Origin of the sequence: Rhizobium phaseoli (assembly GCF_010668805.1) — a bacterium.
In the GTDB taxonomy this organism is placed as follows: domain Bacteria; phylum Pseudomonadota; class Alphaproteobacteria; order Rhizobiales; family Rhizobiaceae; genus Rhizobium; species Rhizobium phaseoli_A.
Genome location: NZ_WUFT01000012.1, coordinates 172,621 through 229,777, shown reverse-complemented (window position 1 = coordinate 229,777; position 57,157 = coordinate 172,621). Strand labels below are relative to the sequence as shown.

The 57,157-nt window shown below is 61.6% G+C and carries 54 protein-coding genes and 2 pseudogenes (1 of these 56 cut by a window edge); 29 read left to right on the top strand and 27 right to left on the bottom strand.

Annotated features, from left to right (window positions below):
* The 4 genes in view from GR197_RS20205 to GR197_RS20190 are tightly spaced (at most 4 nt apart) and all read left to right on the top strand, a layout consistent with a single transcriptional unit that may run on beyond the window.
* Window positions 1-608 carry the 3' portion of an ABC transporter permease gene (locus GR197_RS20205; protein WP_164012699.1) on the top strand. 397 nt of this gene lie to the left of the window's left edge, so only the last 608 of its 1,005 coding nucleotides appear in the window; its start codon lies off the left edge, out of view; its stop codon occupies window positions 606-608.
* Between the two features lie 4 nt (window positions 609-612).
* A complete protein-coding gene (locus GR197_RS20200) occupies window positions 613-1,470 on the top strand; it encodes an ABC transporter permease (protein WP_164012697.1) in 858 nt (285 codons plus the stop codon).
* Window position 1,471: 1 nt separating this feature from the next.
* Window positions 1,472-2,461: an ABC transporter ATP-binding protein gene (locus GR197_RS20195; protein WP_164012695.1), complete on the top strand. Its 990-nt coding sequence runs from the start codon at window positions 1,472-1,474 to the stop codon at window positions 2,459-2,461.
* Window positions 2,458-3,270, top strand: coding sequence for an ABC transporter ATP-binding protein (locus GR197_RS20190; RefSeq protein WP_164012693.1), 813 nt, complete (start codon window positions 2,458-2,460; stop codon window positions 3,268-3,270). Before GR197_RS20195 ends, GR197_RS20190 begins: the two co-directional genes overlap by 4 nt.
* A 61-nt stretch (window positions 3,271-3,331) precedes the next feature.
* Here GR197_RS20190 and GR197_RS20185 read toward each other — a convergent pair whose 3' ends face one another.
* The 4 genes and pseudogenes from GR197_RS20185 to GR197_RS20170 form a co-directional block, all read right to left on the bottom strand.
* Window positions 3,332-4,078, bottom strand: coding sequence for a hypothetical protein (locus GR197_RS20185; RefSeq protein ID WP_164012691.1), 747 nt, complete (start codon window positions 4,076-4,078; stop codon window positions 3,332-3,334).
* Window positions 4,079-4,230: 152 nt separating this feature from the next.
* A pseudogene (locus GR197_RS20180) lies at window positions 4,231-4,386 on the bottom strand (DUF1778 domain-containing protein); the annotation flags it as partial.
* A gap of 146 nt (window positions 4,387-4,532) precedes the next feature.
* Window positions 4,533-6,629, bottom strand: a complete 2,097-nt coding sequence (locus GR197_RS20175; protein ID WP_164012687.1) for a carboxy terminal-processing peptidase — start codon at window positions 6,627-6,629, stop codon at window positions 4,533-4,535.
* 234 nt (window positions 6,630-6,863) lie between these two features.
* Complete coding sequence (locus tag GR197_RS20170) at window positions 6,864-8,825, bottom strand: elongation factor G (protein ID WP_164012685.1); 1,962 nt, start codon at window positions 8,823-8,825, stop codon at window positions 6,864-6,866.
* A 106-nt stretch (window positions 8,826-8,931) separates the two neighbouring features.
* Between GR197_RS20170 and GR197_RS20165 the strand changes: the two genes are divergently transcribed.
* Window positions 8,932-9,246 (top strand): TIR domain-containing protein, encoded by a 315-nt coding sequence (locus GR197_RS20165; protein ID WP_204330303.1) that lies wholly within the window; start codon window positions 8,932-8,934, stop codon window positions 9,244-9,246.
* A 122-nt stretch (window positions 9,247-9,368) separates the two neighbouring features.
* Window positions 9,369-11,606 (top strand): KAP family P-loop NTPase fold protein, encoded by a 2,238-nt coding sequence (locus tag GR197_RS20160; protein WP_246724634.1) that lies wholly within the window; start codon window positions 9,369-9,371, stop codon window positions 11,604-11,606.
* A 414-nt stretch (window positions 11,607-12,020) separates the two neighbouring features.
* Here GR197_RS20160 and GR197_RS20155 read toward each other — a convergent pair whose 3' ends face one another.
* Window positions 12,021-12,434 (bottom strand): GIY-YIG nuclease family protein, encoded by a 414-nt coding sequence (locus GR197_RS20155; protein WP_164012681.1) that lies wholly within the window; start codon window positions 12,432-12,434, stop codon window positions 12,021-12,023.
* Between the two features lie 81 nt (window positions 12,435-12,515).
* Window positions 12,516-13,436: a DUF6615 family protein gene (locus GR197_RS20150; protein ID WP_164012679.1), complete on the bottom strand. Its 921-nt coding sequence runs from the start codon at window positions 13,434-13,436 to the stop codon at window positions 12,516-12,518.
* A 74-nt stretch (window positions 13,437-13,510) separates the two neighbouring features.
* On the opposite strand from GR197_RS20150, the pseudogene GR197_RS20145 reads away from it, so the two are divergent.
* Window positions 13,511-13,750 (top strand): annotated as a pseudogene (locus GR197_RS20145) (hypothetical protein).
* A gap of 114 nt (window positions 13,751-13,864) precedes the next feature.
* Entirely contained in the window at window positions 13,865-14,692 is an 828-nt protein-coding gene (locus tag GR197_RS20140; protein WP_164012677.1) for a DUF4274 domain-containing protein, read from the top strand.
* A gap of 84 nt (window positions 14,693-14,776) precedes the next feature.
* Here GR197_RS20140 and GR197_RS20135 read toward each other — a convergent pair whose 3' ends face one another.
* The 6 genes from GR197_RS20135 to GR197_RS20110 form a co-directional block, all read right to left on the bottom strand.
* A complete protein-coding gene (locus GR197_RS20135) occupies window positions 14,777-16,147 on the bottom strand; it encodes an alpha-glucosidase/alpha-galactosidase (RefSeq protein ID WP_164012675.1) in 1,371 nt (456 codons plus the stop codon).
* 22 nt (window positions 16,148-16,169) lie between these two features.
* Window positions 16,170-17,837, bottom strand: coding sequence for an ABC transporter ATP-binding protein (locus GR197_RS20130; protein ID WP_164012673.1), 1,668 nt, complete (start codon window positions 17,835-17,837; stop codon window positions 16,170-16,172).
* Window positions 17,838-17,847: 10 nt separating this feature from the next.
* Window positions 17,848-18,987, bottom strand: a complete 1,140-nt coding sequence (locus GR197_RS20125; RefSeq protein ID WP_164012670.1) for an ABC transporter permease — start codon at window positions 18,985-18,987, stop codon at window positions 17,848-17,850.
* 1 nt (window position 18,988) lies between these two features.
* Entirely contained in the window at window positions 18,989-19,996 is a 1,008-nt protein-coding gene (locus tag GR197_RS20120) for an ABC transporter permease (protein ID WP_164012668.1), read from the bottom strand.
* A 114-nt stretch (window positions 19,997-20,110) separates the two neighbouring features.
* Window positions 20,111-22,201 (bottom strand): ABC transporter substrate-binding protein, encoded by a 2,091-nt coding sequence (locus GR197_RS20115; RefSeq protein WP_164012666.1) that lies wholly within the window; start codon window positions 22,199-22,201, stop codon window positions 20,111-20,113.
* A gap of 124 nt (window positions 22,202-22,325) precedes the next feature.
* Entirely contained in the window at window positions 22,326-23,792 is a 1,467-nt protein-coding gene (locus GR197_RS20110) for an alpha-glucosidase/alpha-galactosidase (RefSeq protein ID WP_164012664.1), read from the bottom strand.
* 245 nt (window positions 23,793-24,037) lie between these two features.
* Here GR197_RS20110 and GR197_RS20105 point away from each other — a divergent pair, with 245 nt between their 5' ends.
* On the top strand, window positions 24,038-24,880 hold the full coding sequence (locus GR197_RS20105; protein ID WP_164012738.1) for an AraC family transcriptional regulator: 843 nt from the start codon (window positions 24,038-24,040) through the stop codon (window positions 24,878-24,880).
* A 13-nt stretch (window positions 24,881-24,893) separates the two neighbouring features.
* Here the strand turns inward: GR197_RS20105 and GR197_RS20100 are convergent, their stop codons facing one another.
* Window positions 24,894-25,955, bottom strand: coding sequence for a class I SAM-dependent methyltransferase (locus GR197_RS20100; protein ID WP_164012663.1), 1,062 nt, complete (start codon window positions 25,953-25,955; stop codon window positions 24,894-24,896).
* A gap of 228 nt (window positions 25,956-26,183) precedes the next feature.
* On the opposite strand from GR197_RS20100, the gene GR197_RS20095 reads away from it, so the two are divergent.
* From GR197_RS20095 to GR197_RS20060, 7 genes are all read left to right on the top strand, one after another.
* Entirely contained in the window at window positions 26,184-26,501 is a 318-nt protein-coding gene (locus tag GR197_RS20095) for a helix-turn-helix domain-containing protein (protein ID WP_164012661.1), read from the top strand.
* Window positions 26,502-26,504: 3 nt separating this feature from the next.
* Complete coding sequence (locus tag GR197_RS20090; protein ID WP_164012736.1) at window positions 26,505-26,765, top strand: hypothetical protein; 261 nt, start codon at window positions 26,505-26,507, stop codon at window positions 26,763-26,765.
* Window positions 26,766-26,774: 9 nt separating this feature from the next.
* Window positions 26,775-27,014: a hypothetical protein gene (locus tag GR197_RS20085; RefSeq protein WP_164012659.1), complete on the top strand. Its 240-nt coding sequence runs from the start codon at window positions 26,775-26,777 to the stop codon at window positions 27,012-27,014.
* 313 nt (window positions 27,015-27,327) lie between these two features.
* Complete coding sequence (locus GR197_RS20080) at window positions 27,328-28,848, top strand: mechanosensitive ion channel family protein (RefSeq protein ID WP_164012657.1); 1,521 nt, start codon at window positions 27,328-27,330, stop codon at window positions 28,846-28,848.
* A gap of 271 nt (window positions 28,849-29,119) precedes the next feature.
* Window positions 29,120-31,681 (top strand): FAD-dependent oxidoreductase, encoded by a 2,562-nt coding sequence (locus tag GR197_RS20070; protein WP_164012654.1) that lies wholly within the window; start codon window positions 29,120-29,122, stop codon window positions 31,679-31,681.
* Between the two features lie 328 nt (window positions 31,682-32,009).
* Complete coding sequence (locus GR197_RS32775) at window positions 32,010-32,228, top strand: type II toxin-antitoxin system RelE/ParE family toxin (RefSeq protein ID WP_348643291.1); 219 nt, start codon at window positions 32,010-32,012, stop codon at window positions 32,226-32,228.
* Window positions 32,225-32,563 (top strand): helix-turn-helix domain-containing protein, encoded by a 339-nt coding sequence (locus GR197_RS20060; protein WP_164012652.1) that lies wholly within the window; start codon window positions 32,225-32,227, stop codon window positions 32,561-32,563. The genes GR197_RS32775 and GR197_RS20060 overlap by 4 nt, the downstream gene beginning before the upstream one ends.
* Before the next feature lie 83 nt (window positions 32,564-32,646).
* Here the strand turns inward: GR197_RS20060 and GR197_RS20055 are convergent, their stop codons facing one another.
* Entirely contained in the window at window positions 32,647-33,384 is a 738-nt protein-coding gene (locus GR197_RS20055) for a phosphatase PAP2 family protein (RefSeq protein ID WP_164012650.1), read from the bottom strand.
* A 160-nt stretch (window positions 33,385-33,544) separates the two neighbouring features.
* Between GR197_RS20055 and GR197_RS20050 the strand changes: the two genes are divergently transcribed.
* Window positions 33,545-34,084, top strand: a complete 540-nt coding sequence (locus tag GR197_RS20050; RefSeq protein WP_164012648.1) for a hypothetical protein — start codon at window positions 33,545-33,547, stop codon at window positions 34,082-34,084.
* Between the two features lie 13 nt (window positions 34,085-34,097).
* On the opposite strand, the gene GR197_RS20045 is transcribed toward GR197_RS20050, so the two are convergent.
* From GR197_RS20045 to GR197_RS20025, 5 genes are all read right to left on the bottom strand, one after another.
* Window positions 34,098-35,591 (bottom strand): HAL/PAL/TAL family ammonia-lyase, encoded by a 1,494-nt coding sequence (locus tag GR197_RS20045; RefSeq protein WP_164012646.1) that lies wholly within the window; start codon window positions 35,589-35,591, stop codon window positions 34,098-34,100.
* Window positions 35,588-36,364 (bottom strand): ABC transporter ATP-binding protein, encoded by a 777-nt coding sequence (locus GR197_RS20040; protein ID WP_164012644.1) that lies wholly within the window; start codon window positions 36,362-36,364, stop codon window positions 35,588-35,590. Before GR197_RS20040 ends, GR197_RS20045 begins: the two co-directional genes overlap by 4 nt.
* Window positions 36,365-36,391: 27 nt before the next feature.
* The gene (locus tag GR197_RS20035; protein ID WP_164012642.1) at window positions 36,392-37,096 is read right to left on the bottom strand and encodes an ABC transporter permease; all 705 of its coding nucleotides are present in this window, start codon (window positions 37,094-37,096) and stop codon (window positions 36,392-36,394) included.
* A 10-nt stretch (window positions 37,097-37,106) separates the two neighbouring features.
* Window positions 37,107-37,832 (bottom strand): ABC transporter permease, encoded by a 726-nt coding sequence (locus tag GR197_RS20030; protein ID WP_164012640.1) that lies wholly within the window; start codon window positions 37,830-37,832, stop codon window positions 37,107-37,109.
* A gap of 218 nt (window positions 37,833-38,050) precedes the next feature.
* Window positions 38,051-38,893, bottom strand: coding sequence for a transporter substrate-binding domain-containing protein (locus GR197_RS20025; protein WP_164012638.1), 843 nt, complete (start codon window positions 38,891-38,893; stop codon window positions 38,051-38,053).
* Between the two features lie 194 nt (window positions 38,894-39,087).
* Here GR197_RS20025 and hutC (GR197_RS20020) point away from each other — a divergent pair, with 194 nt between their 5' ends.
* The gene (gene hutC, locus GR197_RS20020) at window positions 39,088-39,843 is read left to right on the top strand and encodes a histidine utilization repressor (protein ID WP_164012636.1); all 756 of its coding nucleotides are present in this window, start codon (window positions 39,088-39,090) and stop codon (window positions 39,841-39,843) included.
* Window positions 39,844-39,876: 33 nt separating this feature from the next.
* On the opposite strand, the gene hutC (GR197_RS20015) is transcribed toward hutC (GR197_RS20020), so the two are convergent.
* Both hutC (GR197_RS20015) and GR197_RS20010 read right to left on the bottom strand, forming a co-directional pair.
* Window positions 39,877-40,599, bottom strand: coding sequence for a histidine utilization repressor (hutC, locus tag GR197_RS20015; protein WP_164012634.1), 723 nt, complete (start codon window positions 40,597-40,599; stop codon window positions 39,877-39,879).
* Window positions 40,600-40,659: 60 nt separating this feature from the next.
* A complete protein-coding gene (locus GR197_RS20010; RefSeq protein ID WP_164012632.1) occupies window positions 40,660-42,006 on the bottom strand; it encodes a formimidoylglutamate deiminase in 1,347 nt (448 codons plus the stop codon).
* A 122-nt stretch (window positions 42,007-42,128) separates the two neighbouring features.
* Between GR197_RS20010 and hutI the strand changes: the two genes are divergently transcribed.
* The 6 genes from hutI (at window position 42,129) to GR197_RS19980 (ending at window position 49,002) form a co-directional block, all read left to right on the top strand.
* On the top strand, window positions 42,129-43,391 hold the full coding sequence (hutI, locus tag GR197_RS20005; protein WP_164012630.1) for an imidazolonepropionase: 1,263 nt from the start codon (window positions 42,129-42,131) through the stop codon (window positions 43,389-43,391).
* A complete protein-coding gene (hutH, locus tag GR197_RS20000; protein ID WP_164012629.1) occupies window positions 43,388-44,923 on the top strand; it encodes a histidine ammonia-lyase in 1,536 nt (511 codons plus the stop codon). The genes hutI and hutH overlap by 4 nt, the downstream gene beginning before the upstream one ends.
* A 202-nt stretch (window positions 44,924-45,125) precedes the next feature.
* Window positions 45,126-45,929: an N-formylglutamate deformylase gene (gene hutG, locus GR197_RS19995; protein ID WP_164012627.1), complete on the top strand. Its 804-nt coding sequence runs from the start codon at window positions 45,126-45,128 to the stop codon at window positions 45,927-45,929.
* Window positions 45,930-45,945: 16 nt separating this feature from the next.
* Window positions 45,946-47,619, top strand: a complete 1,674-nt coding sequence (hutU, locus tag GR197_RS19990) for a urocanate hydratase (protein WP_164012625.1) — start codon at window positions 45,946-45,948, stop codon at window positions 47,617-47,619.
* Between the two features lie 5 nt (window positions 47,620-47,624).
* Entirely contained in the window at window positions 47,625-48,200 is a 576-nt protein-coding gene (locus GR197_RS19985) for a HutD family protein (protein ID WP_164012623.1), read from the top strand.
* 172 nt (window positions 48,201-48,372) lie between these two features.
* Window positions 48,373-49,002 carry a DnaJ domain-containing protein gene (locus tag GR197_RS19980; RefSeq protein WP_164012621.1) on the top strand — a complete coding sequence of 210 codons (630 nt, stop codon included), beginning with the start codon at window positions 48,373-48,375 and terminating at the stop codon, window positions 49,000-49,002.
* A gap of 12 nt (window positions 49,003-49,014) precedes the next feature.
* Here the strand turns inward: GR197_RS19980 and GR197_RS19975 are convergent, their stop codons facing one another.
* Window positions 49,015-49,716: a DUF899 family protein gene (locus GR197_RS19975; RefSeq protein WP_164012619.1), complete on the bottom strand. Its 702-nt coding sequence runs from the start codon at window positions 49,714-49,716 to the stop codon at window positions 49,015-49,017.
* Between the two features lie 477 nt (window positions 49,717-50,193).
* Entirely contained in the window at window positions 50,194-50,376 is a 183-nt protein-coding gene (locus tag GR197_RS19970) for a hypothetical protein (protein WP_012555298.1), read from the bottom strand.
* Between the two features lie 70 nt (window positions 50,377-50,446).
* On the opposite strand from GR197_RS19970, the gene GR197_RS19965 reads away from it, so the two are divergent.
* Window positions 50,447-51,079 carry an alpha/beta hydrolase family protein gene (locus tag GR197_RS19965; protein WP_164012616.1) on the top strand — a complete coding sequence of 211 codons (633 nt, stop codon included), beginning with the start codon at window positions 50,447-50,449 and terminating at the stop codon, window positions 51,077-51,079.
* Here GR197_RS19965 and GR197_RS19960 read toward each other — a convergent pair.
* The 4 genes from GR197_RS19960 to pcaQ form a co-directional block, all read right to left on the bottom strand.
* A complete protein-coding gene (locus GR197_RS19960; protein WP_164012614.1) occupies window positions 51,076-51,747 on the bottom strand; it encodes an RES domain-containing protein in 672 nt (223 codons plus the stop codon). The two genes, GR197_RS19965 and GR197_RS19960, sit on opposite strands and share 4 nt — an antisense overlap.
* Window positions 51,744-52,268, bottom strand: a complete 525-nt coding sequence (locus GR197_RS19955) for an MbcA/ParS/Xre antitoxin family protein (RefSeq protein ID WP_164012612.1) — start codon at window positions 52,266-52,268, stop codon at window positions 51,744-51,746. Before GR197_RS19955 ends, GR197_RS19960 begins: the two co-directional genes overlap by 4 nt.
* A 92-nt stretch (window positions 52,269-52,360) precedes the next feature.
* Window positions 52,361-53,050 carry a methyltransferase family protein gene (locus GR197_RS19950; protein ID WP_164012610.1) on the bottom strand — a complete coding sequence of 230 codons (690 nt, stop codon included), beginning with the start codon at window positions 53,048-53,050 and terminating at the stop codon, window positions 52,361-52,363.
* 18 nt (window positions 53,051-53,068) lie between these two features.
* Window positions 53,069-53,986, bottom strand: coding sequence for a pca operon transcription factor PcaQ (gene pcaQ / locus GR197_RS19945; RefSeq protein WP_164012608.1), 918 nt, complete (start codon window positions 53,984-53,986; stop codon window positions 53,069-53,071).
* Between the two features lie 553 nt (window positions 53,987-54,539).
* Between pcaQ and pcaD the strand changes: the two genes are divergently transcribed.
* From pcaD to pcaG, 4 genes are read left to right on the top strand one after another with little or no spacing between them, the layout of a single operon-like run.
* Window positions 54,540-55,349 carry a 3-oxoadipate enol-lactonase gene (gene pcaD / locus GR197_RS19940; protein WP_164012732.1) on the top strand — a complete coding sequence of 270 codons (810 nt, stop codon included), beginning with the start codon at window positions 54,540-54,542 and terminating at the stop codon, window positions 55,347-55,349.
* On the top strand, window positions 55,346-55,750 hold the full coding sequence (pcaC, locus tag GR197_RS19935) for a 4-carboxymuconolactone decarboxylase (RefSeq protein ID WP_164012606.1): 405 nt from the start codon (window positions 55,346-55,348) through the stop codon (window positions 55,748-55,750). The genes pcaD and pcaC overlap by 4 nt, the downstream gene beginning before the upstream one ends.
* Window positions 55,751-55,759: 9 nt before the next feature.
* On the top strand, window positions 55,760-56,509 hold the full coding sequence (pcaH, locus tag GR197_RS19930; protein ID WP_012555305.1) for a protocatechuate 3,4-dioxygenase subunit beta: 750 nt from the start codon (window positions 55,760-55,762) through the stop codon (window positions 56,507-56,509).
* A gap of 2 nt (window positions 56,510-56,511) precedes the next feature.
* Entirely contained in the window at window positions 56,512-57,123 is a 612-nt protein-coding gene (pcaG, locus tag GR197_RS19925; RefSeq protein ID WP_164012730.1) for a protocatechuate 3,4-dioxygenase subunit alpha, read from the top strand.
* Window positions 57,124-57,157 lie beyond the last annotated feature (34 nt).

Below are 57,157 nucleotides of genomic sequence, written 5' to 3'. Positions count from 1 at the left end.
CCGGCTATTACCGGAAGAATATGGTGCTGAAGGCCGTCAGCCTGGTCTGCATCGCCCTGCTTCCCATTCCCTATTATATCCTCGCCTTCGTGCTGCTCATCCTGTTCGGCTATCTCTGGCCGGTGCTGCCGATCAATGGCGGCTACGAGATGAACGCCAATCTCGACCTGTCGTTTTCCCTGGTCCTCGATATTCTCGAACACTCGATCCTGCCGGCGCTGTCGTTGATCCTGGTCGGAACCGGCAGCTGGCTGATCGGCATGCGCGCGCTGGTGTCCAACATCATCACCGATGATTACGTCGTCTTCGCCGAGCTCGGCGGCGTGCCGAAGCGGAAAATTCTCCGCTCCTACATCGCCCGCAATGCCATGGTGCCGCAGTTCACCGGGCTTGCCATGTCGCTCGGAGCGATCTTCAACGGCACCGTCATCACCGAAATCGTCTTCGGTTATCCCGGCATCGGCAACCTGCTGATTTCGGCGGTACATGCCGGCGATTACAGCCTGGTGCTCGGCCTCAGCGCCTTGTCGATCGTCGGCGTCGCCGCCGCGGTGTTCATCATCGACATTCTGAGCCCGCTGATCGACCCGCGTATCAAGGTGGAATAGGCCCATGTTTACCATTATCCGTGACCTCGCCCGCCAGAATATGGAATTCCTCTGCGGCCTGCTGCTCTTTGCCGTCATCGTCGGATTGATCGTCCTGTCGTATTTCTCGCCCTACGCCCCGACGGACATCTATCTGCTGCCGCCCGACATGCCGCCCGATGGCGATTACTGGCTCGGCACGACATCGCGTGGCCAGGATGTTTTCTGGCAGCTGACGACCGCGCTGCGCAACACTTTGTATTTCGGCATCGGCGTTGCCTTTCTGTCGCGCATCATCTCGCTGGTCGTCGGCCTGGTTGCCGGTTATGCCGGCGGCGCGGTCGACCGGGTACTGATGGCCATCAACGACAGCGTCATGGTCATCCCGCAGTTTCCGCTGCTGATCCTGTTCTATTTCGTGCTGAAGGACAGCATGACCTGGACCGCGCTGATCGTCATCATGGCCTCGCTCGGCTGGTCCTACGATGCGCGCCTGATCCGCTCGGTGGCGATCGGCCTGAAGAGCAGGCCGTTTACCACCCAGAGCGTCTATTCCGGCATGAGCATGCGCAAGATCCTCGCCGAGGAGCACCTGCCCTATGTTCTGCCGATCGTCTTCGCCACCACGATGAACAACATGATCTGGTCGATCGGCATGGAGATCACCCTGTCGGTGCTCGGCTTCACCGATATCGAGACGCCGACCATGGGCATGATGATCTACTGGGCCAATGCGCATTCGGCGCTGATATCAGGCGTATGGTGGTGGGTGGCAGCACCCGTCGCCGCGATCGTCGTTCTCTTCCTGGCGCTCTTCCTGCTGTCGATGTCGATGAACGAATACAATGATCCGCGCAGCCGGCTGAACCGGATGGGAAGTTAGCATGGAGCCTTTGGTCGAAATCGAGAATCTGAAAGCCTATTACCGTGCCTTCCTCTATGGCGTCGATCGCGAGGTGCGCGCCGTCGACGATATCAGCCTGACGATCGGCCGCGGCGAGGTCTATGGCGTTGCCGGTGAATCGAGCAGCGGCAAGACCACCCTGATCAAAACCATCGCCGGCGCCATCCGGCCGCCGCTGCGGGTCGTATCGGGAAGCGTGAAATTCCATTTTGCCGGCGGCACCCAGGATATTTATGCGATGAAGCCGGAGGAGCGCATGGCGCTGCGCTGGAAGCATCTGTCCTATATCATGCAGGGATCGATGAACGTGCTCAATCCGGTGCGCCGGATCCGCCATTCCTTCACCGATTTCGCCTTTCGCCACATGCCGGTCGGCAAGGATATATTTTTCGAAAAAGTCGCCGCCCATCTGCAGCGGCTGAAGCTCGATCCGCATCTGCTCGACGCCTATCCGCATGAACTATCAGGCGGCATGCGCCAGCGCATGACCATTGCGCTCGCCACCATCCTGACGCCGGAGTTCATAATCGCCGACGAACCGACGACGGCGCTCGACGTCATCGTTCAGCGCGACGTGCTGTCGATGATCCGCGAAATCCAGCGCGAGATGGGCTCGTCCTTCCTGTTCGTCACCCATGATATGGGCGTTCACGCCACGGTCTCCGACCGCATCGGCATCGTCTATGCCGGGCGTCTGGTCGAGGAAGCGCCGACCGCCAAACTTTTCAGCAAGCCGCTGCATCCCTATACGCAGCACCTGGTCGGCAGCCTGCCGCGCATCGGCGATGCGACGACCAGGCCCTCGCTGGAGGGCCGTCCGCCAAACCTTGCCATGCCGCCGGAAGGCTGCCGGTTTCACCCGCGCTGTCCGAAACGCATGGATATCTGCTCGCAGAAGGTGCCACCTTTGGTCACCGTCGAGCCGGAGCGCCGTGTGGCCTGTTTTGCAGTTACGGGAGATCAGCTTTGACCGCTCTGCTCAGCCTCTCGCATGTCACGAAAATCTATCGGCAGGGCGGCATGCTCGGCCGGCGCCTGGTTACGGCGGTCAAGGATGTCAGCTTCGAACTGGGCGAGGAACCGGAGATCCTGTCGATCGTCGGCGAATCCGGCTCGGGCAAATCGACGATTGCGGCGATGATCCTGGGGCAGACCGAACCGACGGAAGGGCAGCTGGAATTCTCCGGCAAAACCGTCTCCATCCATAGCCGATCCGAACGCAAGGCCTTCATGAAGGAGGTCCAGCCGGTTCTGCAGAACCCGTTTGAAGCCTTCAATCCGCTGAAGCGGGTCGACCGTTACCTATTCGAGACCGCCCGCAATCTGTCAGGCCCTGGAGAACGCATAGACCGCAAAGAAGCGGAGCGTATGGCCGATGCCGCCCTCGTGCACGTCGGCCTGACGCTTGAAGAAGTGAAAGGCCGCTTCCCCCACGAACTCTCCGGCGGCCAGCTTCAGCGCGTCGCCATTGCCCGCGCGCTGATCCCGCAGCCCCGCCTGCTGGTCGCCGACGAGCCGGTCTCGATGGTCGACGCCTCGCTGCGCATGGCGATCGTCAACCTCTTCGGCCGGCTGAAAAGCGAACTCGGGCTGTCGATCATCTACATCACCCATGATCTGGCCACCGCCTATTACGTCAGCGACAACATCATCATCATGCGCAAGGGCGAAATCGTCGAACGGGGCCAGGCCCGCCCCGTGCTGGACAATCCGCAGCATCCCTATTCGCGCGCGCTGAAGGAGGCGGTGCTGGCGGCGGATTTCAGCCCGGCGATGTAGGTTCATCCCACGGCGCTTTGGTGTAGGCATCAGGTGAAGACCGCGGCCCTCAGCTTAACCGTTAACGATTAAGCTCGTCGAAAAAAGCAACGATTGGCTCACAATCAGCGCGACGAAGAGCAAGTCCGTTTATCGCACGGTCGGAAACGGGGACGAAGTTCTGAGCGAAGTAGGACCAGTTGTAGAACTGGTCCCCGCCACCCTTCCTGACCACGAGCACTGCGTGAAACGCGACCTGGTAGTCGGTGGAACCACCGCCGTTTGTAAACGGTGTCTGCATCCTCAAACCCGCCATTTCAGCCCGTTGTGTGACTGCCTTGTACCGTAAGGGATAAGCCTCGGGCACCTGCACGCAATAGGGATGTGAGCCGGCGACCGCGAGTGCACGCCACTCCACAATCGTAATGTTGAGGGCAGACCAAAGAAATAGGCCGGCAATAGGTCCAGCAACTGACGACACAACCACCATGTGTAGCAGTTTGACCACCCTCGGGCTATCGATCCTGCCTGGCGCGAGCGCAAGGATCGGCAGATCGACCAGCCCAGCCAGCAACATAAACAACCAGATGGCGAAACCAAACTGATCCGTCACCGATACCATTAGAGCAACAACCAGACTCATCCCGAAGTGCGCAGCGACGGCTCGCTTCATTAAGCGAGAAGCCGGTTGATCCAGAATAAGTGCACCGGCCGAAATGGCAAAAGCCACAAGCGGACCCGAAAACCACAACAGACACATAAGGACAGCGGTGAGGTCCCAACTGTAGTACGCGATCGGGTGGACTGACCATAGAAAAATCCCTGCCATCAAGGAGTACCAGCCGCAGAGCAGGATTAGGCGGAGTACCGGCAATGGTCTCGAAGGTGTCGACACGGAGGATGCGGTCATGTTTCTTTGACCAGATTTTTCATTTGCGATTTCAAACGTCAGAGGGGACGTCGCGGTGCTGGCGGCGGATTTCAGCCCGGCGATGTAGGCTCATCCCATGGCGCTTTGGTTGACATGGTCCGCTTCAGGCGCTCATTGAGCTGTGCAGGCGCGTCGAGGCGGGCAAGGTATTCGGCATAAATTTCGGGGCTGACCGTGAATGTGGTCCGGTCGAGCAGCACTTCCGGACTTTCGTTCGTGGGTGAGGAAGGCATGGGAAACTCCAGCCTGGGCACGACAGAGCGTAACGACGTCATCTTACAAGTATCGTAAAGATATCGTCGTGCGCAACCGCGGCGCTGTCGTCGGTCTGACGATTTCCCTTCCGCCTTCCCTATTGTTTTGTGACTGCCTTTACCCCGCCTTGCTGCAGATCCACCGCGTCGGCAAGAATGTCGGCGGTCTCGTTGAGCAGCACGTCTTTTGCGTTCTTGCGGGCATTTTCGATGGCGATATCGGCGCTCAGGCTGCGCTCGCCCGACTCCAGGCCATCATCGTCACCGGGATCGTCGCCGCCGCTTTCCTGCGCCCGGGCTTTGAACCGCTCCGCCCGCGCCGTCGCTTCCTTGCGACGTTCGGCTTCATTCAGGGAAACAATCCCCTTCTCGCGCTGCGCCTTCAGGTCGGCAATGTCTTTCAACAGGCGTTGGAAATCCGGATCGCCCTTCACCCGCGCATCATGGCGGCTTTGCAATGTCGGCAGCAGTTTCGCAAGCGTATCGTCGGGCGAATATTTCGCAGGCTTGATCTCCGCCCATGGCAGGGCATTGTCATAACTGGTTTCGCCGAAGCTTGTCGGATCGGACAGTCCCGGCAGGCTGATATCCGGTGTTACGCCGCGCAGCTGCGTCGTGCCGCCATTGACCCGGAAAAACTGGGCAATCGTCACTTTCAACTCGCCATATTCGGGTTTGCTGTTGTGAACCACCTGGTCGAGATCGACGACGGTCTGCACCGTGCCCTTGCCGAAGCTCGGTTCGCCGACAATCACGCCGCGACCGTAATCCTGGATTGCCGCGGCAAAAATCTCCGAAGCCGAGGCCGAGCCGCGATTGATCAGCACACCCATCGGGCCTGCCCAGACAGGCGCTGGGAAATCCGAATCCTTGACCTCGATCTTGCCGTTGCCGGCACGCTGCTGAACGACCGGGCCATTGCCGATGAACAGGCCGGTCAGATCGATCGCCTCGTCCAATGAACCGCCGCCATTGTTGCGCAGGTCCATGAGAACGCTGTCGACATTCTCCTCTTTCAACTCGCCGAGCAGCTTGGCGACATCGCGGCTTGCACTTTTATAATCCTTGTCGCCTTTGCCCTTGGCTTCGAAATCCTCATAGAACACCGGCAGCGTGATGATCCCGATCTTCCGCTCGATATCACCCACTTTGACCGACAGCACCGTCTTCCTGGCGGCCTGCTTATCGAGACTGATCTTATCGCGCACCAGGTTGACGACGCGGTGCGTGGCATCGGCGCCGGCATCGGCCGGCAGGATGTCCAACCGCACGACGGAGCCTTTTTTGCCGCGGATCATCTGCACGACTTCATCAAGGCGCGTGCCCACGACTTCCTTGATCGCCCCATCCTTGCCCTGGCCAACGCCGGTGATGCGGTCTCCAACCGCGAGCTTGCCCGAGAGCTGCGCCGGCCCGCCGGGCACCAGCTCACGGATCGTCGTGTAATCGTCGCGCTCCTGCAGCACCGCACCGATACCGAACAGCGACAACTTCATCGAGACATTGAAATCGGCGGAAGCGGCGGCACCGAAATAATCCGTGTGCGGATCGACCGAGTTCGAATACGCATCCATGAACGACTGGAAAACGTCGTCGCTCTTAAATTTGTAAACGCGCTCGAGCGTGTTGTCATACCGCTTGTCGAGCGTCTCGCGAATAGCCGCGTCGGTTTTGCCGCCGAGCTTCAATCGCAGCCAATCGCTCTTGACGCGCTTGCGCCATAGCTCATCGCTTTCAGCTTGCGACTGCGGCCAGGGCGCCTTTTCGCGCAACACCGAATAATCTTCCTTTGTACTGAAATCGAAACCCTGCTTGAGCAGGCCGCGCGCATAGGTCATCCGGTCGACAACGCGCTGTTCATAGGCGTTGAAGATCTCAAACGGGATCTTCAAATCCTTCCGCTCGATCGCATCGTCGATCTCGCTGCGGTCAGACATGAACTTGTCGATATCAGCCTGCTGGAAAAGCATGCGGTCCGGATCCAGCGACTTGATGAACTGATCCATCACCCTCGCCGACAAGGCATCATCGAGCGGAACCGGCTTGTAGCTATAGCGCGAGAGAAATTGTGCGCTCAATTGAGCAGCTTGCGCCTGTCGCTCCAGCGGCGCCAAAACCGGCGGCGATGCGACTTCAGCAGAGGCGGACTGTACGATTGCAAGAAATGCACCGAGAAAAACGAAAGCTATGCGCATGCAGCGTTGATCCAATTCTTCATGCCGAGGGTGGATGTGTGAACTAAGTGAGGCAATTGTGGTTTTTTGGCAAGCAGGGGGGAAATTGGATGGGCTGCGAAGCGGCAGAAAAAGTATCCGGCACGATCGGCCGGGAGGCAGTGCAGCGTATCGGAGCGAAATCGTTCAGCGAGAACGGCCGTATCGGACGTCCGGCAGCATATCTGCGCGCGAGCATGAAGTGGCGCGAAGGTTTCAGTGTGCGGTGCCTGATTTCTCCTTTGCCCTCACAATGGCGTCCGCCTCCTTGCCGTATAGTTCCTCGAAATGATCGAAGGTCTTGGAAAAATAGCCAATGCCCTGCGTCGCCGAGCGCAGCGCCCGCGCCAGATCGTCAAGTGCGCCGCCCGGAACGAGCGCCCGGAAGATGTCCCATCCCTTGGCGGTCTCATCACGGTCGAAGCCGAGAACCTGACCGTTTAGAGCGGCGACGATCTGGATAAGGCTGCCCGAATAGACCGACGGGATGTGGAACTCCGTGCGGAAGACCGGCTGCATCAAGACGGTCGATCCTTCGGCAAGCGCCTGCCGCACCCCCATTTTCGACGCAGTCCGGAAGGCGTGTTCCGAACTGTCGACGGCATGGTACTGACCATCCAGCAGCGTTACGCCGACATCGATGACTTCGAAGCCTAGCGGTCCTTTCTCCATCGCTTCGCGCGCGCCCGCTTCGACGGCGGAGAAGTAATTGCGCGGAACGGCGCCACCCTTGACGGTTTCGCCAAAGGTGAAGCCCTGGCCGCGCTCGTTGGCGTGAATGCTCAGCTTCACATCCGCGAATTGCCCGGCACCGCCGGTCTGTTTGCGATGGCGGTAATGAACCTCCGATGGTTTCGCGATCGTCTCGCGGTAGATTGGGCTGGGGGTTCGGTCGGTCACGGAGATGTGAAAGACATCGGACAGTGTTCGGCAGAGATCACGCAGATGCACCGGCCCTTGGGCGCGGACGAGTTGAGCCCCGGTGCCTTCCTCCTGCAAGCCTTTCAGGCCGCGATCCGTCTCGGAAAGTTTCGCCAGCGTTTCGGAAAGTTTGTTTTCATCGCGCTCGCTGCCCGGAACCAGGATCCTTTCAAGCATCGGCGTGGGTGGTTCCGTCCACTCAGGCGGGGCGACCACCGCGCCGGAGGTCAACAGCGAAGGGACGGACAGGTGGTCGGACTTAACGGTCGCGAAGACATCCCCCGGTGCAGGCAGAACCGCCGAATTGGACCGCCCGTTTGCGAGATTTTGTACGGCGCCGAGGCTGGAGCCGCCCAGTGATGCGCCTTGCCGCAGTCCCTCGCCAAGTGCGCGCACGAGCACCGTCTTGCCGACATTCTGGCGATAATAGGCATGGAAGCTCACGGCCACCAGCTTGCCTTCATCGACAGTTCCCGTATCAGCGAGACGCTGCCTGAGAATCCCTACCGGCGGCGCCTCGTGGCGCAGCGCCTTCATCAGCCTCATCATGCCGTTGCCGTGACTTGCAGCACCGATCAGGACCGGGATAATTCTGTTTTCTCTGAGAACCCGTGATGAAATGGCATAGAGCGCGTCGCTGGATGGCTCGTGGTCCTCGATCAGTTCCTCGAGAAGCCAGTCATCAAATTCGGACAGGTGTTCCAGGAGCTCGGTGCGCGCTTCGTGCTCGCGTTCGGCAGTGCTTTCGGGGATTGCGATCAGCGCCGAAGGCTGGCCTTCCCGGTAGCGCCAAGCCCGTTCCGAAATCAGATCGCAACTGCCAATGATCCTGTCCCCCTCGCGGATCGGAATCTGGCGAAGCAAAAAGGTGTGGTTGGCATAGTCTTGAAGCGCGGCGATCACGTCCCTCAACCGCCCTCTCGGTTCGTCCATCCGGTTGACGAAGAGGATGCAAGGCGTCCCCGAGGCTTCGACTATCCTGAGATAGGGTGCGGCGAGCACAGCCTCCTCGGGTGCCGATGAAACACACAATATGCAGGCGTCGCTGGCAAGAAGCGCGTGCTGCGCATGCGCCAACGCTTCGTTGGCTCCAGGCGCATCCAGTGCACACCACGCCTCGTTTCCGAAGGTGAACTCTGTGAGGTTCAATCCATAAGGGGAGCTGGATTTTCTCGGCGCTCCCTCCAGGGAGCCGAGCTTTTCCACGACTGTCGATTTTCCGGTCTGCGAAGGTCCAAGCACGGTAAAACAGCGCATCGGCATTCCTCCAACTGCCATAAACACACTTTTCAGCCATCATAGGATGCCCTGAACCGCTGCAAGGCGCCAGAGGTGTTCAGTTTCACAACGCTTGGAACTGGACTTGCGTTTATCGTCGCGCGTTCTGGGCGGCCCCGTGGTGCTGATTACTCCTGACGATGAAGGAGGATTGGCGGGAGCATTAGTACCTGAGCCCAGAGCAAGGCAGAACGTCATATTCGAGTTGGGCTTCTTTATTGGCAAATTGGGAGCTTCCCATGTTGCTCCCCTGGTCAAGAATGATGTGGTGAGGCCATCCGACTTTGACGGAATTGGCTACATTCCGCTCGATAGCGCAGGTGGATGGAAAGGGCTTCTCGCGCGAGAGCTGCGCGGAGCGAAAGCGCCATTCGATGCGGAGAAGGTGTTTGAGGCGTGAACATACAGGCCGAAGGAGGCTCGCCGACAGCACCAAATCGTCTTGGCATAAAATGGCCACTCTGCTTGACGCGTAATTGTAGTATTGCTCAACTGTAGCGTTACTTCAAAAAGCTAAGGCACATGGCGGAAAACGAAACTTTATTGATATCGGAGACCGATCGAGCGCTCGACGATGTCTTCGCCGATGAATACGGCTTTAATGACATCGCGAAAAAGCTTGCACCGTCCTTGGTTGATGCAGCCAAAAGCGATGGGATGGTCATTGGCATTGAGGGTCCCTGGGGATCGGGCAAAACAAGCCTGCTGAATTTCCTCAAGAAACAGCTTGCCGCGCGCCAAGCTGATCGGCTGCATGTGATCACGCTCGCGCCTTGGCTCACCGGGGACAATATCAGCCTGATCGAGACCTTGACCGATGCGATGGCGGACATTCTCGACAAGGAGGAGGAGAAATCCAGCCCGTCTGGCTTCTGGTCCCGCAGGAAAAAAGAGGCCGCCAGCTATACCGATCTCTTTCGAAAATATGGTGCCCGCACGGGGCGGGCGCTGGCGCCGGTCGCAAATCTTGCAGGCATGATCTACCCCGCCGCTGCCATTGTCGGAACCGGGTTGGGTGTGGGAGCTGACTACCTGGAAAAGCTGGGGCGAACCCCGACCGATGCGGAAGTGAAGAAGCTCATCTCCGACAAGCTCGCCTCGCTCGATGTCCGGTTTCTGGTCCTCATCGACGACCTCGATCGCCTGGAACCCCGGCAGGCGGTCGAGGTCATACGCATGGTCCGTTCCGTCGCCGATTTCCCCAAAGTGGCATATGTCATGTGTTATGACCGATCCGTTCTTGCGCATGCATTGGAACTGAGCCTGCATGTGAAGGACGGCGATCTCTTTCTGCAGAAAGTGGTCCAGCTCACCTTTACCATCCCCCTGCCAGAGCCGTTCGATCTGCGGATCTCGCTTCGAAGCAAGGCGCTGGCTATCTATCGCGAGGTCAATGGCAAGGATCCGGACGCGGCGCAGCAAGGCGAGATCAGCCGCGCCATCGATAGGGAAGGCGCGGGCCTGAAGACCCCGCGAGAGGTCAAGCTTGTCCTCAACGCCATCAAGTTCGCCTATCGCAGCATGGCCGACGACCTTTATTTTCCAGATCTCTGCCGGATAAGCTTGTCGAAGATTTTGAACCCGCCGCTTTATCGCTGGCTCGAGCACTATCTCTCGGTTCGATCGGTGATTTTTACCGGCGATGCAGAAATGGCGGAGGATGATATGACGGAGCTGGGAACATCCCTGAAGGCCCTTCTTCCGTCGGAGTCGCTGGGCTCGACCCGATCCATTTGGTCCGCCGCCGAGTATATTCCGGGCCTGCAGGTTAATGACGACCCGAAAGCGCGCGTCTTTCAGTCGGAGCACAGCGATCAGATTGCAAAATATCTGAATGACAAGAGGCTCGGCAGCCCTGTGCACTATCGCTACTATTTCGCACTGACTGGGCCAAGATCCGTCTTGCCCGACGAGAAACTCAACGAGCTGAAGGTATTGGCTGGTTCTGACATCCCAAGCCTGTCGGCCAAGCTCGAGGACTATATTCGTGCTCCACGCCCGTTGGGCCAAAGCTGGTTCGAACACATTCTCGATCGCTTTTCGCGTTCCGAACTGCGCGCGCTCTCCGCGGGCCAGCTTTGCGGTCTCACGACAGCCGTCGGAAATGTCATGGATTTCGCGATGAGAGACAAACAGCAGGTCAGGCTTTTCTCTCGCTCGTTGTCGGACAAGTCCGAGATCCTTGTGGGCAATGTTCTGGATATCCTCAGGGAAAACGACACCCAGGCGAGACAGCGGCTTGTGCAGACACTGTATGCGCAAAGCCCGTCCTTGGGTTGGCTCGTCGCCGAACTCTTCAGGCAAGAGCTGTTCGATCATGGTGTTGTCGGAGATCGTGCCAGAAGGGTTGAAGATCGTCATCTGACAGCCGAGGAGCTTGACGCGTGCAGACAGATCCTGCGGGAGCGGCTCGCCGCGGCGGCAGCCCACGGCTCGCTTGCAAACCTTCCTGACCTCGCCGGCATCCTTTACGGCTGGCGCGACATGGCTGGGCCCGAAGACCCACGGGCATGGGTAGCTGATTTCATAACCGACGATACGAACCTCGTGATGCTTCTGCTTGAGCTTCGGGGGCTAACGGTTTCGGACCGCGTCTACCGACCCCTGAGAAATTCGACGCTCGACCTTTTCATGGATCGGGAAGCGGTACTGCAGAGGCTTGCCGCCCTGAGGCAGGGCGGTCGGTCTGCGGAGCTTAAGTCGAAGCTCGACGAGATCGACGAGGCCCTCCAGATCGGTGCGAACGATCACTATAATTGACGGATTCCGACAAGAGGAGCGCGAGCCGATCTTCAAGAACATGCAGGAAGAGATGCGACGGTTTGCCGCCCGACAGACCATATGGGTTCCGCTGGAGAGTGATGCCGAAGGCTCGGAACTCTGGGGCCAAGCGCTCGGCGTGCGATACGATCAACTGCTCACAACCGCCGAAATGAAGCAGCGCGATGCGGTGTTTCCAGCAAAGGCATTTGCTGGCGCCTCAGCAGGGCATCGTGGCAGCCGACTATGTTTCACGCAGTGGAGACGGCACCTACACACCCGGGCAGAGGCTCATCATCTAATCGGCAGCCGCTCTCAACTTCGTCGACATCATCGATAAGCTCGGCCGCGAGCTGATTGCTAGGACATAGCGACGGCATGGCCCATGAGGCCTGCAACTGCGCAATCGACGGATCAGGTCGTATCGAAGTCGTTATAGGGCGAGCCGCAGACGACCGACACGTAGACCTCAAGGAGGTATTGCCGGGTTGGATCAGGCTCGGACACGAACCGGAACTCCATTCCGCGAATGCGCTCAAGCGCATTGGAGAACGCCGCCGCAAATTCCGGATCGAGCAGCAGGCCGGCGCGGGAATTTTCCCCCGGCCTGTAGTCTGCCTTTACACGGCCGGTGGCATTGCGGGCGAGCTTGAACGCGAAGGGCGCGCTGTTGTGGCCGCTGGATCGGCGCGTGTGCTGGCCATAGCGTTTGCGGACATCGCGGGTGCGTCCAACATATAGGCTCTCGCCGGCCTCAGAGAACATGTAGACCCCGGAGCCGGAAAATTCGGGCCGCAGTATTCCGGTCAAGACCGGTTCCTGCGCCATGAGTGCCTCGAATTTCGGATGTAGGTCTTCCGTAAACGCGCGAAACTGTTCGTGCATGCCATACCTACTTTCTGTGTCGCTCTAGCCGCGGCGCACGGCGCGGACATACGAAGGATGCTCGCGCGACATCTGCGTCGTGAAGATCACGCGAGGGCGGACGAGCTCCTTACGGTCCGCAAGTGTCACGTTGCCTTCGATCGCGCGCTGTAGATCGTCCGGGATCCCTTCGGCAGCCGAGACGCGCCGGATCAAATCGGCCGGTAGGGGGAATTTTCCACCCGCGGTCTCAAGCCGCCGTTGCAGCCGAGCCGCGACGACATCGGGATGAAAACTCGGCGTGAAAGGAAGTCTCCGCGCCGGGCCTCCAATGATCTGAAACCCGATGGAGCCGGCCGGCCCTGGCGGGGGCGGCACAGACACAAATGGCCAGCACAGGATATCCGAGAGCCGCATGAACGAACCGCGCCAAGCCTCAACTGTCTTGTCTTTACGAGCGCAACCGCCCGCCACCACAGGCGCGACCTGATGGGCGAACACCAGATTGACGCCATCAACCGCGGGTAACGACGACGCCGTCTTCGGCGAAAGCGCCGAGTTCGGGTGGTAGAAGATGTAGAGTGGCGGCGTCGACATGCCGCCGGGCCGGCCCGATGCATGGCTCACCAGCGTGTTGGCCTGCTTGCCTTTCTCGTGGTCGAGATGCTGATAGTACCAGTATCCGCCCTTCGTGTTCGAAAATTGGGCGCGTTTGGCTTGCAGGATGATCCGCAAATACCGCCCGCCGTTGATGTCGCGGGGCGCTGCAAACACCCATTCCATATCGCCGCCGGTCGTCGGCTCGTCTGGAAAGTCGACGCTGACGCCAAAAGGCCGAAGGCCGACAAGGCTGAACATCAGCATGTCGGTGACGCTTTCCTCGCGAAAATTGCGTTTCAGGCCCCGATCGCGTTCCAAAAACTGTGCGATCTTGGGCGGAAAGTTATGGGCGAGATCGCAAAGCATCGAAATTTCCGGGCAATAAGCTTGTGTTTATGACCTTCGCAATAGCACGCCTCGGTGGCAAGCTGGAAGGATAGATCCTGGTGACGATCCGGGCGTCGGAGCAGGGCCGGCGGAAGTTGATCTCGCCTATTGGTCGCATGGCGATCAATTCGCGGGAGAAGGCTGGCACCTCGGATTCCTCGCCCGGGCAAATCATCGAATATGCCGAACCGGAGTTGAAGTGTTGGATGCCGATGCCCTCGGCCAATCGCACCTCGATGCCTTCACCCTGGGAAGGCGATGACGACGAGCAGCTCGATGGGTCCGGGATTTAAGGCCTCGCCAACAATCATTCCCGCGATTGAATGTCGAGATGCGTTCCCACGGTCCGCGATTGCTGAGAATTACTTTGAAGGGTAATAGGCGATTGACCATTCCGAGGGAGAGCGATGGACGGCAAATTTGACAGTTACGATGCCGAACAACGGGCCATGATCGATTGGTTGACCGGCCGGTCCCCGGATGCTCGCCATGCCATTGCAGAAGATCTGAACTTCGATTTCGCGGAAGATGTGTTCGAATGGATCCTGACGCAGCCCGACTGCGATCTGGCAACGGCCGCAAGCTACTTCTGGCGAGCAGGGCCTTTGGAGCGTCTCGAGCATCCCGACGCCTTCGAAGAAGACATTTTGACGCTCAAGAGGCTGGTAGATCGCGTCAATGCGGGTTTTTATCGCCGGTCGGAAATTCTCTATCGGGGCCAAGAGCTACTAGACGGCGAAGAGGTGTGCAGCTGGACAGTTGAAGAAGCTGAAGATCTGCGAGAGTTCGCCCGCGCCCATGGGGCTTCCAATCTTCCCTGGACTCTGCCTGAGGCGCTGGTCCCGCCGTTCGGACACCGCGCGGCTCACATCTTAGATGAAGAAGATCCCCTTAAATCGGAAGAACTCCGAAAGCTCTTTGCCGGGCTTGGGACAGGATCCGAACCAATTCCAGCAAGCCTGATGGGGGCAGACCCGCCTCCAAGAAGTATGCCGCAGCCGGCGCAGCAACTCGCCGTCGGAAAAAGAGCAGCGGCGTCGAGCGGTTCGGCTTTCAGGCCGCTGTACCTCTATCTCACATTCGTTGCGGCGGGATGGGGACTTATCTACGTCTTTGACGCTCCTAGGCTCGCTTATCCGGTGATGATTATATGTTGCTTGCGCTTCGGGCGCATGACGTTCGGGATGGTGCGCGCTGGAATGAAACGGAAGGCTGAGTACCGAGCGGCCCGTTAATCGCAAAGCAGCCCCGTCCCCACACAAAAGCCCCGCGGTGTGTTGCCACCGCGGGGCTCTTCGACGCCGACCCGGGAGAGGAGGTCAGGCGGCCTGTACTTTTTTAGATGTGCGCGCCCATTCGGGCAGCCAGTTGCCGTGGGTGGCGAGCAGGTCGTCGACCAGCGACCAGATCTGGTCGAGGTCGAGTTCGGCGGCCGTGTGCGGGTCCATCATCGCGGCATGGTAGATGTGCTCGGGATTTTCGGTCATCAGCGCCTGCACCGTCAGTTCCTGAACGTTGATATTGGTGCGGATCAGCGCGGTCAGCTGCGGCGGCAGGTCGCCGATGAAGGTCGGCTGGATGCCGGAGGCATCGACCAGGCAGGGCACTTCGGCGGCGCAATTTGATGGCAGCGAGGTGATGCAGCCATTGTTGCGGACGTTGCCGTAGATGACAGAGGGTTCGCCGGTCCAGACCGAGTTGATGATCGACGAGGCGTATTCCTTCGAGGGCTGAACCTCGATCTTGTCGGCGCTGCGATAGGCTTCTGCCTGGCCCTTCCAGCGCTCGATCTGCTCGATGCAGCGTTTTGGATATTCATCGAGCGGAATGCCGAATTTCTCGATCAGGTCGTCGCGGCCCTCCTTGATGAAATAGGGCGTGTATTCGGCGAAATGCTCCGAGCTTTCGGTGACGAAATAGCCGAGCCGCGTCAGCATCTCGTAGCGCACCTTGTTCGGGCAGCGCGGGTTCCAGCCGGGCTTCGGCGCCCTGCCCTCGCGATAGGCGCGCAGCAGATCGGGATACAGATTGCGGTAGGAACCATCGGCCTGGCGATGCTCGAATTTGAGATAGAAGGCCATGTGATTGATGCCGGCCGCACGGTAGCGAATTTCCTCGTAGGGAATGTCGAGGTCATGGGCCAGCTCCATCGCCGTGCCCTGCACCGAATGGCAGAGACCGACCTGGCGAATGGTCGGGTATTTCTCCGATATCGCCCAGGTGTTGATCGCCATCGGGTTGACATATTGCAGCATGATCGCCTCGGGGCAGATGGCGAGCATGTCCTCGCAGATCTTCCAGAGATGCGGCACGGTGCGCAGTCCGCGCATGATGCCGCCGACGCCGAGCGTATCGGCAATCGTCTGGCGTAGCCCGTATTTCTTCGGCACCTCGAAATCGGTGACGGTGCAGGGTTCATAGCCGCCGATCTGGAAGGCGACGACGACGAAATCGGCGCCGGCAAGCGCCTTGCGCTGGTCGGAATAGGTCTCGGCCTTGGCCTTGACGCCGAGCGTCGAGATCAGCTTGTTGACGACGACGGCGCTTTCTTCCAACCGCTGCGGGTTGAGGTCCATCAAGGCGATCGTCGCACCCGAAAGGGCCGGACGCTGCAACACGTCGCCGACGATGTTCTTCATGAAAACGGTGGAGCCTGCTCCGATGAATGTGATTTTGGGATTTGCTGCCATTATAACCTCCGGCATTCGATAGTCATGCTACCTCGAAAGCGGCTTTGACGAGCCGTTCGGTGTAGGCGGTCTTGGGATGGGTGAGAACTTCGTTGACGGGCCCTTCTTCGACGATCTTGCCATGCTGCATGACGATGACGCGATGGCAGAGCGCCCGGACGACCTTGAGATCGTGGGAGATGAAGAGGTAACTCAAGCCCCGCTCGTCCTGCAGCTTGCGCAGCAGTTCGATGATCTGCGCCTGGACGGAAAGGTCGAGTGCGGATGTCGGCTCGTCGAGCAGGATGAATTCCGGCTCGAGCGCGATGGCGCGGGCAATGGCGATGCGCTGGCGCTGGCCGCCGGAAAATTCATGCGGGAAACGCGACAGGATATTGCCGGGCATGCCGGCTGCAATCAGCGCCTCGCGCACCCGGTCCTGCCGTTCGGCCCGGGTGGCGCCCAGCCGGTTGACGACGAGGCCTTCCTCGATGATCTGGCCGATCGTCATGCGCGGGTTGAGCGAGGAGAACGGGTCCTGGAACACCACCTGCATGCGGGCCCGCAAGGGCCGCATCTCGGCCCGGGTAAGCCCGTGGATCGGCTGATGGTCGAAGTGGATCTCGCCGCTGTCGGGGGTGTTCAGCCGCAGGATCGCCTGGCCGAATGTCGTCTTGCCGGAGCCGGATTCGCCGACGAGACCGAGCGTCTCGTGACGGCGCAGCGTCAGATCAAGGCTGTCGACGGCGACAAGCTCGCGCATCGCCGGCTTGAAAAAGGTGCCGTGGCGCATCATGAAGGAGACCCGCACGCCCTTGGCATCGAGGATGACATCCGATCCCTCCGGCAGCGGATTGGCCTGGCCGCGCGGCTCGGAGGCAAGCAGGTGCCGGGTATAGGCGTGCTGCGGATTGGCAAACAGCGCTTCGGTGGTGTTGTGCTCGCGCACTTCACCATGCTGCATCACATAGACGTAATCGGAAAACTGCCGCACCACGGTCAGATCGTGGGTGATGAGGATGACGGCCATCCCCATTTCCTTCTGCAGGTTTCGGATCAGATTGAGGATCTGCGCCTGCACGGTGACGTCGAGCGCCGTCGTCGGCTCGTCGGCGATCAGCACGTCGGGGTCGTTGGCAAGCGCCATGGCGATCATCACGCGCTGGCGCTGGCCGCCGGAAAGCTGATGCGGATATTGCATCAGCCGTGCGGCCGGATCGGGGATCTGCACATGTTCGAGCAGTTCGAGCGCGCGCTTTTGCGCATCCCGCTTGCTGATCCGGCGGTGAACGCGGATCGCCTCGACGATCTGGCTGCCGATCGTATAGATCGGGTTCAGCGAGCTCATCGGCTCCTGGAAGATCATCGAGATGCGGTCGCCGCGCAGCTTGCGGCGGGCCCGCTCGGAATATGTCAGGATATTGCTGCCGTCATAGGCAACCGTCGATTTCTCCGAAACGACGGCGCGCTTCGACAACAGCCCCATCACCGTTCGCGCCGTCACCGATTTGCCGGAGCCGGATTCGCCGACGATGGCGATCGTCTCGCCACGGTAGAGCTGGAAGGAGACGTCCTTGACGGCTTCGACCATGCCGTCCTCGACCTTGAAATTCACCGCCACATTGCGGGCGTCGATGACAGGCGTGTCCGAGCGGCCATCATGGTCATGACGGACAAGCGGGGCGAAGGAATTGACCAGTGCAAGAGCCATATCAATCACCTCAATAAGGATCGACTGCGTCGCGCAGTCCATCGCCCAGCGCATTGAAGGCGAAGACGGTGACGAGCACGAAGCCGACGGGGGAGAGAATCCAAGGATAGGAGCCGATGACCGAATAGGTCGCCGTATCCTGCAGCATCAGCCCCCAGGAAATCAGCGGCGGCTTGACGGCGAAGCCTAGGAAACCGAGGAAGGATTCGAGCAGTACCACGCTTGGTATGGCGAGCGTCACCGCGACGATGACGTGGCTCATCACATTCGGGAAAATATGCTGCAGGATGATGCGCCGGTCGGTGGCGCCGACAGCCATTGCCGCCCGGACATAATCGATGCGGGCGAGCGCCAAGGTCTTGCCGCGCACCTCGCGCGACATCTGCGCCCAGCCGAGCGCCGACATCACGACGATGACGAAGCCGAGGAAGACATTGGTCGGCGCCGTCACCGGGATCAGCGAGGTCAGCGCCAGATAGAGCGGCAGTTGCGGAAAGGCGAGCACCAGCTCGACGAAACGCTGCAGCCAGACATCGAAGGTGCCGCCGAAATAGCCCGAGACCATGCCGACGGTGGTGCCGATGACGGTAACGATGAAGACGACGGTCAGCGCGATCGTCAGCGAAATGCGCGAGCCGATGATGGCGCGCGACAGCACGTCGCGGCCGAACTTGTCGGTGCCGAGGAAATGCACCGGCTCGCCATCGGTCGAGCCGAAGAAGTGGCGGTCAGCCGGGATCAGGCCGAAAAGCTGATATTCGGCGCCCTTGACGAAGAAGCCGAGCAGCCGCGGATTGTCGTAATCGACGCCGACGATCGGCTGGAAGGTCACCGGGTCGAGCGCATCGGAATCGGCCAGGCCATAGACACGCGGCTGGAAGACGAAATTGCCGTCCTTGTCGTGAAAGCTCATCATCTGAGGCGGCGCGAAGCCGACATCGGTCACCTTCGGGTCCATCGGCGCGACGAAATCGGCAAAGATCGCCATGAACAGCAGCAGCCCGACGAGCACCAGCCCGGCCATGCCGGTCCAGGAGCGCCGCAGCCGGCGCCAGACCAGGGCGATATAACTCTCATGCCCGCGCGATGGCTTGCTGACCGAAGGTTCGGTCGTTGTCGGTGGTGGCGGCGAGGAGTCGAAAGCCAGCATCTCAGGCTCCTTGAAATTGGCGGACACGCGGATCGAGCAGCGCCAGCAGCATGTCGGCGATGATGTTGCCAACGATCAGCGTCGCCGACAGCACCATCATGAAGGTGGCGGTGACATAGACGTCGCCGACCGCCATCGAGCCGACGATCGCCGGGCCGACGGTCGGCAGCGCGAAGATGATGGCGGTTTCGATCTCGCCGGTCAGCATGTAGGGCAGCACGACGCCCTGATACATCACCAATGGATGAAGCGCGTTCGGCACGGCATGGCGCATCACCACGGCTGCACCGGTAAGCCCCTTGGCCTTGGCCGTCTCGACATATTGGGCATTCAAAGTATCGAGCAGATTGCCGCGCATTACCCGCATATTGTAGGCGAGCCCGCCGAAGGTGGCGATCGCCACGACAGGCCAGACATGGTGGACGAGATCGACGAATTTCGCCCACGACCATGGCGCTCCGCCATATTGCGGCGAGAAGAAACTGCCGATTTCGGAAACGTTGAATTGGAAGACCAGCAGATAGACGATGATCAGCGCCATCAGGAAGCGCGGCACCGTCATGCCGAGGAAGGAAATCGCCGACAGCGTGCTGTCGATCCAGCTATATTGCCGCGTCGCCGCCCAGATGCCGAAGCCGATGCCGAGCACCGAAGCGAAGATGTGGCAGACGAGCGCCAGAAGCAGGGTCCGCGGCAGCCGCTCTGCCACCACGTCGGCGACCGGCTTGTTGTAGAACATGCTGTAGCCGAAATCGCCGCGGGTGACGATGCCGCCGATCCAGTTGACGTATTGGACGACCATCGGTTTATCCAAACCGTGTTCGACCCGGTAGGCCTGGGCCTGCTCTTCGGCCTGGGCGTAGGACGCGCCGCCCTGATTGATCAGCTGGGATCTTATATAATCGGCATAATCACCGGGCGGGGCCTGGATGATCGCGAAAGTCACCACACTCAGGATGAAGAGGACGGGGATCGCGGAGGCTATGCGCACGAGCAGGAATCGTAACATCGGACGGTCCGCTTCTCCTTGCCGCCAGTCGCTCCTTGTCAGCGCGGCCGGCGTGTTGGTCATATCAGGCCGCGCGCCACGCGCGGCCTGAATCTCGCTTCAGCTCGGAGGGAACTAGTTATTCACAGGGCCCTTGTCGCCAGGCTTGCCGGGCAGCTGTTCGGGGAACAGCTCGTATTTGCCCTGCTTGTCGGAGGCCACCCACAGGCGTTCGCGGATCACCGAATCTTCAGCCCAGTTGAACATGAAGATCGGAGTGCCCTGCGGCACATTCGAGAACCGCTTGTTGATGATCAGGGCGCCAGGATATTCGGTCAGACCCACGGTGTTGACGTGCTCTGTCGAGATCTTCTGATACTGCTTCATCAGGGCAACGCGGCTATCATTGTCCGGGCTGGTGGTGAACTTGTTGACGATATCGTTCAGTTCCGTTTCGAACGGCATCAGATCGAGCTGATCGTCCTTGCCGGCGCGATGGTGCCAGCTGGTGCGGGGGCCGATCGGCGCAAGCTGCTCGGTATTCTGCACCACCGACGACAGTTCGGTGGTGTTGCGCTGGATCAGCCAGTCGAAGCGGCCGGAATAATGGGCATCGTCACGCTTCGTGCCGTCGAGCCCGTTGATGACGATCTTCAGGCCGAGCTTCTCCATCTGGGCGACGACACCTTCGGCAAGGCTCTTGTCGGTCGTGTACTGATTGTTGATCAGCATGACGATTTCGACATCCTTGCCGCCAAGCGTACCGGCCGGGAAGTTCACGATGCCGTTGCCATCGGTATCCTTGAGGCCGGCCTTGGCGAGTTCCGCCTTGGCGCCCTTGAGATCAAAGGGATAGTAGACGGTGGAGTTGCGATCGTAGAAGCTGGTGCCGGAGGAAAGCCCGCCCGGATAGATCGCGGTGAACGGCCCCTTGACCAGCGAGTCGCCGATCGCCTTGCGGTCGAGCGCCATGGTGACGGCCTTGCGGAAGTCCTCGTCGCGGTTCAGCTCGCGGATCGCCTGGCCGCGCTCGTCCGGGTTGCCCCAGCCGTTGGCGGAGAAGTTCATGCGCAAGTTATAGCCGATGAGGCGCGGACCGAAAGCCAGGCGGGCGGGTGCGGTCTTTTCTGCCGCACGCTTCAGCGAGGCGACGAAGTTTTCCGGCTGCTCGAGGTTCGAGATGTCGGCGGATCCGGCCACGGCCTGAACGTCGCGGTCGGCCCAGGTCGAGAGCTTGTAGTGGAGCTCGTTCAGATAAGGCAGCTGATTGCCCTTCTCGTCGACCTTCCAGTAATAGGGGTTGCGGCGCATGACGATGATGTCGTCGGAGCGATATTCCACCGGCACCCAGGCGCCCATCACCGGCATGTTCATGAACTCAGGCGGGAAGGCGTTCTTGAACTGGTCGTAGGTGTTCTTCGAATATTTCGGATGCTGGGGTTTGAGGATATGCGATGGACCCGGGCAGAAGTTCGGGTAGGACATCGTGTAGAGATATTGCTTCGGGAAGGCTTCCTTGAAGGTCCATTCGACGGTGTAATCGTCGATCTTCTTCAGCGTCGTGCCGGCGCCGAAAGCCTCAGGCGAGGCGCCGCCGCCGAGCGGCGAAACGTTCGGATCGACGACTTCGTCATCCCAGTAGAACATGATGTCGTCGGCATTGAACGGCGCACCATCAGACCATTTGGCGCCTTCGACCAGATGCATGGTCAGCTTGTGGCCGTCTGTGGACCAATCCCAGCTCTTGGCAAGGTTCGGCAGCGGCTCGGTGTCCTTGGCCTCAACCTGGAACAGCGGCGCGGTGCGCGTCAGGCATTCGGAGAGACCGATATCGATGCCGCCCCAGCCCTGCGTCTGGCCGGCGCCGTAGTTCCAGCCTTCCGGCCGGCCGCCGATGACGTGGCGCATCGTATCGCCGTAGACACCGATGCCGTCGGGCATATTGCCTGTCTTGAAGACCAGCGGCTCCTTCGGCAGGCGATCCTTGACCGGCGGCAGCTTGCCGGCGGCGACGAAATTCTTCGTGACCCAGTCGGGCTCGTGATATTCGGGCAGCGCCTTGAACTCCAGGATGGAGTCGCGCGCCACATATTTGATCTTGCCTTCGGCCGGGAAGTCCGCCGGCGCCGGCGGAACGGTGGCCTCGGAGGCATATGCATTCAGCGCCAGGACTGAGACGCCAAGCGCCAGTCCGGCCAAAATGCCAAGGTTGCGGAATTTCATCATCGTTTCTCCCTCTTGTTCCGGAGCGCGGGGCACGCGGCTCCTTTTCCTCAAACGGTGTGAAAGCTGGCCGGCGGCCCATGGATTTCCCTCCCGGAAATCCATGGCGACCCCTCTTTCACGAAAATCAGACGGCCTGTTTCAGCGCCGCCTTTTCCGCGCGCAGCTCTTCGATCGAGCGAACGTTGCGGCGTGCAGCGCCCGCCCAGTCGCGGGTCTGCACCTTGGATTTCGACAGCCGCTCCTTGGCGGCCGGCACGGCATCGGCATATTGCGGCAGCCAGCGCGCCTGGGCAACGACCATTTCGTCGACCATCTGCCAGACTTCCTCAGGCGTCGCCACGGCGCCGACCAGCGGATCGTGCAGCACGGCAAGCTTCAAAAGGTCGATGTCGCCGGATATGGCGGCATGCACCGACATGCGCTGGACGTTGATCGAGGCGATGCAGGTGGCCGCACAGGCTTCCGGCAGGGTGACGCCGGAGACCATGTTGATGCCGAAGCGGTCGACGAAGCCGGGCGATTCGATGATCGCGTCGGATGGCAGGTTGGTGATGACGCCGTTGTTCTTGACGTTGAAATGACCGCGATAGACCCGGTTCGTCTCCAGCGCTTCGAGGATGTGGCTCGCATGTTCGTTCGAGCGCTTGGTGGAGTCGAGCGGCTTTGCGGCGGATTCCAGGAATTGCGGGAATTCGGTCTCGAACCAGTTGCGGGTTTCGGTGGAATGGCGGAGATAACCGCCGGTCTCGCCGTGGATCCAGTCGGACATGTCGATCCAGCGGGTGATTTCCTCCGGCCGCTTGCGGTACCAGGGCAGGTATTCCGAAAGGTGGCCGTTGCTCTCGGTGGAATAGACGCCGAAACGCTTCAGCACGTCGATGCGCAGTTTCTCCTGCTGCGAAAAGACCGGATGCGCCTCGAAGGCTGAGACCAGCTCGTCCTTGCCGATCTTGCGGCCGTTGAGGCGCAGGTCGATGAACCAGGTCTGATGATTGATGCCGGAGCAGACATAGTCGAGTTCACCAAGCGACTTGGCGCCGAGCACCTCGGCGATCTGTTCGGCACCGTGCTGGACGCCGTGGCAGAGGCCGACGGTATCGACCTTGCCGTATTCGATCGCCGCCCAGGTGTTCATCGCCATCGGGTTGGCATAGTTGAGGAATTTCGCGCCGGGCTCAGCAACCTCGCGGATATCCTTGCAGAAATCGAGAATGACCGGGATGTTGCGCTGGCCGTAAAGGATGCCGCCGGCGCAGATCGTATCGCCGACGCATTGGTCGATGCCGTATTTCAGCGGAATTCTGATATCGTCGGCATAGGCCTCGAGCCCACCGACCCGGACGCAACTGATGATATAACGAGCGCCGGAGAGCGCCTGGCGCCGGTCGGTCGTCGCCGTCACCTTGGTCGGCAAGCCGTTCGCTTCGACGATCCGGTCGAGGATCGCCTTGATCATCTCGAGATTATGCTCGCTGAGATCGGTCAGCGCGAATTCGACGTCGCGAAACTCGGGAACGCACAAAATATCGGTGAACAGCTTCTTGGTGAAACCGACGCTGCCCGCACCGATGATAGCGATTTTGAAACTCATGATCTTCACCTCGACTCAATCGAATGCTACAGAAAAGATGGCTATGGAGGATCGGCCCGCATGCTGGAACATGAAGCTGAAAAAGCCGAAAAACCGCCTGTTTTCCTCCCGGCCGCTCCATCGACCGTGGTCTCTTCCCTGTTTGTCGAGCGGGATTATGCCCGAAATCATCAGGGCCACCAGAGAAGGATTATGCTTTCAGGGGTAATTTTGTGCTGCAGAATTTGATTGCCAACGGACAGTCGATGAGGACGGTTTCGCTGCCCCGCGGCCGGGAGCGATTGCATGCGATGCCGACCAGCTCCGGCTATGAGGTGCGCGAGAACGAGCCCTATGACTGGGATGGCCGAAGGCGCGGCCAGACGCCGTTCACCGTGCTGCAGCACACGATCAGCGGCAGCGGCCGGCTGCGTTATCAGAACCGCAATTATCGTCTTCAGGGCGGCGACACGCTGCTGGTACTGGTGCCGCACAATCATCGATACTGGCTGGAGAAGGGCGACCGCTGGGAATATTTCTGGATTTCGATGAATGGTGAGGAAACGCTGCGCATCCACCAAATGGTCCTGTCCACCGCCGGGCCGGTGCTGAAGCTGCAGCCTTCGACTATCGATCATCTCGCCGATTGCAGCCTGCGCCTCGTCACCGGCGCGACCTCGCCGGGCGCTGCCTCGGCGATCGCCTATGAAGCGGCGATGGCGCTTTACGACGACGTCTTCGGCTCGCCGGCCTTTGCCGCCGAACTCAGCCTGATGCAGCCGGTGATCGACCACATCAACGCCAATCTGGAAAAGCCGCTGCCGGTCAGCGACCTTGCCGGCATCGTCGGCCTCAGCCGCGCCCATTTCTCCCGCAGCTTCGCCGAGAGCGAGGGCATGCCGCCGGCCGAATTCGTGCTGCAGCAGCGATTGCAGCGCGCCGTCAAGCTGCTGACCAAGGCGGACTTTCTGCCGGTCAAGGAAGTCGCCATCATGTGCGGCTTCGAGGATCCGAATTATTTCTCCAAAGTCTTCCGCCGGGTCTACGGCACCAACCCGACGGAATTCCGCACCACCGGCATGTATGCCAGCATCGGCAAGCTCAGATAGCTATCCAGTCACTTCAGGCTCGTACTTCGAACACCATGTTGAACGGGGTTTCCGTGGCGCGGCGGAAATGCTTGAAACCGGCGTCGAGCGCCACCTTTCGCAGCTTCATTTCTCCCGCCTGGGCGCCGAGCCCGAGCCCCACCTCCTGCGACAGTGATGCCGGCGTGCAGATCATCGTCGAGGCGCCGTAATAGACGCGGCCGACGGGGTTGAGATTGTCCTTCAGATGATCATGGGCAAAGGGCTCGACGATCAGCCACGTGCCGTTCGGCCCAAGCGTTTCCTTGACATGCTGGCCGGCGCCGACCGGATCGCCCATGTCGTGAAGGCAGTCGAACATGGCGACCATGTCGTAGCCGCGGCCTGGAAATTCCGCTGCCCGGCTCTGCTCGAACGTCACACGGTCGGCGACGCCCGCATCCTCGGCGGCGGCCTTGGCCTTTTCGATCGACGGGCCGTGATAGTCGAAGCCGGTAAAACGCGACGCCGGATAGGCCTGCGCCATCAGGATGGTCGAGGCGCCATGGCCGCAGCCGACGTCGGCGACGCTGGCGCCGGCCTTGAGTTTTTCTTCAACCCCGGCAAGGGCTGGGATCCATTCCGCGACGAGATGGCTGTTATAGCCCGGACGAAAGAACCGCTCGGTTCCCCTGAACAGACAGGTGCTGTGCTCATGCCAGCCGAGGCCCTCGCCGGTGCGGAAGGCCTCAGTGACCTTCGGCTCATCCATCCACATCGATTGCACGACCTCGAAGGCGCCGACGAAGAAGGCCGGGCTGTTTTCCTCGGCAAAGACCATCGCCTGCTCCGGCGTTAGGCTGAAACGATCGGTCTTTTCATCATAGACGATATAGTCCGCCGCCGCCTGGGCGCTGAGCCATTCCCTGAGATAACGCTCCTTCACTCCGGTTTTTGCCGAGAGTTGCTGGACGTTCATCGGCGTCCCGTCGGCCATCGCCTTGAAAATTCCGACCTTGTCGCCAAGCACGACCAAGGCGCCTGACATGGCGGCGCCGACATCGCCGACCAGCCGGCCGACGAGTGCATCGAGTTTCTGCATATCTGGCTCACGCATTGTTTCCTCCCGAGCGCGTGATTAAGGGGCTTCAAAATTAGGCTTTAATAATATTCCGTCAATCAACCTTCCCTTTCAGTGGATGATTCTGAAGTATTAAGGGTCGAAAGAATGCGGGGGTGGAGTAACACTCGGATTCCCCCGGGGTAAGGGGCAGCCTTCGGCGTGGACCAGAAAGTAGCCATCATCAGTTGAGTCGGATTGCATTTTTGATGTAGAGTTATCATTATGTCCCTATCCCCCGCTCAATGCCGCGCCGCGCGCGCCCTCCTGGCCTGGTCGCAGGACGATCTCTCATCTGCCGCAAACGTCGCCAAGGCGACGATCGCCAATTTCGAGGCGGGCAAACGCTCTCCCTATGACCGAACCCTTCAGGATATGAAGCAGGCCCTGGAAGGCGGCGGCGTCGTTTTCATCCCGGAAAACGGTGGAGGAGCCGGTGTTCGCCTTGCAAAGCGAGCAAATTCGATCGACACCAATGAGACCGAAACGGTTCAATATGAAGAATATCTCGAAAACGACGCACCGCCGGGTGCGGGTGGTTGAATGATGACAAAGAAGCAGAAGCTCGAACACTCGGAACTGGCCGGAGAATTCACCGATGACGGGATCACCGTGCTCGTCGATATCTTCCGCACATCCGGCAGCAATGAAGACTGGACGATGGAAGTCGTCACCCAAGGCGAGGATCTGATCCGTTGGGACGAACCATTTGCCACCGACCGGGAAGCGTTTGACGAATTCCTGGCCGTCGTTGCGCGGGACGGCCTTCGATCGTTTCTCGAAGATGACGAGCCGTCCGTCCACTAAGGAATAGTCGTGAAAAGCATCAATGATCTCGTCGCCTCGGCAAAAACCGTCAGCGATCGATACCGCGCCGGACGGATGGAGCGCGAGACCGTGCGCGAATGGGTCCTCGGGCTTGGCGCCTATCCGTCGCCCCACGGAGACCGCGTGCGCGAAGCAGTGGAATGGTTCCGCCTGCACAATCGCGAGCCTGTTTCCGACGACATCGTGCTTGTCGATATCGACCGGCTGAAGGCGATCTCAGCGCCGTGATCCTCTCCGCTGCATCTACTGCGCCAAGCTGACGGAGCTCTGCACGACCGGCATGTGTGCCAGCATCGGAGATGCTCGATCGCCCGGAAAAATGCAGGATGCAATTGCCCCGTCACGGTTTGACATCGATTGAGCGAACGGCAATGTTGCTTTCGGGCTCCTCGCCCTGCCCGGGCAGACGTCGCGACGATATGGAATTTTCTCAAGGAATATTCGATGACAGCGACCAAAACTCTCCGGCCGGTCATTGCTATAGAGAGGCCAGGATGCGTCGGTTCCACAAAGCGCGATCTTCCCTCGCGAGTTGATGTCGATGATAGATAATCTCACCTGGTCCGGGGTACTTGCCGATCCTGTCGTACAGGCCGGAACGCTGGCCGTCGTCGGCGCCATCGTCACCCGAATAGCCCTTCGCCCCTTCCCAAGCTGGAAGCTCGCGGGCCAGGTGTTCTTCTTCGCGACGCTGACCGTCCTGCTGCTCTATCACGACATCGTCCCTTACGAAGTCGGGCCGACGCCGAATTCGAACTTCGAGCGGGTCTTCATCGCCCTTGCCAAAGTGGTCTGGTGGATCAATGCCGCCTGGGCGCTGATCGCCTTCGTCCGCGTCTTCCTGATCTTCGAGCGCCAGCCGAGAGAGGGGCGCCTCGTCCAGGATCTGGTGATCGGCCTCATCTATCTCGGCGCCATCCTCTCGGTGGTCGCCTATGTCTTCAGCTTTCCCGTCGGCACGCTGATCGCCACATCAGGCGTCTTCGCCATCATCCTCGGCCTTGCGTTGCAAAGCACGTTGAGCGACGTCTTTTCCGGCATCGCCCTCAATCTCGGCCGGCCTTATACGATCGGCGACTGGATCGTGCTGAACGACGGCGTCGAAGGCCGTGTCCTCGAAACCAATTGGCGCTCCACCCATCTCCTGAACGGCTCGAACGACCTGGTGGTGCTGCCCAACAGCTTCCTCGCCAAAGTCGGGCTGACCAACCTCAGCAGTCCCGACCGCAGCCACGGGGTGTCGCTGACGGCGCGCGTCGTTCCGACGACCGGACCGTCGGTGATCGCCGAGGTCATGCGCACCGTGCTGCTGAGCAGCGGTTCGATCCTGACCGAACCGAAACCCGGTGTGCAGATCAAATCGCTGAATGCCGATGCGGTGGAGGTGGAGCTTTCCTTCCGCGTCAGGGATATCGGCCAGGCGGGGCCGGCGAAGAACGAGATCTTCGACCTCATCTACCGCCATCTCAAGGCCGCGGGCCTCACTTTGGCGCGGCCGATCGATGCCGCCGGCCCGCCGCCCGGCCAGGTGCAGTCGGAGGAGATGGCAAAACCGCACCGGCCGACGCCGCTCAAGCTCCTCGATGCTATCCCGCTGTTTTCCTCGCTGACCGAGGACGAGAAGGAGACGCTCGCAGCCACGATGACGCGGCGCACCTACAAGAAGGATTCCATCCTGATCGAACAGGGCGATACCGTTGCATCGCTGATGATCGTGCGCAGCGGCGCACTCGTCGCGACACGACAGGAAGGCCGCAAGGAAATCGAACTCGGCCGGCTGGCGCCGGGCGATTATTTCGGCGAAAGCGGACTGCTGATCGGGATCGGCGAGGCGGCGAGCCTGCGCGCGCTCACCTTCGTCGTGGTCTACGAAATCGCTCAAGCAAGCCTGACCCCGCTGCTGCATGATCGGCCCGGCATCGCCGAAGAGCTTGCCGCCACCCTGTCACGCCGCATCGAGACCGGCCAGCACTCCCTGGCGACCGAAGGCGCCACGCTGAACGGCGGCTCGATGAGCTCGCTGGTGACGCGAATCCGTCATCTGTTCCAGGTGCCGTCATAGGCTGCCCGCCAATTGCAACGGCTCGCCCATATAGATCGTTCGATCGGGCTGACGCAATCACGCCGATACTCGGCGGCGTAGGAGCAATGACGATCGTGAGCCTGAGGCATAATACCCCCGTTGCAGCTTCCATGCGAAGAGGTCTGGGGTTCCGCAGCTTCGGTAAATGTGACACGTTTACGAGGCTGACATGGCTCCTGCATTTCACGCGCGAAGCGTAAGTCAAACGCGGCTAAATTTTAATTCGTCCGATAAGTAGAAGGAACAGCACGTGGCAGCATTTCCGGAAAAGGCAAAGGTCGTCATCATCGGCCTCGGCGGTATCGTCGGCGCCTCGATCGCGCATCATCTCGTCGAGCGCGGATGGGACGACATCGTCGGCATCGACAAGTCGGGCATACCGACCGATATCGGCTCGACAGCCCATGCCTCGGACTTCTGTTACACCACCAGCCACGACTATCTGTCGGTCTGGACCACGCAATATTCGATCGATTTCTACGAGAAGATGGGCCATTACGCCCGCATCGGCGGCCTCGAAGTGGCGCGCACCGGCGACGACGCCTGGATGGAAGAAATCAAGCGCAAGCTGTCCTCGGCGCGCGCTTTCGGCACGCGCGCCCATTATGTCAGCCCTTCCGAGATCAAGGAGAAGTTCCCGCTGATCGAAGAAGATCAGGTGATGGGCGGCCTTTACGATCCGGATGCCGGCCTCGTCATTCCGCGCTCGCAGACCGTTGCCGGCAAGCTGGTCGACGCAGCCGAAAAGGCCGGCAAGCTGCAGGTGTTCGGCAATACGCCGGCGAAATCGCTGATCGTCGAAGGCGGCCGCATCAAGGGCGTCGTCACCCATCGCGGCACCATCATGGCCGACCACGTCATCGTCTGCGCCGGCCTTTGGGGCCGCCTGATCGCCGAGATGGTCGGCGAAGACCTGCCGGTCATGCCGGTCGATCACCCGCTCACCTTCTTCGGTCCGTATAACGAGTTTGAAGGCACCGGCAAGGAAATCGGCTTCCCGCTGCTGCGCGACCAGGGCAACTCCGCCTATATGCGCGATACCGGCGACCCCGCCACGACCGAGGGCGGTCAGATCGAGTGGGGCTATTACGAAGCCGCCAATCCGCGCATGTGCCATCCGCGCGATATTCTCGAAAAACACGAAGCGCGCCTGTCGCCGTCGCAGCGTGACCTCGAGATGGAACAGATCATCGAGCCGCTCGAGCGCGCCATGGAACTGACGCCGATCCTCGGCGAACTCGGTTATAACGAAGGTCACTCCTTCAATGGCCTGCTGCAGGTTTCCGCCGGCGGCGGCGCGTCCTGCGGCGAGAGCCAGAAGGTTCGCGGTCTCTGGTATTGCGTTGCCATCTGGGTCAAGGACGGCCCGGGTTATGGCAAGCTGATCGCCGACTGGATGACCGACGGCCGGACTGAAATCGATCACAACAGCATCGACTACGCCCGCTTTTATCCGCATCAGCTGACCGAAGAGTTCATCGAGGGCCGCTGCTTCGAAGCCGCCCAGAAGATCTATTTCCCGGCCGTTCACACCCGCGAACCCTATGCCTCCGGCCGCAACGCCAAGCGCTCGCCCTTCTACGAGCGCGAAAAGGAGCTGGGCGGCTACTTCATGGAACTCGGCGGTTGGGAGCGTGCGCACGGCTACGCCGCCAACGAGCACCTTCTGCAAAAATACGCCGACCGTGTCCCGGTTCGCGAAAACGAATGGGACAGCCGCCACTTCTGGCGCGTATCGAATGCCGAGCATCTGGCGATGAGCGAGGATTGCGGCATCGTCAATCTCAGCCACTTCCACATGGTCGATATCGAGGGGCCGGATCATGTCGAACTGATGGAATGGCTGTGCGCCGCCAAGGTCGGCGGCGATGCAAACATCGGCAAGGGCGTTTACACCCACTTCCTCGACGACGAAGGCATGGTGCGCGCTGACTTCACCGTCTTCCGCATGGCCGACCGGTGCCGTCTTGTCAACGGCGCCGATGCCGGCCCGCGCGACCTGCATTATATGAAGCGCGTCGCCGAAGACCGTGGCCTCGACGTCACCATCACCGACGTCTCGGAAAAATTCGTGACGATCGGCATCTGGGGTCCGAACGCGCGCGACACGCTGAAGAAGGTCGTGGCCGATCCGGCCGGGCTCGATCAGGAAAACTTCGCCTTTGCGGCGATCAAGCCGATCGAAATCGCCGGTAAGCCTGTCACCGCCTTCCGCATCTCCTATGTCGGCGAGCAGGGCTGGGAGCTGCACATGAAATACGAAGACGGCCTCGCCGTCTGGGATGCGCTGCGCTCGACCGGTGTGATGGCCTTCGGCGTAGAGACCTATGCCAACTCGCGCCGCATGGAAAAGAGCCTGCGCCTGCAGAACGCCGATCTCCTGACCCAGTATAACCTGATAGAAGCCGATCTCGCCCGTCCGAAGGTCAAGGAAGCCGATTTCCGCGGCAAGGCAAAACATCTGGAATACAAGGCGCGCGAGCACCAGCCGGCCATGCTTTGCACGCTTGTGATGACCGATAATACCGACAAATCGGGCGTGAAGCGTTACCCCCTCGGCAACCTGCCGGTCGTCGATCCCGCCACGGGAGAGGTTCTGGTCGACGAGCTTGGCCGTCGGTCCTACACGACCTCGATTGCCTACGGCCCAACGATCGGCAAGAACATTGCTTTGGCCTATCTGCCCTGGTCGCATTGCCAGGTCGGACGCAAGCTGAATGTCGAGTATTTTGCCGAGACTTATCCGATGGAGGTTGTCGGCGTCGGCTACAAGCCGATCTACGACCCGGAAAATCTGAAGCCGCGCACCTAACGCAGCGGCCCGAAATCGGAATCGATTTTCGGAAATTACTGCGCCGCGCGTCTTAAAAGATGCGTGGCGCTGTAAGTGCTTAAGCGGAAGTTCCCACGCTGAATGTCCTGCCATGAAATGCCAGCTTGACAGATTATGAGTCTTTACTCATAATTACGTTAGATGGAAAACTTGCCACGCCCTACCCGAGCGCTCCTTTGGATAGCGTCGAGCCGCAAAGACTATGCGGATTTTCCGCCCAAAGTGCAGGAAGCTTTTGGCTTTGAGCTGTTTCTGGCACAGACGGGGCAATACCCTCCATCGGCAAAGATGCTCAAGGGACTCGGCAATGGTATCGTGGAGTTGGTCGAAGACCCATGACAGCGACACCTACCGCGCCGTTTACACCGTCCGTTTCGATACGGCCGTCTACGTCTTGCACTGCTTCAAGAAGAAGTCCAAGCGCGGCATCAAAACACCCCAGAGCGATATCGAGCTGATTAAACGCCGTTTCCGTGATGCGGAAGCCGATTATACAGCGAAACAAAATGAGGAGCGCAAGCGATGAAAACCGAACATGTCGAGGTTCATGCCGGCCACCCCAACATCTTTGAGGAGCTGGGACTACCGGACGCCGAAAACCACTTCTTGAAAGCGCAGATTGTGGCTGCCCTGCACCGTCTCGTCAACGAGCGCAAACTCAACCAGGCGAAGGCCGGAACCCTTATGGGTATTACTCAGCCGGAAGTGTCCCGCCTCTTCCGGGGCCATTTCCGGGAATACTCCGTTGAACGCCTCATGAGCTTCCTGACAGCTTTCAACCAGGACGTTGAAATTGTCGTAAGGCCTCATGCCAAGGCCGGAGAAGCCGGCAACATAACCTTCAATGCCGTCATGGCTTAACGAGATCGACCCCGGCCGAGATACTTATTATCGTTGGCAGGCGGCGTCGAGCTCGCCCGCCAGCTGCGTAAAATGAGGAAGCGCTACCGCCTGTCACCATTTCCCGATTCGACGGCATCGTTCGGCGCGCGGCTCGGAATGAACCGTTTCGAGATCAGCCAGCAGCAGAGCGCCCAGAGCGCGCCGGCGCACCATCCGGCGAGGACATCCGTCGGGTAGTGGACGCCGAGATAGATCCGGCTGAGACCGATGATGACCGCCAGGAAGACGCCGGCGAACATGACGAAAATCCGCGTCGAGGGATAACGCTGCGTCCGGGCCAGCAGCGCCCCGAGCGTCAGATAGGTCACCGCCGAGACCATGGCGTGGCCAGAGGGAAAGCTGAGATCGCTGACCTCGACCAGATGCGGCACGATGTCGGGGCGCGGCCGTGCGACGAGGATCTTCAAGATCGTGCTCGCCAGCCAGCCTGATAGTACCGAAGACAGGACGAAGATCGCGATCGGCCAGCGCCGGTCGAGCAGAAGATAGACGGTGACGAGGATCGTCATTAGCGAGAGAACAGTGACGCCGCCGAGGCTGGTGATATCGCCAACGGCATGCGTCAGCCAGCCGGGGCCGATCGGCGCGCCAAGTTCACCCGGCCGCCTCAGCGCCAGCAGGATCGTTTCGTCGAAATGGAAGGTCTCGCCTTCGAGAACCTCGCTCGTCAGCCGCTGCAGCACGAACAGCCCGCCGGCAACCGATGCCAGCATGATCAGCGTCAGCGGCTCATATGCGGTAAGCCTCGCCAAAAATCCGCGTCGTTGAACCTCACTCATGCCTGCCGTCGAGCTCCCTTCACTTCATGTCGATCTACGCCAGATCGGCAAGGCCAGCCGTAAAATCAAGACCGTGCGGCATTCGGAGCCATCTCGGTAGCAAAAGCTCAACCTTCTTTTGCTATGGCTGGAGCCGATTGTCCTGGAGATGGTTTCGGCGATGAAAATTCTGACCGCGATGGTTCTGATGGCCGTCCTGCAGCCGGTCGCTGCCTTGGGCGAGACCGAATGGATGGGCGACGCAAGACAATGGTCGGTCGGCTTTGCCGGCGAGCGTCCTGCCTATTGCCGGCTGCTGTGGAACAGCGAGCTCGGCAAAACCGTGGAATTCCGCCAGAGCGCCACCGAGACCTTCTGGCTGGTCACCAAGGACACCTGGGACATTCCGGCCGGCACCACGACCGAGGTGACGCTGACCGATCGTTCGATGACGAAAGTGGTCGCCGCCGAGTACTTCGACAAGACCACGCTTCGCCTCTGGCCGCCGGCGAGCAAAGGAAGCGGCGGACTGAAGAAGATCATCAAGAACTCCTTTGCCGGAACCCCTGACGTGCAGCTGACCTTTGCCGGCGACGAAGGCGACTGGACGCTGCCGCTGTCGCGGGTGGATCAGCTCTACCCCACTTTCGCCCAGTGCCTCAAGCGTCTCGAGGCCGGCGAAAAGGCCAAGCAGGATTCGGCAACCAGCAAGCCGTTCTGACAATCTTCCCGGTTCAGCCGATCGGCGGCGGCGCGGTCTCGCGGATCAGCCTGCGCACGATTTCGATATCGCCGTTCAGCGGCCGCTCGTCGCCATAATGGGAGATACGCTGCCGCACGGCTTGGTAGATGAGATCCGTGCCCGGCGCCCGCGGCGCCGTCGCTGCCAGAAAATCATGCGCCTGGGCCGCTGCCATCAGCTCGATCGCCAGGATATATTCGCCATTGTCGATGACCGTCAGCAGTTTGCCGGCCGCAGCCGTCGGATGGGCGAGGAAATCCTCCTGCAGGCCGGAGGTCAGGCCGCCATCCAGGGCCGCGGGAGCGGCAAGCCGGCGGTTGTCGTTGCAGAGGGCTGCCGCGGTATATTGGGCGATCATGAAGCCGGAATGGCTGCCGGCGTCGCTCGCCAGAAACGGCGGCAGGCCGCTCACCAGCGGATTGACCAGCCGGTCCATGCGCCGTTCGCTGATCGCGCCGATCTGCGCCAGCGCAATGGCGAGGCTATCGGCCGCCTGGCCGAGCGCCGGGGCGACCGCATGCGCCTCGGAGGAGACGATCGGATGTTCGGGCGTGCCGGAGACGGCGGGATTGTCCGTCACCGAGGCAAGTTCCTGATCGACGACACGGGCGGAATTGTCGAAAACGTCGCGGGCGGCGCCGTGGGCATGCGGCACCGACCGAAGGCTGAGCGCATCCTGGGTGCGCCGGCCGAAGGCGGCGGCGACAAGGCCGCTGCCGAGAAGCCGGGCGCGCAGCGTCGCGCCCACCTTTTTGATCCCCGCCGATTGGCGCAGCGCCAGCACCGCTTCGTCGAAGGCGGCAATCTGGCCGCCTGCCGCTTCGAGCGTCAGCGCCGCGATGGCATCGGCCCAGTCGAGCAGCCGTTCGGCGCGAGAAAGTGCAGTGGCGGTCAGCCCGGTGGCGCAGGCCGTGCCGTTGACGAGGCTCAGGCCCTCCTTGGCGCCGAGCACCAGCGGCTGAAGGCCGATCGCCGCCAGCGCCTCGCGGCCGCTCATCCGCCGGCCGGCCAGCATGGCGCTGCCTTCGCCGATCAGAACAAGCGCAATATGGGCATTGTGGATCAGATAGCCGGCCGAGCCTTTCGACGGCACATCGGGAATGCAGTCATTCTCCAGCAGGGCTGTGAGATGCTCGACGACATCGCGCCGTACGCCGGAATGGCCGTGGGCGAAATTGGCAATCTGAGCGGCGATGATGGCGCGCACTTCGCGGCCGCCCAGCAACGGCCCGACGCCGCACGCATGGCTGAGCACGATGCTGCGCGACAAAAGGCTCTGCGAGGCGCGATCGACGACAGTATCGGCCAGCGCCCCGACGCCGGTGTTGACGCCATAGGCGCGCACGCCGGTCTCGACGATGCTGGCGACGATGCGGCTTGCCTGCTCGATACGGGCCCAGGCCGCCGGCGACAGCGCCAGCGCCTCCCCTGCCCCGACACGGGCGACATCGCGCCAGGTCAGCAGGGTCTCGATGGTTTTGGTCATTGACCGCTTCCGAAATGGCCGATGAACTGGCGGAAGGCGGGTGTGGCGCCGCCGGTGAACATGTCGTCCGGTTTGCCGCTGCTTTCGATCAGCCCTTCGCGCATGAAGACGACGCGGTTCGAGACGTTGCGGGCAAAGCTCATCTCATGGGTGACGACGAGCATGGTCATGCCTTCCTCGGCAAGCGCGCGCATGACGCGCAGCACCTCGCCGACGAGTTCCGGATCAAGGGCCGAGGTCGGCTCGTCGAAGAGCATTACCTTCGGCTTCATCGCCAGTGCGCGGGCGATCGCGGCGCGTTGCTGCTGGCCGCCGGAGAGATGAGCGGGATAGGCGTGGCGCTTATCGGCGATGCCGACCTTCTCGAGCAGCGCCTCGGCCTCGGCGATACAGTCGGCACGCGGGCGTTTGAGCACATGGATCGGGCCTTCGATGACGTTCTGCAGGATCGTCATATGGGACCAGAGATTGAAGGACTGGAACACCATGCCGAGTTCGGATCTTATATGGTCGACCTGCTTCTGGCTCGCCGGTTTGCTGCGGCCGTTTTTGTGCACCATCTCGATGTGCTCGCCATCGACCCAGATCTCGCCGTCACTTGCGGTTTCGAGCATGTTGATGCAGCGCAGGAAGGTGGATTTGCCGGAGCCGGAGGCGCCGAGCAGCGAAATCACATCGCCGTCCTCCGCATCGAGGGAAATGCCGCGCAGCACCTCGTGCGTGCCGAAGCTCTTGCGGATATTGCGGACCGAAAGTCGGGTAACGCCTGGCATGATTGCTCCAATCGGTTCAAGAACTACCTAGGCCTTCAGCGGCTGCGGGGCCGCGCGGCGGTGTCGGGACAGCGAATATTCGAGCAGGGCCATGCCCTGCAGGATGATGAAATTCAAAACGAGATAGATGATCGCCGCACAGAGGAAGACCTCCATCGTGCGGTAGGTCTGCGAGATCAGCCGCTGGGCCACACCGGTGACCTCCCATACGGTGACGAGGCTTGCAAGCGCCGTCGACTTCATCATCAGCACGATCTCGGTGGAATAGGCCGGCAGCGCATGACGGAAGGCGATCGGCGCCAGGATGCGGCGCACCAGCAAGGGGCCGGACATGCCGATCGAGCGGGCCGCCTCGATCTCCTTAGGCGAAACGGCGCGGATGCCGCCGCGAAAAATCTCCGCCGTGTAGCCGGCGGTGCAGAGCGCCAGCGACAGCACGGCGCAGACCATCGGCTCGCGCAGGAACGGCCAGAGGAAGGAATAGCGGATAATGCCGAACTGGCCGAGGCCGTAAAACACCAGGAACATCTGGATCAGCAGCGGCGAGCCGCGAAAGATGAAGATATAACCCTTGGCGAAACCCGAAAGCAGAGAGTTGCCGCTGACCCGCATCGAGACGATGACGAGCGCCAGCAGGCCGCCGAAGAAGATCGATAGCGAAAACAGGATCAGCGTCGTCGGCACCGCTTTGAGCAGGGTGACCATGGTCGAAGCAAGAAAGGTGAAATCCATCATCGCCTCCTTATGCCTGGCCCATGGCGGCTGCCGGCATGCTGCGGTTGGCGCGGCGTTCCGCACCGTTGAAGATCCGGTCGGAAAGGCTGGTCAGGATCAGATACAGGCAGCCTCCGGCGATGAAGAACAGGAAATATTGCCGGGTCGAGCCCGCCGCCACCTGGCTGGTGCGCATCAGTTCGGCAAGGCCGGTGACGGAGATCAGCGCAGAATCCTTGAGGCTGAGCTGCCAGACGTTGCCGAGGCCGGGAATGGCCAGCCGCAGCACCTGCGGCATGATGATCCGGCGCAGCCGCAAGCCGCGATGCATGCCGATCGCCGAGGCAGCCTCGAGCTCACCCTTGGAAATGGCGAGGAAAGCGCCGCGGAACACCTCGGCCTGATAGGAGCCGGAGATAATGCCGACGGCAAGCGCGCCAGCGATGAAGGAGGGCAGGCCGAGAAAACCCTCGTAACCCATCGCCTTGCCGATCGAGGTGACGGCCGAGGAGCCGCCGAAATAGATGAGATAGATGATCAGCAATTCAGGCACGCCGCGAAACACGGTCGTATAGATGTTGCCGAGGGTGACGAGGGCAAGATTGCCGGAGAGTTTCGCCGCCGCGACGATGGCGCCGAGCACCGCGCCGATTGCCAGCGCCGTCGCCGTGACGGCCAGCGTCATCAAGGTAGCGGCAATGAGCAGCGCGCCCCATCCGGTCGAGCCGAAGCCGAGCAGTTCCAAGCTTGCCATAGCGTCCGTTCCCCGTCCGTGGCAGTGTTTTGCGGATTGATACCAGAGCATGATGCCGAAAAGTGTCCGCGGTTTTCGGACAACATCATGCTCTAACTCTTTTATTTAGAACAGGATTCAGATTTTAGGCCGACCCGGCGTAAAATCATCCTGCTCTAGCAGGCTGTCTCCGGCGATAAAGCCGGAGACAGGCGTTTGCGGCCGGAAGGCCGAAACGCTTATTGCTGCGGGCTGACGTCGACCTTGAACCACTTCATCGAGAGGTTCTTGACGGTGCCGTCGGCGAGCGCGGACTTGATCGCCTCGCTGAACTTGTCGCGCAGATCGGTGTCGGCCTTGCGGACGCCGAGGCCTTCACCCTCGCCCCAGATCGAACCGACGATTTCCGGGCCGGTGAAGTCGAGTACGCCATTGGCGCTCTGGAAGGCATTGGCGAAATAGACGGCGTCGTCGAAGCCGAGGTCGATGCGGCCGTTCTGCAGGTCGAGGTCGCGGTCGGCGCCGGTCTTGTATTCGCGGATCTCGGCAATGTCGCCGAAATTGTCATAGACGAACTTGGCGTAGACGGTCGCCGCCTGGATGCCGATGGTCTTGCCCTTGAAAGCGGCCTTGAGCGCATCGATCTCCTTCACGCCGGTCTGGCCGGGCGTCATCTTGATCGTGGCGCCGGTGCCGGCGGCCTTGGCGAGCGGGCTGTCCTTGGCGGTGGCGAAGGCGGCAGGGGTGGCAGCATAGGGAATGGTGAAGTCGATGACCTGCTTGCGCTCTTCGGTGATCGACAGCGCATCCATGATAACGTCGAACTTGCCGGCATTGAGCGCCGGGATCATGCCGTCCCAGTCGGAAGCGACCAGCGTGCATTCGATCTTGGCGCGTTCGCACAGCACCTTGGCAAGCTCCGGCTCGAAGCCACCGAGCGTGCCGTCGGCATTGGTGAGGTTCCACGGCGCATAGGCGCCTTCAAGCGTGATGGTCGCCTTCGTCCAGTCCTTGGAAAAGGCGGGGGCTGCGAAGGCGGAAAAAGCCGCCACGCCGCAAAATAGGATTGCGCTGAATTTCATTGATGAATTCTCCTCTGAAGTTGAAACAGACCTTGCGGCACCACGGCCGATCTTCGCCGGCTTGCCCTTTCCTGTCCTTTTGATGTTTTGGACCGATTGGGAGGTTGTATATGGTACCATATGAGATATTTTGTGATATGCAAGAGGAAAGTCGATTTATGTAGCGAATTCCATTCGTGCAAAAGGAATAGGCAATGAAGCGTTCCGGCGAGATGAAGCGCGAGTTGGCGGAAAATGATAGCACGCCGCTTTATGCCGGCGTCAAGCAGGTGATCCTCGACCGCATCCACAGCGGCGAATGGCCGCCGAAATACCGCGTGCCGTCGGAGAACGAACTGGTCGTCGAGCTCGGCGTCAGCAAGATGACCGCCAATCGGGCACTGCGCGAACTTGCCAATGAAGGCGAACTCGTCCGCATCCAGGGGGTGGGCTCTTTCGTCGCCGAGCGCAAGGGCTATTCGGCGCTGTTCGAGGTGCGCAACATCGCCGAGGAAATCGCCGAACGCGGCCATGCCCACGAGGCTTCGGTCATCGTTCTCGCCCAGGAAACCGCCTCTCCGGAGATTGCCGACGCATTGGAGCTTGCGATCGGCGCGGCGGTCTTCCACTCGCTGATCGTTCACAGCGAAAACGGTGTTCCGGTGCAGATCGAGGACCGTTTCGTCCATCCGGAGGCTGCTCCCGAATATCTCGGCCAGGATTTCACGACGCTGACGCCGAATGCCTATCTGACCGCCGCTGCCCCGCTCAGCGGCTCCGAACACGTCGTCGAGGCGGCGATGCCGCAGGCCTGGGAATGCAAGCTCCTGACCATCCTGAACACCGAACCGTGCCTGACGATCCGCCGGCGCACCTGGTCGGCAAAACAAGTGGTGTCGACCGCCCGCCTCGTCTATCCCGGCTATCGCTACCGGCTCGAAGCGCGCAGCGGCAAGATGTTCGAGGAATGAAAGGACTCGCCATGTTGTATATGGAACATGGCATTACTGTGATGCCGGCGTGAAACGCGCCACCAGCGCGTGCCGATCGCCGGGATAGGTGAAGCGCACATGCGTGACCGGGCCGGCGCCGCTCCAGGTGCGGCGTTCGACAACGAGGCAGGCGGTGTTGCGCGCGATATCGAGGACTGCGGCCACCTCGGCATTGGCCGAGACGGCGTGGATCCGGTGTTCGGCCGTGCTCCATGGCACCTGGTTGAGCAGCCAGGGGCCCGGCGCCATCGTCAGGAAATCGGCATCGGCCGCTTCCGGCACGGTCGCCAGACTGATCAGCCGCTCCTCCAGGCAGAAGGGCCGCGCGCCGGCATTGTGGATGCAGACCACCTCGACGACCGAGGACGCCACAGGCAGTTCCAGCCGGCGGCTGTCATCCGCCTTGGCCTTGCGGCTGGTCTTCTTCGATACCGCATAGGAATAGGCCAGGTTCAGCGACTGCACCTCGGCCTTGATGTCGTGAATTTCGAGGACGGCCGATTGCGCCTGCGGCTGAGTGACGAAGCTGCCGGATTTCTTGCGGCGCTCGATGAGACCGGCCTTGGCGAGCTGGGTCAGCACCTTGTTCACCGTCATGCGCGAGACGTCATATTGGGTGGCGAGATCGACCTCGAAGGGAATGCGATGCCCCGGCGGCCATTCGCCCGAGACGATACGGCCCTCGATGTCGCCAAGGATGCGCTGATGCAAGGTGGGATCCCTGCTTTGATTCATCGCCACGTTCCGATTGATCTCCCGCTCTAATTCGAATGCTTCCTCATGAAAAGTGCTTTTTCAGGCAGCCAGCAATTCACCCATCGCGGCCAGGAAACGCCGGTCGATGGCGTCGCGTTTGAGATGGCGACCGCCCTCCACCTGCTTGCGGCCGCGCGCCCAGACGCAATCGACGGAAATGCCGCCGGCAAACAGCCAGTGATCGAGGATCTGGTCGCCGGAGAGATAGGAAACGGCTGCGGTATCGAGCGAAACGATATCGGCGTGATGGCCTTCGGAAAGACCGGCCGGCGCCTTCAATGCGGCACCCCCGCCGGCAAGCGCCTGATTGAACAGGCAAAGCGCCGTCGAACCGCCAGGCGCTGCAATGACATTGCGGGCGCGCAGCGCCAGGCGCTGCGAATATTCGAGCTGGCGCAGTTCTTCCGACACCGAGATCAGCACGTTGGAATCCGAACCGATGCCGTAACGCCCGCCCTCTTCGAGGAAGAGCGGCGTGGCAAAGGCGCCGTCACCGAGATTGGCTTCGGTGATCGGGCAGAGGCCGGCAATCGCCCCGCTTTTCGCCATCCGCCGCGTTTCGTCTTCGGTCATGTGCGTCGCGTGGATCAGGCACCAGCGCTCATCCACCGGCGCATGATCGAGCAGCCATTCCACCGGCCGGGCACCGGACCAGGCGATGCAGTCCTCGACTTCCTTGACCTGCTCGGCGACATGGATGTGGATCGGGCCGTCGCCCGCCATCGGCACCAGCCTTGCCAGCTGCTCGGGCATTGCGGCACGCAGGCTGTGCGGCGCCAGGCCGAGTTCGGCGCCGTCGAGCCGGCCGGTCACTCCACGGCATCCCTCCATCAGCCTTTCGAAGCTTTCGAGCGAATTGATGAAACGCCGCTGGCCGTCGATCGGCTGAGCGCCGCCGAAGCCGGAATGGGCATAGAACACCGGCAGCAAGGTCAGGCCGAGGCCGGTCTCTTCGCTCGCAGCCCCAATGCGTTCGGCAAGCTCGGCGATATTGGCGTAAGTACCGCCATCTCTGTCATGGTGGAGATAATGGAATTCGCCGACCCGGGAAAAGCCTGCCTCCAGCATTTCCGCATAGAGCTTGGCGGCGACCGCCTCGACATGTTCAGGCGTCATCGCCAGGGCGAACTTGTACATGACGGTGCGCCAGCTCCAGAAGCTGTCATTGGCCGGGCCCCGCACTTCGGCAAGGCCGGCCATTGCCCGCTGGAAGGCATGACTGTGCAGATTTCCCATGGCCGGAACGATAAGAGCGTGGCGTTCATCGCCGGGCTGAGGCGAAACCCCGGTCTCGACCCGGGAAATGCGCCCGGTTTCGAGCGTTACCCGCACGTCCTTCTGCCAGCCTTTCGGCGTCAGTGCCGTGCCTGCGTGAAGTGTGGTCATGGCCGTCCCTCTCCTCTTGCCGCGCCGCTGCTCTTTCTTTTCCAGAAAAGCGCGCAAAATTTCTCTTGTCACCTGCTTATTATGTATATACATGTTTCGACATAAGGAAAGGCGCAAAGCTGATGACCGGGAACAATTTTTCTGAAGGTACCCCATCCGCCGACCTCCGGCCGGTGCTGTGGCGCAACGCGCGCTTGGCAACGCTTGCGCCTGAAAAGGACGGGCTCGGCATCGTCGAAAAGGGTGCCCTGCTCACCGAAAACGGCCGCATCACCTTTGCCGGTGCCGAAAGCGAGTTGCCGGCTTCGGCCATCGAACGTTCCGACATCGTCGATCTCGAAGGCCGCTGGGTCACTCCAGGCCTCGTCGACTGCCACACCCATATCGTCCACGGCGGCAACCGCGCCCGCGAGTTCGAGATGCGCCTCGCAGGGGCGACCTATGAGGAGGTCGCGCGTGCCGGCGGCGGCATCGTCTCGTCAGTGACGGCGACCAATGCGCTGTCGGTCGAGGAACTTGTCGGCGCGGCGCTGCCGCGGCTCGATACGCTGCTTGCCGAAGGCGTGACGACGATCGAGATCAAATCCGGCTACGGGCTGAATCGATCCGGCGAAGTGAAAATGCTGCAGAGCGCCCGCCTGCTCGGCCATCTGAGACCGGTCCGCGTCGCCACCAGCTATCTCGGCGCCCATGCGACGCCGGTGGAATACAAGGGCCGCAACGGCGACTATCTCGATGATGTCGTGCTGCCCGGCCTCGACGACATGTATAATCTCGGCCTTGCCGACGCGGTCGACGGCTTCTGCGAAGGCATCGCATTTTCGGCTGCCGAGATCGCCCGCGTCTTCGACAAGGCCAAGGCGCTCGGCCTGCCGGTCAAGCTGCATGCCGAGCAGCTCTCCAATCTCGGCGGCGCCAAGCTGGCGGCCGCCTATGGCGCGCTGTCCGCCGATCATCTGGAATATCTCGACGAGGACGGCGTTGCCGCAATGGCCGCGGCCGGCACCGTCGCCGTGCTCCTGCCCGGCGCCTTCTATGCCATCCACGAGAAGCAGAAGCCACCGGTGGAGGCGCTGCGCCGGGCGGGCGTGCCGATCGCGATTGCCACCGATTGCAATCCCGGCACCTCGCCGCTCACCTCGATGCTGCTGACCATGAACATGTCGGCGACGCTTTTCGGCCTGACCGTCGAGGAATGCATCGCTGGCGCCACCCGCGAAGGCGCCCGCGCGCTCGGCCTTATCGGCGAGACCGGAACGCTCGAGCCCGGCAAATCAGCTGATTTTGCCGTCTGGAATATCGAAAGCCTCGCCGAGCTCGTCTACCGCATCGGCTTCAATCCGCTTCACGCACGCGTCTTCAAGGGCGAAAGGAACGGTCGATGACCATCACGCTCCACCCGGGTTCCGTCTCCCTCAGGGATTTGGAAATCATCTATTGGACCGGCGAGCCGGCAAGGCTCGATCCTGCCTTCGATGCCGGCATCGCCAAGGCCGCCGCCCGGATCGCCGAGATCGCCGCCGGCAATGCGCCGGTCTACGGCATCAATACCGGCTTCGGCAAACTCGCCTCGATCAAGATCGACAGCGCCGATGTCGCAACCTTGCAGCGTAATCTCATCCTGTCGCATTGCTGCGGCGTCGGCGCGCCGCTGCCTGAAAATATCGTCCGGCTGATCATGGCGCTGAAACTGGTCTCGCTCGGGCGCGGCGCCTCGGGCGTGCGGTTGGAGTTGGTGCGGCTGATCGAGGGCATGCTGGAAAAGGGCGTCATTCCGCTGATCCCCGAAAAAGGCTCGGTCGGCGCCTCGGGCGATCTGGCGCCGCTCGCCCATATGGCGGCGGTGATGATGGGCGAAGCCGAAGCCTTCTTCGCCGGCGAACGTCTGACTGGTGCCGAAGCCCTGGAAAGGGCCGGGCTGAAGCCGGTGGTGCTTGCTGCCAAGGAAGGCCTGGCGCTGATCAACGGTACCCAGACCTCGACCGCACTGGCGCTTGCCGGTCTCTTCCGCGCCCATCGCGCCGCGCAATCGGCGCTGATCACCGGCGCCATGTCGACCGACGCCGCCATGGGCTCTTCGGCGCCCTTCCATCCTGATATTCACACCTTGCGCGGTCACAAGGGCCAGATCGACACGGCATCCGCCCTGCGGGCGCTGCTAGATCAATCCGTCATTCGCCAGAGCCACATCGAGGGCGACGAGCGTGTGCAGGATCCCTACTGCATCCGCTGCCAGCCGCAGGTCGACGGCGCCTGCCTCGATCTCTTACGCTCGGTCGCCCGCACGCTCGAAATCGAGGCCAATGCGGTCACCGACAATCCGCTGGTCCTCTCGGACAATTCCGTCGTTTCCGGCGGTAATTTCCACGCCGAACCCGTGGCCTTCGCCGCCGACCAGATCGCGCTTGCCGTCTGCGAGATCGGCGCGATCTCCCAGCGCCGCATCGCGCTGCTGGTCGACCCCACCCTCTCCTACGGCCTGCCGGCCTTCCTCGCCAAGAAGCCTGGCTTGAATTCCGGCCTGATGATCGCCGAGGTCACCTCGGCGGCGCTGATGTCTGAGAACAAGCAGATGTCGCATCCGGCCTCGGTCGATTCGACCCCGACCTCAGCCAACCAGGAAGACCATGTCTCGATGGCCTGCCACGGCGCCCGCCGCCTGCTCGGGATGACCGAGAACCTGTTCGCCATCATCGGTATCGAGGCGCTGACCGCCGCCCAGGGCGTCGAACTGCGCGCGCCTTTGTCGACCAGCCCGGAGCTTTTGAAGGCGATCACCGCGATCCGCAGCAAAGTTCCGACCCTCGATACCGACCGCTACATGGCGGGCGACCTAGCCGCGGCGGCCGAACTGGTGGCGACGGGGGCGCTGAACGCCGCCGTTTCGAATGGCATCTTGCCGGTTCTTGAGGGTTGATCGTGATGTATGTGCACTTGGTACCCCCCTCTGTCCTGCCGGACATCTCCCCCACAAGGGGGGAGATCGGCTGGGGGGACCCACTCGCTCCAACATCGATTGTTTGGGGAGATGCCATCTGCGAGTCGATCTCCCCCCTTGTGGGGGAGATGTCCGGCAGGACAGAGGGGGGTGACGCCCCAAACGCTGGAGCGCTTTGCCCATGACCACACCATACGAAATCCGACAGGGCACCTCCCCCGTCATCCTCGCTTTCCCGCACACCGGCACCGATGTGCCGCCCGGGATCGCCGACCGTCTCAACGACAATGGCCGGATCCTGGCCGATACCGACTGGCACATCCACCAGCTCTATGACGGGCTGCTCGACGATGTCACGACCGTGCGCGCCACCTTCCACCGCTACGTGATCGACGCCAATCGCGATCCAGAGGGCGTCAGCCTCTATCCCGGCCAGAACACCACCGGCCTCGTCCCCCAGACGGATTTCGATGGCAAGCCGATCTGGAAGGACGGGCAGGCGCCTGACGAAGCCGATATTGCCGCACGGCTGCGGGATTTTCACGCGCCCTATCATGCCGCACTTGCTGCCGAGATCGAGCGCGTCAGGGCAATCCGCGGTGTGGCGATCCTCTATGATTGCCACTCGATCCGCTCGCATATTCCCTTCCTGTTCGAAGGCAAGCTGCCGGATTTCAATATCGGCACCGATATGGGCAAGACCTGCGACGGCGCCATCGAGCAGGCGACCCTCACCGTCGTTGAGGCCGCCGAAGGTTACGACAGCGTGCTCAACGGCCGCTTCAAGGGCGGCTGGACGACCCGCCACTATGGCCGGCCCGCGACCGGCGTGCACGCGATCCAGATGGAGCTTGCACAGTCGACGCATCTGCAAACCGAGACACCGCCTTTCGCCTACGACACCGCGAAGGCAGACCGACTTCGCGTCCATCTCAGAGACATTCTGCTGCGCATCGAACAAATTGCACCAGACCTGAAACGATAACGACAGGGGAACCGCCATGAACAATCCACGTCATAACATCCGTGAAATCCGCGCGCCCCGCGGCAACGAGCTCAATGCCAAGAGCTGGATGACCGAAGCGCCGCTGCGCATGCTGATGAACAATCTCGATCCTGACGTCGCCGAGAATCCGAACGAACTCGTCGTTTACGGCGGCATCGGCCGCGCTGCCCGCACCTGGGAGGATTTCGACCGCATCGTCGCGACGCTGAAGACACTGACGGAAGAAGAAACGCTGCTGGTGCAATCCGGCAAGCCGGTCGGCGTTTTCCGCACCCACAAGGATGCGCCGCGGGTGCTGATCGCCAATTCCAACCTCGTGCCGCATTGGGCGACCTGGGACCATTTCAACGAGCTGGATAAGAAGGGCCTCGCCATGTACGGCCAGATGACGGCCGGCTCGTGGATCTATATCGGCACGCAGGGCATCGTGCAGGGCACTTACGAGACCTTCGTCGAGGCCGGCCGCCAGCATTACGGCGGCAATCTCAAGGGCAAATGGATCCTGACCGGCGGCCTCGGCGGCATGGGCGGCGCCCAGCCGCTCGCCGCGGTCATGGCCGGCGCCTGCTGCCTCGCCGTCGAATGCAATCCAGACTCGATCGATTTCCGGCTACGCACCCGCTATGTCGACGCCAAGGCCGAGACGCTCGACGAAGCGCTCGAGATGATCGACCGCTGGACCAAAGCCGGCGAAGCCAAATCCGTCGGCCTGCTCGGCAATACCGCCGAAATCCTGCCGGAAATGGTCCGCCGCGGCATCCGCCCCGACATGGTCACCGACCAGACCTCGGCGCACGACCCGATCAACGGCTACCTGCCGAAGGGCTGGACGATCGCCGAGTGGAAGGCCAAGCGCGAAAGCGACCCGAAGGCAGTGGAAAAGGCCGCACGCGCCTCGATGCGCGAGCATGTCGAAGCGATGATCGCCTTCTGGGACGCCGGCATTCCGACGCTGGACTACGGCAACAATATCCGCCAGGTCGCCAAGGAAGAAGGCTTGGAAAACGCCTTCGCCTTCCCCGGCTTCGTGCCGGCCTATATTCGCCCGCTGTTTTGCCGCGGCATCGGACCCTTCCGCTGGGCAGCCCTGTCAGGCGACCCGGAGGATATCTACAAGACCGATGCCAAGGTGAGGGAGCTGACCCCCGGCAATACCCACCTGCACAACTGGCTCGATATGGCCAGGGAACGCATCGCCTTCCAGGGCCTACCGGCGCGCATCTGCTGGGTCGGTCTCGGCGATCGTCACCGCCTGGCTTTGGCCTTCAATGAAATGGTCAGGAACGGCGAGCTTTCCGCTCCGATCGTCATCGGCCGCGACCATCTCGACTCCGGCTCCGTCGCCTCGCCGAACCGCGAAACCGAAGCGATGAAGGACGGTTCCGACGCCGTCTCCGACTGGCCGCTGTTGAACGCCCTGCTCAACACCGCGTCGGGCGCCACCTGGGTGTCGCTGCATCATGGTGGCGGCGTCGGCATGGGCTTCTCCCAGCATTCGGGCGTCGTTATTTGCGCCGATGGCAGCGACGATGCGGCCAAGCGCCTCGAGCGGGTGCTCTGGAACGACCCGGCAACCGGCGTCATGCGCCACGCCGATGCGGGCTACGACATCGCCCTCGACTGCGCCCGGGAACAGGGCCTGCGCCTGCCCGGCATTCTCGGGAACTGAACCCGGTGAGGATCCTGCGCGCCGGCGATCACAAGCGCATGCCGTGGAAAAACGGCGGCGGCGAAACGGTGGAGATCGCCGTTTCGCCCGAAGATAGCGGCCTTGCCGGCTTCGACTGGCGCGTCAGCATGGCGACCGTCGCAACCGACGGGCCGTTCTCGATCTTTCCCGGTATCGACCGCACGCTTGTGATTCTCGACGGCAACGGCATGACGCTCGACATCGAAGGCAGGACGCCGGCGCTGCTGACGACGGCGAGCGATCCCCTCGCCTTTCCGGCGGATATCCCGGTCGCCGCCAGGCTCGAGGACGGCGCGATCACCGATCTCAACGTCATGACCCGCCGCGCGGCCCTTGTTCACACGCTGGCGCGGCTCGAAATCGATGGCGGCAGGACCCTACCGCTGACGGCGTCGACATGCATGCTGCTCTGCCACCGCGGCGCGCTGTCGTTCCGGCAGGGCGATGAAACCGGCACGCTTGCATCAGGCGATGCGCTACTGATGACGGACGCAGTGGGAATCGAACTCAAAATCGATGGCGAGGCAACCTGTTATCTTGCTTCGATCACCGCCGGCTAATCTTAGCCAACGGCTTGAAAAAATTGAATAATCAGAAACGGTTCGGGCATCGGCGCGGACCGTTGCGATTTCCGGCCATGGACGTCATTCCTGCTTTCGGTCTAAACTTTGCCTTTCTGATGCAGAAGAAGACCTAGATTGTCCGGACGTGCCGGGTAGCAATGGAGCAGGCGTGACGGATCCCTACGATATTCTCGGCGTTGAACGCGATGCGGACGAAGCGAAGCTGAAGGCTGCCTATCGTCGCCTGGCGAAGGTCGCCCACCCGGATTCGGGTGGTGATACGGAAGCCTTTGCCACTCTGCAGAAAGCCTATGGGCTGCTTCTCGATCCGGTCCGTCGCAAGGTCTACGACGATACCGGCTACGACGTCGAATTCGCCGATGCCGCCGAGCTGCAGGCGCTTGTCATGATCGAGAAACTGGTCACCGACGCGGTGCTCGACGAGCGCGTGCCCGGAAGTTTCGATCCCGTCGCCGTCATGCAGGAAAGCCTTTCCGAGGAACTGCGCAAGGCGCGTTTCAGCAAGAGCGAGCTGGAACGCCATGCCTCGCGCATCGGCCTGCATCTGGAACGGCTCGAAAAACAATCCGGCCGCGATGTGCTCGCCCACATGTTCCGCGCCCGCATCGAAGCGATCGGCAAGGCGGTCGCGGAAACCGAGGCGAAGATCAAGGCGACGGAACGCGCCGCCGATATGCTCGCCGGCTATGTCTACGACATCGACCCGCCGCCGCTGCCGGAGGCCGCAGTCGCCAGCATCGAATGGGCCGAGCCCTCCAGAAACCGCTCGGCCGGCTGATGGCTTGCAGGCTCAATAGGACAGCTTCGGATACCAGTCCGGCGCCCGGCCTTCCGGGGTTGAATCGAGCACGGTCCAGAGCGGCATCAGATCCGGAGCACCGCGCGGATCCTCGCCGGGATCGGCCGTCACCCCGCCCATCTCTCCGCCCCAGAAATGGCGGATGGTGCCGTCGCGCCGCGTGAAGACGTTGAAAGCGGCGTCATCGCTGCCATCTTTGCCGATGGCGTGATAGTCGCGGCTGTATTCATCCGTCGTGTCGGAATAAAGCGGCAGGTGATGCCAGCCGCGCTCCTTCTTGAAGGCGATCAGCCGTTCGAGCGGCGAGCGGGCGACGACGGCAAGCGCCACGCGCTGCTGCATATCGGGCACCTCGCCGTCCCAGGCCGACAGCAGCGAGGTGCACATCGGGCATGGGCGCTCCCGTTGCGGCCCGAACATGTAGCTGTAAACGACCAGCGTTTCCTTGTCGGCGAAAAGCTCGCTAAAACCGATCGGACCGTCAACACCTTCGAAGCGGTAGTCTTTTGTCACCTTGCCGCCCGGCGGCAGCGCCCGCCGCTGGACGGCCACGCGTTCGATATGGCGGCGCAATTCGATCTCTTCGGCGAGCAGCGCATCGCGGGCGCTGCGATACGCCTTGCTCTCATTGGGGAAGCGGACGCCGTTCTTTGCCGCAAGCACGGCGGCGGGGACTAGATGCTGATGATCCATGACATTTCCTCCTTCTGTTGCCGCACGCTTGCAGCACATCGTTGGGATGACGATCGGCGGATGCGAAAATCGACAGCGCGGAGACTAAAAAACGACAGGACGAAAAAAATCCCACTTCGGAATCCCGAAGGACTGCCGCTTCGGGATTCCGAAATCCGCCGGGTTTTTCGAGGAGTCACTGCGAAAAAACATGCCATGATTTCAATACCCCAACCAATTTCGGGATTCCGAAGTGCTATATAGAGTATGGTGGGAGTTCGTCACGATCGCCCGCATCGAAACAAACGCCTCGATAAAGGCAATGGCTGAAAAGCAAAAAGGGCGCTCGACCCTCGCGGGGAGCGCCCTTATCCTGTCGGACAGCGAACGGCTCGACGGCGTCGATACCACACGCATCCATTTTCAGGCAGAAGGGGTATATGGACCCTCCAAGCCTGGGTTTCAAGAGACTGTTCCGCACGGCAATCGAGTCAACCGCTAGAAGGCCACTCCGGTGACGGGATTGACCACCGGCCGTTCGCTTTTGTCGCCCGCCCCAGCCGGCTGCACCGTCGGTGGCGCCAGCGATTCTGCGTCGGCGGGCTCCGGCTTTTCGGGAACGGCGCTGACATCTTTGGGGCGCCGCTGCTCGGGCTTTACGTTTTCGTCATTCGTCGACATTGTCGGTCTCCTTTCAGGCAAGAAGTCACGGCCTTCGAGATGGTTCCGATGACGCTATGGAGGATTGCCGATGCTCGACAGATTTCTGCTCCAGGGGCCGCAGGATGCGCGCTTCACCATCCTGCTGGCGCATGGCGCTGGAGGGCCGATGGATTCGGCGTCGATGGCAGCAGCGGCGGAAGCGCTTGCCGCCGCCGGCTTCCGCGTCATCAGGTTCGAATTCGCCTATATGGCCGCCCGCCGCACCGGAGGCCGCAAGCCGCCGCCGCGCGCCGAAACCCTCATTCCCGAATATGAGGCGGCGATTGCCGAACTCGGCGTCAGCGGCCCGCTGATCATCGGCGGCAAGTCGATGGGCGGCCGGGTCGCCAGCATGATCGCCGACGATCTCCATGGCAGGGGCAAGATCGCCGGCCTGCTCTGCCTCGGCTATCCCTTTCACCCGCCCGGCCAGCCGGAGAAGCTGCGCACTGCCCATCTCAAGGGGCTGGCGACACCCGCGCTGATCTGCCAGGGGACGCGCGACGAATTCGGCACGCGCGACGAGGTGCCGGGCTACGATCTCTCCGATAGGATCGAGATCCTCTGGCTCGAAGACGGCGACCACGACCTCAAGCCGCGCAAGACAGTCTCCGGCTTCTCCGCTGCCGATCACCTCGCCACGATGGCGAAGACGGCCAAGGCCTGGGCCGAGCGCCTCTAGCTTGCCAACTTCCTGACATCGATGTGCCGGTCGGTGGCGGAGACGGTGATTTCGAAGTGATCGGCCTGCACCACGTCGCGGATGTTGCGCGGCCGGTGCGCGGCGATGTTCACCCCGCCTTTCAGCCGGACGCTGTCATAGAGGATACCGGCGCCGCCGCTCGAACGCACGTCTTCGCCCAGCACCTGCGACGCAGCATAATTCGTGCCGTCATAGACATCGGGCCGCAGCCTCTGTTCGCCGCGAATGTCGAGATAGTCTCCAACCAGGGTGGCGCCGTAGCTTCGATAGGTGCGCGCCATCGTCGCGACACCGCGCGCGACCGTTTCGCGCCGGAGATGATGGCCGACCTCGGCGGCGGCTGTCCTGAGATGGTCGGCGGCATACCAGGCGCCGAGATCCGGGCCGTTGAAGCGCATGCCGCCGGGCGCGACATGCAGGAATGCTGCCATGACAATGCTGGCATTGGGCGTGCCGTAGACCCATTCAGCCTCTGGAAGCCTGCGGATGCGGTCGGCGACGAGGCGATCATTGGTCCAGCCGACGAGCTCCATCACGGCTTCGAGATCGGCGGCCCGCGTCACCGTATCGAAAAGCCCGATCGGCGGAAATTGCGATGGGATCAGCCGGTAGGACGGATGCGGCGCTTCGGCAAAACGATCGCTCACCGGAAGACGATGTCCGCATCTTCGTAAGGCGTGAATGCCTCGTCGAGCCTATTCGGCTGCATATAGACACCGCCGCGGGCGCCATCGAGAAACCGGCGTACGGTCATCAACCCGTCCTGAGTTCCATTGGTAACGATATCGAGCGGCGGATGGCCGCCGAAAACCGGCGTCTGATGCGGCATGCGCAGCCAGGCGACGCCGGCGCGTTCCCCGGCAAACAGCACGCCGAGCGCCTGATGGATGCCGAGTACGGCGGAAATCCGGGTCAGCGTATCGACATCAAGTGTGAATGCCCCGTGCTCGCGGGCCTGCTTGGCCCAATTGTGGTAGGTCGAGCGGGAGGGATAACCGAGCACGAGCAGGCGCTGCTCTTCGCTCAACCCCCAGAGATCGGCGATCGCCAGGAAGGTTCGCAGCGCCGGAGCACTAAGCCTTTTCCGATTTACAGGGGCAAAGCGGTCGGTTTCCAGCCGCTGTGGCCCCTGGCCTTCCCGTTGCTCTTTGCGTCGCGCATGCAGCATAACGGCCTCCAGTCTTGAATAGATATAGTCCAAATCTGGACATACATCAACCGGATTTCAAGCGGTTGTTCTTCCGACTGCCGGTTCGGGCGTCACCATAATCCAGGCAGTAGCCGGTAGCGGATCTTGCGGCGGTATTCGGCATAACCCGGCAGGTCTCTTACCAGATGCTTCTCCTCGTCCAGCAGCCGCGCGACGAGTCCGCCTAAGGCAGGAGGGATGGCAAGCAAGCCCCAATACGAGCCGAGCGACAGCGGTATGCCAACGAAGAGCACAAGCGCCGCCGCATACATCGGATGACGCACGATGCTGTAGAGCCCGCTCGAAATGACCCGCTGATCCCTGCGGATCTCGACCGTCGCCGAGGCGAAGTTGTTCTGCCGCAGGACCAGGAAGCAGCCGTAAAAGCCGGCTGTGACCAGGATGTTGCCGAAAATCACAACCGACGCCGGAACGGCCGACCCGCCGAACCGATAATCGAGCGCCGAGCCGATGAAGAGCGCAATCAGCACGATGCCGTTGAAAAGCTGAATACGCTTCTGTGCCGGCTCCCGCTCCGCAGCCGGCCCGACACGCAGCCGCTGTTCCAGCAAGGCGCGGTCATATTTCAGGAAATAGGCTGTCGTCGCAACGATCCAGGCGGAAAAATTGAGAAAGAACAACCAGCCCTGCCAATAGGACAGCGAACCTGCAGCGACGAAGATCATCACCGCGAGCACGGCGACGAATTTCACCGTCGCTTCCGTCGCCCGCCTGCCGAGATTCTTCTTTTGATCCTCCATCGGCCCACCTCCATTATGTCAGGAAACCTCTCCTGCCGCCTCGCGGATCGTCTGCATCAGGATCGATTGCGGCACCGACGGCACGGCATCGGCGCGCATCGTCAGCCCGACCGGACCCCTGGTCTCGCCGGTATCGACCGGCAGCAGCGCCAGCCGCCCGTCGGCAACGTCATCGGCCACCACGCCGTTGGAAATGATCCAGATCGCGTCGCTTGAGCGCAGGAAAGCGCGGCCGAAGGCATCCGAGACCGTCTCGATCTGGTTCGGCAGGCTGGAGACGCCGTTGGCGATGAGGAAATTTTCGACCACCGGCCGGATGATCGAACCCCGCGTCGGCATCAGCACCGTGTAATCGCCGAAACCTGAGAAGGGCGATTGCCCGCCGCCGAGCAGCGGATGGCCGGCGCGCACGGCAAACACCACCTGCTCTGAATAGAGATGCTCGAAGGAAAAGCCCGCCATCTTCTCCGCCCCCGCCAGCCGTCCGACGACGACATCGAGATCGCCGACGCGAAGCTGCTCCAGCAGCACGGCATTCTCGCCGGTGACGATCTTCACCCGGCTCCAGGTCCGCTCTTTGAGGAAAAGCTCCATCGCCCGCGGCATGATACGCGACGACACCGTCGGCAGGGTGCCGATCCGGATCGGCGGTGCATCGGCGAACTGCTCCTGCGAGACGGAATCGAGACCCTGGCGCAACGCCGTCAGCGCCGCCCCGGCATGGCGCAGGAAGACCTCGCCGTAGCGGGTGATCTTGATGCCGCGGCCATCGCGCTCGAAGACGGCGACACCCAGCACCTGCTCCAGCTCGCGGATCGTCTTCGTCACCGCCGGCTGGCTGACATGCAGCAATTCGGCCGCCTTCATGACGCTCTTCTGCCGCGCCACCTCGACAAAGGTCTGCAAATGACGAAACTTGACGCGGCTGTCGATCATCGTTCACATAACTCCAGGGTTATCGAAAAGTTGATAAATATCATTTTACTTAACCGGATCAACCAGTCAGTTTCATCTTTAGGGGTGTGTGTCGTTGGATCGGCTTTGTATGCCGGGACGAGTTTGCCTACCCCGCATCCCGTCATCCTCGGGCTTGACCCGAGGATCCATACCGCGGCTGCTGATGGGTGCCGCGTGGATGCTCGGGTCAAGCCCGAGCATGACGGAGAATGGGGGACGGACGGAGCCATTCGCGGCGTTGGCGACTGTGTAAGCCGTTTATGAGGATTTGAAGGACGGGTCGAAACCGGTGGCTCGACCCAGCAGGCTAAGGCAAGGGGCGCCAACCCCGCATTCCGTCATCCTCGGGCTTGACCCGAGGATCCATACCGCGGCTGCCGGTGGGTCCTGCGTGGATGCTCGGTTCAAGGGCTGGGATGACTGAGGGCGCAAATGGCTGCCCCTAACCCTCTCCCCGCCAGCGGGGAGAAGGGGATATGCCGGATGAGGGGCTTCCCCTGGCTGAACTGGCTTGATGACGGAGGAGATTGAAGTGCAGTTCGCCCGCATAAACGACGTGACGATCCATTATCAGGTCATCGGCGCGCCTGCCGACCGGCCGGTGATCGTTTTCATCAATTCACTCGGCACGGATTTCCGCATCTGGCGCGACGTCGTGGTACGGCTGGCCGGGGACTACGCCATCGTGCTTTACGACAAGCGCGGCCACGGGCTTTCCGATGTCGGCCAGCTCCCCTGCTCCATTGAGGACCATGCGACGGATCTCGCCGGTCTGCTCGATCTGCTCTCCGTCAAGAATGCGGTCATCTGCGGTCTCTCGGTCGGCGGCCTCATCGCTCAGTCGCTCTATCAGCGCCGGCCGGATCTCGTCGGCGCCCTCATCCTCAGCGACACCGCCCATAAGATCGGCACGGCTGAAAGCTGGAACGCCCGGATCGCCGCCGTCGAGAAAAACGGCATCGGCAGCATCGTCGATGCCATCATGGAGCGCTGGTTCACGCCTGCCTTCCGCCGGCCCGAAAGCACCGCCTATTCAGGCTATTGCAACATGCTGACGCGCCAGCCGGTCGAGGGTTATATCGCCGCCTGCGAAGCGATCCGCGATGCCGATTTCACCGAGGCGGTAAAGAAGATCACTGTCCCGACCATCTGTATCGTCGGCGACCAGGACGGCTCGACGCCCCCCGATCTCGTGCTTTCCACAGCGAAGCTGATCCCGGGCGCCCGTTACGAGGTCATCCCGGATTGCGCCCACATCCCCTGCGTCGAGCAGCCGGAAGCGCTAACGGCGATCATCCGCGCCTTCCTGACATCTCTTCCGCCTGGAGAAACCAACCGATGAACGAAACCGCCTCCTCCTCGGAGCGCCACCGGCAGGGCATGGCGACCCGCCGCGCCGTGCTTGGCGACGCCCATGTCGATCGCGCCGCAACCGCTGCGACCGAGTTCGACCGCCCCTTCCAGGAGCTGATCACCGAAGCCGCCTGGGGCCATGTCTGGTCGCGCCCGGGGCTGACTAAACGCGAGCGCTCGATCGTCACCATCGCGCTGCTGGCGGCGCTCGGGCAGGACGACGAGGTCGCCATGCATGTGCGCGCCACCGCCAATACCGGGGCGACCCGTGAGGATGTCTGCGAGGCGCTCTTACATGTGGCGATCTATGCCGGCGTTCCCGCCGCCAATCACGCGATCAAGATCGCCAAGCAGACCTTTGCACAAATGGACGCCGAAAAGGCGGCCTGAGGGGGAGAAATGTCCGAACTACCGAACCGCAAGCCGGAGACCGGCGCCTTCTTCGCCCGCGACCGCGCCTGGCATGCGCCGGCGCTGACCCCTGGCTACAAGACCTCCGTGCTGCGCGCGCCGCAGCGGGCGCTGCTCTCGCTCGACGGCACGATCTCCGAAACCACCGGCCCGGTCTTCGGCCATTCGATGCTCGGCGAGCTCGACAACGACCTGATCCTGAATTATGCGCGGCCCGGCGAAAGCGCCATCGGCGAGCGCATCATCGTCCATGGCCGCGTGCTCGACGAGCGTGCCAAGCCGGTTGCCGGCGCGCTGGTCGAATTCTGGCAGGCCAATGCCGGCGGGCGCTACCGCCACAAGAAGGAAAGCTATCTGGCGGCGATCGACCCGAATTTCGGCGGCTGCGGCCGCGCCGTCACCGATGAGGAAGGCCGCTACCATTTCCGCACGGTGCGGCCCGGTGCCTATCCCTGGCCGAACGGCATCAACGACTGGCGCCCGGCCCATATCCATTTCTCGGTTTTCGGCCACGGCTTTGCCCAGCGCCTGATCACCCAGATGTATTTCGAGGGCGATCCGATGATCTGGAAATGTCCGATCGTCGGCACCATCCCCGACAAGGCGGCGATCGAGCAGCTGATCGCACCGCTCGACTGGGGCAATACCATCCCGATGGATTCACGCGCCTATAAATTCGATATCGTGCTGCGCGGCCGCCGCTCGACGATGTTCGAAAACAGGCTGGAGGGCAATTGACCATGCAGCAGCTCGGCTACCTCAAGGAAACCCCGTCGCAGACGGCCGGCCCCTATGTCCATATCGGCCTGACGCCGAATTTCTGCGACATAACGGGTGTCTACGACAGCGACCTCGGCACGGCGATGGTCAACGACAAGACGCTTGGTGAACGCATCACCGTCACCGGCCGCATCCTCGACGGCGCCGGCGCCCTGGTGCGCGATGCCGTCATCGAGATCTGGCAGGCCGACAGCGCCGGCCTCTACAACAGCCCCTCGGAAATGCGCGGCGCCGCCGATCCCAATTTCACCGGCTGGGGCCGCTGCCCGACCCGCACCGAAGACGGCGTCTACAGCTTCGAAACCATCAAGCCCGGCCGCGTCCCCTTCAAGGACGGCCGCAGACAAGCCCCGCACATCACCTTCTGGATCGTCGCCCGCGGCATCAATATCGGCCTGCACACGCGGATGTACTTCCCTGAGGAGACCGAGGCCAACGCCGCCGACCCGCTGCTTCTGCGCATCGAACATCGCGAGCGCGTCGCAACCTTGATCGCCACCCGCGACGGCGCCACCTGCCATTTCGACATCCATCTGCAGGGTGCCAAGGAGACGGTGTTTCTGGATATCTGAGGGGCTGGCCAGCGGCTTGTCCTTGAGGTTCAGT

Bases quoted from the DNA above. Each gene is read 5' to 3' on its own strand.
- GR197_RS20025 (WP_164012638.1), bottom strand. From the start codon at position 38,893: ATGAAATTCAGCGCAATCCTATTTTGCGGCGTGGCGGCTTTTTCCGCC.
- pcaC (WP_164012606.1), top strand. From the start codon at position 55,346: ATGAACGAAACCGCCTCCTCCTCGGAGCGCCACCGGCAGGGCATGGCG.
- GR197_RS20035 (WP_164012642.1), bottom strand. From the start codon at position 37,096: ATGGATTTCACCTTTCTTGCTTCGACCATGGTCACCCTGCTCAAAGCG.
- GR197_RS20120 (WP_164012668.1), bottom strand. From the start codon at position 19,996: ATGTTACGATTCCTGCTCGTGCGCATAGCCTCCGCGATCCCCGTCCTC.
- pcaG (WP_164012730.1), top strand. From the start codon at position 56,512: ATGCAGCAGCTCGGCTACCTCAAGGAAACCCCGTCGCAGACGGCCGGC.
- GR197_RS20195 (WP_164012695.1), top strand. From the start codon at position 1,472: ATGGAGCCTTTGGTCGAAATCGAGAATCTGAAAGCCTATTACCGTGCC.
- GR197_RS20125 (WP_164012670.1), bottom strand. From the start codon at position 18,987: ATGCTGGCTTTCGACTCCTCGCCGCCACCACCGACAACGACCGAACCT.
- GR197_RS20170 (WP_164012685.1), bottom strand. From the start codon at position 8,825: ATGCGCTGTTTTACCGTGCTTGGACCTTCGCAGACCGGAAAATCGACA.
- hutH (WP_164012629.1), top strand. From the start codon at position 43,388: ATGACCATCACGCTCCACCCGGGTTCCGTCTCCCTCAGGGATTTGGAA.
- pcaQ (WP_164012608.1), bottom strand. From the start codon at position 53,986: ATGATCGACAGCCGCGTCAAGTTTCGTCATTTGCAGACCTTTGTCGAG.
- GR197_RS20030 (WP_164012640.1), bottom strand. From the start codon at position 37,832: ATGGCAAGCTTGGAACTGCTCGGCTTCGGCTCGACCGGATGGGGCGCG.
- hutC (WP_164012636.1), top strand. From the start codon at position 39,088: ATGAAGCGTTCCGGCGAGATGAAGCGCGAGTTGGCGGAAAATGATAGC.
- GR197_RS20185 (WP_164012691.1), bottom strand. From the start codon at position 4,078: ATGGCAGGGATTTTTCTATGGTCAGTCCACCCGATCGCGTACTACAGT.
- hutI (WP_164012630.1), top strand. From the start codon at position 42,129: ATGACCGGGAACAATTTTTCTGAAGGTACCCCATCCGCCGACCTCCGG.
- GR197_RS19955 (WP_164012612.1), bottom strand. From the start codon at position 52,268: ATGCTGCATGCGCGACGCAAAGAGCAACGGGAAGGCCAGGGGCCACAG.
- GR197_RS20140 (WP_164012677.1), top strand. From the start codon at position 13,865: ATGGACGGCAAATTTGACAGTTACGATGCCGAACAACGGGCCATGATC.
- GR197_RS20095 (WP_164012661.1), top strand. From the start codon at position 26,184: ATGTCCCTATCCCCCGCTCAATGCCGCGCCGCGCGCGCCCTCCTGGCC.
- GR197_RS20060 (WP_164012652.1), top strand. From the start codon at position 32,225: ATGAAAACCGAACATGTCGAGGTTCATGCCGGCCACCCCAACATCTTT.
- pcaH (WP_012555305.1), top strand. From the start codon at position 55,760: ATGTCCGAACTACCGAACCGCAAGCCGGAGACCGGCGCCTTCTTCGCC.
- GR197_RS20045 (WP_164012646.1), bottom strand. From the start codon at position 35,591: ATGACCAAAACCATCGAGACCCTGCTGACCTGGCGCGATGTCGCCCGT.
- GR197_RS20100 (WP_164012663.1), bottom strand. From the start codon at position 25,955: ATGCGTGAGCCAGATATGCAGAAACTCGATGCACTCGTCGGCCGGCTG.
- GR197_RS19950 (WP_164012610.1), bottom strand. From the start codon at position 53,050: ATGGAGGATCAAAAGAAGAATCTCGGCAGGCGGGCGACGGAAGCGACG.
- GR197_RS20130 (WP_164012673.1), bottom strand. From the start codon at position 17,837: ATGGCTCTTGCACTGGTCAATTCCTTCGCCCCGCTTGTCCGTCATGAC.
- hutC (WP_164012634.1), bottom strand. From the start codon at position 40,599: ATGAATCAAAGCAGGGATCCCACCTTGCATCAGCGCATCCTTGGCGAC.
- GR197_RS20050 (WP_164012648.1), top strand. From the start codon at position 33,545: ATGAAAATTCTGACCGCGATGGTTCTGATGGCCGTCCTGCAGCCGGTC.
- GR197_RS20080 (WP_164012657.1), top strand. From the start codon at position 27,328: ATGATAGATAATCTCACCTGGTCCGGGGTACTTGCCGATCCTGTCGTA.
- GR197_RS20110 (WP_164012664.1), bottom strand. From the start codon at position 23,792: ATGAGTTTCAAAATCGCTATCATCGGTGCGGGCAGCGTCGGTTTCACC.
- GR197_RS20155 (WP_164012681.1), bottom strand. From the start codon at position 12,434: ATGGCGCAGGAACCGGTCTTGACCGGAATACTGCGGCCCGAATTTTCC.
- GR197_RS20150 (WP_164012679.1), bottom strand. From the start codon at position 13,436: ATGCTTTGCGATCTCGCCCATAACTTTCCGCCCAAGATCGCACAGTTT.
- GR197_RS20090 (WP_164012736.1), top strand. From the start codon at position 26,505: ATGACAAAGAAGCAGAAGCTCGAACACTCGGAACTGGCCGGAGAATTC.
- GR197_RS20115 (WP_164012666.1), bottom strand. From the start codon at position 22,201: ATGATGAAATTCCGCAACCTTGGCATTTTGGCCGGACTGGCGCTTGGC.
- GR197_RS20040 (WP_164012644.1), bottom strand. From the start codon at position 36,364: ATGCCAGGCGTTACCCGACTTTCGGTCCGCAATATCCGCAAGAGCTTC.
- GR197_RS19975 (WP_164012619.1), bottom strand. From the start codon at position 49,716: ATGGATCATCAGCATCTAGTCCCCGCCGCCGTGCTTGCGGCAAAGAAC.
- GR197_RS20055 (WP_164012650.1), bottom strand. From the start codon at position 33,384: ATGAGTGAGGTTCAACGACGCGGATTTTTGGCGAGGCTTACCGCATAT.
- GR197_RS20010 (WP_164012632.1), bottom strand. From the start codon at position 42,006: ATGACCACACTTCACGCAGGCACGGCACTGACGCCGAAAGGCTGGCAG.
- GR197_RS20105 (WP_164012738.1), top strand. From the start codon at position 24,038: ATGAGGACGGTTTCGCTGCCCCGCGGCCGGGAGCGATTGCATGCGATG.
- hutU (WP_164012625.1), top strand. From the start codon at position 45,946: ATGAACAATCCACGTCATAACATCCGTGAAATCCGCGCGCCCCGCGGC.
- GR197_RS20175 (WP_164012687.1), bottom strand. From the start codon at position 6,629: ATGCGCATAGCTTTCGTTTTTCTCGGTGCATTTCTTGCAATCGTACAG.
- GR197_RS19970 (WP_012555298.1), bottom strand. From the start codon at position 50,376: ATGTCGACGAATGACGAAAACGTAAAGCCCGAGCAGCGGCGCCCCAAA.
- GR197_RS20200 (WP_164012697.1), top strand. From the start codon at position 613: ATGTTTACCATTATCCGTGACCTCGCCCGCCAGAATATGGAATTCCTC.
- hutG (WP_164012627.1), top strand. From the start codon at position 45,126: ATGACCACACCATACGAAATCCGACAGGGCACCTCCCCCGTCATCCTC.
- GR197_RS19965 (WP_164012616.1), top strand. From the start codon at position 50,447: ATGCTCGACAGATTTCTGCTCCAGGGGCCGCAGGATGCGCGCTTCACC.
- GR197_RS20160 (WP_246724634.1), top strand. From the start codon at position 9,369: ATGGCGGAAAACGAAACTTTATTGATATCGGAGACCGATCGAGCGCTC.
- GR197_RS20135 (WP_164012675.1), bottom strand. From the start codon at position 16,147: ATGGCAGCAAATCCCAAAATCACATTCATCGGAGCAGGCTCCACCGTT.
- GR197_RS32775 (WP_348643291.1), top strand. From the start codon at position 32,010: ATGGTATCGTGGAGTTGGTCGAAGACCCATGACAGCGACACCTACCGC.